This window comes from Enterococcus sp. 7F3_DIV0205 (assembly GCF_002141365.2).
Lineage (GTDB): Bacteria > Bacillota > Bacilli > Lactobacillales > Enterococcaceae > Enterococcus_L > Enterococcus_L palustris.
This window is the reverse complement of the sequence record NZ_CP147244.1, coordinates 1-57,671: the sequence shown is the minus strand read 5'-3', so window position 1 is coordinate 57,671 and position 57,671 is coordinate 1. Positions and strand designations below refer to the sequence as shown.

Sequence of the window (57,671 nt, the reverse complement as noted above, 5' to 3'; positions counted from 1 at the left end):
TATTTGGCAAGCTATATCTGTTCTTCGCATCAGCAGCTAAATAAATCGTAATACCCGCACTTGCGACCCATCCTGTTCCAATTACGATCACTTCTGGTTTTACAAATTTGATCATATCATGAATCGTATCACCAGCTTCAACGTGTCCGCCTTGGCTATTAATGAAAATCTTGATTGGTTCATCTCCCATTGCTGCAAGTAGCAATAATTGAGAAGTCACTTCTCGAGCTAAATCTTGATTGATTTCACCGTAGATCAAAATTGTTCGTTCTTCAAAAAGTTTTTTCATAAACGCATTAGGTTGTTGTTTTTCTTCTGTTTCTTCATTTTCATCTAAATAGTTCATATCTGTAACCTCCATAGTTTAAAGCTAAATATCTATATTAATAATACCGCAATCTGAGAATTTGTCCACTTTTTTGACTTGTTTTGACCTTAAAAAATTAATTTTTTGTAAGCTATTTTACTATAACAAAAAAGTAGGAATGTATCTTCATCAGATACATTCCTACTTCAGGCTTATTTAATTTAGCTCTTGCCCATTTTACGTTGAATAAATTTTACGATCTCAACGATTGGAATAATCGCAAATGATGTTCCAGCAACGATGGCCCATTGGTAAGCGTCTAGGGACGTTACACTAAACAAGTCATTGAATCCTGGAATTAAGATCGTTGCTGCTAGTAATAGGAACGATACTAAAATAGCCCAGTTAAATGATTTGTTTCTAAACAAGCCAACTTTAAAGATTGATTGGTAAATAGACTTCACGTTAAATGCGTGGAACAATTGAATCAATCCTAATGTTGCAAATGCCATTGTCAACGCATCACCATGTTGTAGATCATACAAGGCTTGTGCAGATAAGTTTGGCATATTGGCTGCTGTGTGAGCTGGGAATTCGATCGCCATTTTGTACACGATCAGAGTCAAGGCACCTTGTGTAATCCCTTGATAAATCACACTGCTCAAGACACCACCAGAGAAGAAGTTTGATTTCTTTCCACGTGGAGCATGGCTCATCACATCACGTTCAGCAGGTTCTACACCTAATGCAATTGCAGGGAAGGTATCGGTTACTAAGTTGATCCACAATAAGTGAACAGGTAGTAAGGTATCCCAAGCTAGCATTGTTGCGATAAATAGTGTTAATACTTCCCCAAGGTTGGCAGAAAGTAGGTATTGAATCGTTTTTTGGATATTTGAGAAGACTTTACGCCCTTCTTCAACCGCTACGATAATTGTTGAGAAGTTATCATCCGCTAAAACCATATCAGAGGCACCTTTTGATACTTCTGTACCAGTGATCCCCATTCCAATACCGATATCGGCTGCTTTCAGAGCTGGGGCATCATTGACACCGTCACCTGTCATGGCTACAACTTTACCTTCTTGCTGCCATGCTTTAACGATACGTACTTTATGTTCTGGAGAAACACGTGCATAAACGGAATAATGTTCAACGACTTTAGCAAATGCTTCGTCAGATAATTCGTTTAGTTCTGCACCTGTGATTACGGCATCATCATCGCCCTCTTTAATAATACCAAGACGAGCTGCGATTGCTTCTGCTGTATCTCTGTGGTCACCTGTGATCATGATTGGACGAATGCCCGCTTCTTTTGCCACTTTAACAGCTTCCGCTGCTTCTTTACGCTCTGGATCGATCATGCCGACAAGCCCTGCGAATACTAGGTCTTTTTCAACTAAATCAGAATCCATTTCAGCTGGAACTGCATCAACGATTTTGTAAGCCATCCCTAAAACACGTAATGCTTGTTTGGCTAATTTTGTGTTGGTCGTTAAAATTTCTTGACGTTGTTTGTCATCCATTGCTGGTGTTTGACCGTTTAATAAAACTTCCTTACAACGTTTTAGTAATTCATCTGGTGCACCTTTTACAGCGACTAAGAATTTACCATCTGCTAATTGGTGAACAGTTGTCATTAATTTACGGTCTGAATCAAATGGAATTTCAGCAACACGAGGTTCAGCCGCAACTTTTTCAATTACGTTGAACTCATGATCTAAACCATATTGCACAAGTGCTGTTTCTGTTGGATCACCGATCAATGAACCATCTTGCGCGATTTTTGTATCATTTGTATAGTTCATGATTTTTAATGCCATGTTGTCTAACTGAACTTCAGCTGTTGCAGGTTTTACTTCATTGTCTGTGTAAAGTGCTTCAACTGTCATTTGGTTCAATGTTAGTGTACCTGTTTTATCAGAACAGATAATATCTGTACTACCTAATGTTTCAACTGCTGGTAATTTACGAACGATAGCATTTTTCTTCGCCATCTTTTGTGTTCCTAATGCTAAAATAATTGTAACGATAGCTGGCAATCCTTCTGGAATCGCTGCAACAGCTAATGAAATCGATGTTAATAACATATCGATCCATGTACGACCGTTCATCATGCCCACAACGAACATAACAGCGGCAATCACTAAGATTGCAATCGTCAACATCTTACCTAATTGGTTTAAGTTTTGTTTTAATGGTGTTTCTGTTTCTTTTTCGTTGGCTAACATACCAGCGATTTTACCGACTTCTGTATTCATTCCTGTACCGACAACCACACCGATTCCTCGGCCATAAGTAACGTTACTGTTTGAATAAGCCATATTGATCCGATCACCGATACCGATGTCATCAGACGTTCCTTCTAAAACGATTGCTTCTTTTTCAACTGGAACAGATTCACCTGTCAAAGCTGCTTCTTCAATTTTAAGACTAGCGGCTTCTAACAAACGTAAATCTGCCGGCACAACATCTCCAGCTTCTAATAAAACGATATCTCCTGGTACTAACTCGTCACTTTTCACTGTAATTACGTGACCATCACGACGAATATTTGCATTTGGTGAAGACATTTCTTTCAAAGCTTCAATTGCTTGTTCGGCTTTGGCTTCTTGGATCACACCGAAGATGGCGTTTAAGATCACCACAAGTAAAATGATGATAGAATCAACAAAGTCTCCTGAGAAGACTGCTGAAATTACAGCGGCAAATAATAATACGATGATCATGAAATCTTTGAATTGTTCAAAGAATTTGACAACGATCGATTTCTTTTTACCCTCATCTAACGCATTGGCGCCATAACTCTCTAACCTTTTTTTGGCTTCTTGATCGGACAATCCTTCAACTGTCGTATCAAACTTTTGTAAGACCTCTTCATCTGATTGCGTGTAAAACGCTTCAGATAATTGAACCTTTTTCTCTTCTGACATGTTCTTCCTCCTTATAATTTGCAGCTACTTAAATCTATTTTACTTCATTATAGCGAAACGAACACGTTTTTGAACTTATTGGTTCGTAGCAAAACGAAAAAAAATAGACCTCTGTATGCTAAATAGAACATACATAAGTCTCACCGTTTAAGACAACACCAGAAATTTCTTTCGGAGTTGGTGATGTTGTCGCAGCTGATGCCGCCAGTTACTCCCTCATGAAATAATAAAATGGCTACGGACAAGTCTTTCACCAATAATTATTGCTGAATTAATTATACCTGTTCTTTTAGTGTTTTTCAAATGAAATCGTATTGATTTTCAGAAAAATTTCTGTTTAGTTTGAAAAGACTTAGATGATTCATAATGAAGTAGCTCATATTAATTGCGTTTAAACAGGAAAAGCCCCTGACTATTCAGTATTACTGACCAATCAGGGTAAAATGACTTGATCGTTAAATAGATGAAGTTTTCTTACTGTGGCTTGTGATAGCTTCCAATACAACCGACAATATAAATAAAAGAATAAACAGAGATGCACAAAGGACTCCTCCTCCAAACAAACTGATAGCACCAACTAGTCCAAGAAGACTGATTACCATTGTTTTCAATTTTTCCATAATCACTCACCCCTTTTCAAAAGGAAACTATTAGTTGCTTTGCACCACCATCCTACTCCCACTGCTATGTTCTGTCAATAGAAAGAGGATTGGCCGTTATCTTTTCTCTACTAAATCTCTCTTTCATTTTTTGGTCTCATCCTAGCTTCTTTTTCTTCATCAATAACTCTTTATATTTTCTTGGCGTATTTCCCCAAAAAGCTAAAAAATTTCGGTTAAACGTACGAATAGATTGATAACCGCAAGCTTCCGCTATTTCGCTAATCTTTCTAGAGGAACTGAGCAAAAGAGAACGAGCAAATAACATCCGATTATATTCTACCAAAGCATTAAAGGTCATTGAAAACTCATTTAAAACAATTTGATCAATTTTAGTTGGGCTAGAATAAAAATATTTTGCTGCCGTTTGAAGCGATATTGCTTCACTGTAGTGTTGATGAATGTAATTATAAATCTCAAAAGGTAAACTGTTTTGGAAACGAAAGGAATTTAGCTTCTTATCAGTTGAGCGGATTTTTTTGACTTCTGTAGGTGAATAACCTGTCATCGCCTTAAATTGTTTGTTAAAGCTAGGTACGGATCGATAACCAACAAAATCAGCAATGAATGCTACATCCAGCTCTTCAAATTTTAACATTGCTAAAGCATTGTTGATGCGAACCTCAACCAGATTTTCTACAAATGTTTTCCCTGTTAGTTTTTTTAACCCTCGATTGATCGTTTGAGATGTGCTTTTAAATTTATCTGCTACTTCATTGAGTGACAAGTCTTCTCTATAATGAAAATGAAGATACAATAATATTTTTGAACTCATCTCACGAATTGGTTTTTCACGATTCCAATGGTACCTTGCAGTTCTTTCAAACCAAACGATCACTTGATACAAATCAGCAAGCAATGATAGATCATAGAGTCGCTCTTGTTGTTCATACTCTTTAAGAGCATGGGTAAAAATCGTTCGTAAATAGTAAAAATCTTTTTCCTCACAGTCAAGAGCAGGTGTATCCCAGTACTCAAAAAAATTCATATGTTGATCCACCGAGCGGGTTGTTAGGGAAGATAACATTAGTACATTTAAAGAAAGGTCGAAAGTGATTACTTGGATTTCTTCATAAATTTCAACAAACTGATAAACATGATATGAAAAAAGCCAAAGCACACTGCCTTTTCTTACTAAGTATTCTTGATTATTGATTTGGATCTTTCCTGAACCGCTTTTTATAAAGAAAAATTGAACGGTCATTCTACTCATCTTAGCCGTTTCAGTTTGGTAGGATTCACTTTTTACAATAAAATCGGCTTTATTTAATTCAAAACCATAGTAACTAGTTCCGGTATATGGAAGACTTGTTTGCATTTTTTCACTCCTTCGTTCAATTAGGATAAGATTTATAATTGTGATGTCCAGTATTTTTAGTTCATTACGATTATACTATAATTGTACATGTGATTCATATCACAAATTAATTCAGGAGGTTTTACTCATGAGTAAAAAAGTTTTTGTGTTAGGTGGAACTGGTTTTTTAGGGTATTATACTACGGAAGAATTATTGAAAAAAGGCTATGAGGTAGCAACGATTTCTTTACCACCGATGCCCGCAGAAGATTTATTTTCTAGCGATGTCTCTGTAACTTTAGGAAATATCAATGATATGACAGATGAAACAGTGTTGGAGATGCTTAAGGGTTGTGAAGGTTTTATTTATGCCGCTGGTGCAGACGAACGTGTTGTTCCAAAAAGTCCTGCTTCTAAATTTTTCTATGAAGCGAACGTCTTACCTACTCAACGTTTGGCCTATTTAGCTAAAGAAGCGGGTGTAAAGAATTTTGTTGTCTTTGGTTCTTACTTTTCAGAATTTGCTGAGCGTTTACCTGAAACTAACTTAAAACTAGAAGGTTACCCAATGATGCGCTTACTTCAAGAACAAGTTGCGTTCGCTGAAGGCGACGGTAGTATGACTGTAACTTCTTTACGTCTGCCTTATATTTTTGGTACTATGCCTGGTCGTGAACCGTTATGGAAAATGTTTACAGATCAAATCAAAGGGCAAGCCATTTTCCCTGCACTTAAAGGTGGGACTGCAATGGTAACAGTAGAACAAGTAGCGCAAGCAGCTGTTGGTGCTATGGAAAACGGAACACATCGCAGCACATATGCAATTGGTGATACTAATATGAAATACCAAGAATTTTATCAATTGATGGTAGAAGCTTTAGGACAAGATACAACAGTTCCGGTCGTTTCTTATAATGATGTTAAAGATATTTACGAAGGTATTGATGCTGAAGCAGGCAAAGCTGGTTTGGAACATGGGATTCATTCAACAAAATCAGCGATGATGCAAGAATATGATTTATATTTAGATCCAAATGATACCTTTCCTATTTTAAATATCAAACATGATGATGTCGTTGCTTCCATTAAAGAGACCTTGAAAAAATGTGTTGAATAATTAATTGATTATAAAAAAATAGACTGGAGCATAACTCAAAAAGTTATAGCTCAGTCTATTTTTTTTGTAACAGCGCTTTTTATTTTTTAATCTTTTAGACTACTTGTGAATTTCGCGGTAAATCAATTTGCTTTCTGGAACCTCTAAACCAATGTGGATATTCTCCTTGATCATAGTTGCAACATCAGCAATATCTTCTTGATTGGCAAAAATTGTGACTAAGCTCTCACCTTTTTTCACTGGATCACCAACTTTTTTTCTTAAAACCAAGCCAACTGCCAAATCAATGTCATCTTCTTTTGTTTCTCGTCCAGCTCCCAGTTTCATTGCTGCTACCCCGATATTATCAGCGACAATTTCTGTAACAAATCCATCTGAATCAGAAGTAACCTCGATTTCAAAATTAGCCTGTGGTAATAATGTAGGATCGTCAACCCATTCAGGATTGCCACCTTGATTTTTGATAAATTGTTTGAATTTGACCAAAGCTGAACCATCTTTAATTACACCTTTTAGCAATTCTCTAGCTTCTGTTAAAGAATCGGTCTTGCCTGCAAGTACAACCATTTGACTCCCTAAAGTTAAAACAAGTTCTGTTAAATCTTCTGGTCCATTACCATGCAAAGTATCGATAGCTTCTTGCACTTCTAATGAATTACCGATCGCATTTCCTAACGGCTGTGACATATCAGAGATAATAGCCATCGTATTTCGGCCAACTAAATTACCGATTCTAACCATTGCAGAAGCAAGTTCTGCTGCATCTTCTTCCGTCTTCATGAAGGCACCTGCACCAGTCTTAACATCTAAGACAATCGCATCTGCCCCTGCTGCAATTTTTTTACTCATGATTGAACTTGCAATCAGTGGAATTGAACTAACTGTAGCTGTGACGTCTCTTAACGCGTATAATTTTTTATCAGCAGGTGTTAAATTACCAGATTGACCGATTACTGAAATTTTATCGCGATTGACCATCTCAGTAAATTCATCATCCGTTAATTCCACATGGAAACCATCAAAAGCTTCTAGTTTATCGATCGTACCACCAGTGTGACCTAAGCCACGGCCTGACATTTTTGCAAAAGGAATATCAAGTGCAGCCACAAGCGGGGCTAAAACTAATGTTGTTGTATCACCTACACCACCAGTAGAATGTTTATCCACTTTTATCCCGTCAATATTTGATAAATCGATCACATCACCAGAATGAACCATTGCTAAAGTCAAATTAGCTCGTTCTTCATCAGACATGTCCTGAAAATAAATAGCCATTAAGAATGCACTTGCCTGATAATCTGGAATCGTTCCGTTTGTTAAACCTTCAATAAAAAATTCAATTTCTTCTTTGCTAAGTTCATTGCCATTTCGTTTTTTTTCAATAATATCAACCATTCTCATAATTCGTACCTCACGATCTCAATTGTTTAAAATTTTTAATAGCCACCTGTTGTATCATTGATAGCTTCATCAACAATCGCAACGCTTGAACTTGCACCTACTCTTGAAGCTCCAGCATGAATCATTGATTTAGCATCTTCCGCTGTACGAACACCACCAGAAGCTTTTACTCCAATATCCGGACCAACAGTTTTACGCATCAATGCAACATCTTTGATCGTTGCTCCGCCTGTTGAAAAACCAGTTGATGTTTTAACGAAATCTGCTCCTGCCTGAACTGATAGTTTTGATGCTAACGCAATTTCTCTATCCGTTAATAAACAATTTTCAAGAATCACTTTCACTAATGCCTTGCCTTGGGCTGCCTTCACAACTGCTTCAATATCTTTTAAAACAGTATCTTCATCGCCTGATTTTAATGCACCTACATTAATGACCATGTCTACTTCTGTTGCACCATTTTTGATTGCGTCTTCTGTCTCAAAAACTTTTGTTGCTGTTGTATTTGCCCCTAAAGGAAATCCAATGACTGTACAAATCTCAACTGAAGTACCAGCTAATTCTTTACTTGCTAAAGCAACCCAATAAGGATTCACGCACACTGAAGCAAATTCATATTTTTTAGCCTCTTCGATCAAAGTTAATAATGCTTTCTCATTTGCTTCTGGTTTTAATAATGTGTGGTCGATCATTTTGTTTACGTTCATTGTACTCTCCCTTTCAGAAATTTCGTTCTATTAAATTGAAATTTCGTTCATACTAAGTTTTTATAAAAGAGTAGAAAAACATGTCTACTCCGGTTCCCAAATATAATTAATGATTTAAAAGCTTCAAAGCGGTAAATTTATCAATCAGCAGCACATTGGCATAGCCACCCACTAATGCACCATGGATTGCTTTGATTTTGCGATCTCCGCCAGCGATTAGAATCGACTTTTCCTTGGTTTTTAACTCTTCAAGCTCAATCCCAATCGTACGACTATTGATTTCTTCATCACTGATTTGACCATCTTCATTGAAGAATCTGGAACAGATATCTCCTACTGCATTCGCTTTAAGTGATTTCTCTTCTTGTTCCGTAAAATAGCCTAAGCGAAAATGCAACGATTCGCTTTGAACCGTTCCCACGGTAAATACAGCAATATTGGCCTGCCGTCCCAATTCAATAACCTTACTGATATGACGATCTTCTACAACTAAATCTTTGGCTTCTTTACTGTCTAAAATAACTGGTAAAGGAAACGTTCTTGCTTTTGTATTTAAAATTTCAGCAAATAATGTGATTGTTTCAAATGCGTAATTATTAACATCAAAATAAGCAATGCCGCCTTTTAGTTGAACAACTTCAACGCCCTTTACATCCAGACGACTCATTTTAGAAACGGTCTTATGCATAGTCGTTCCCCAACTAACCCCGATGATATCACCACTCTTGATAGTATCTTCAAGATATTCAGCTGCATAAGAAGTTAAATATTCTGAAATAGAATTGTAGTTTGCATCTGGCGAAAAAGCAACATGGACTTCTGCTAAACCATATTTTTCTTTCAACTTTTTTTCGATTTCAAACAGATCTGAGAAAGGATCAAAAATCGTGATTTGAACATATCCTTTTTCTTTAGCATAATTGAGTAATCGCGATATTGTCGGCCGTGATACATTTAACTTCTCAGCAATTTCTTGCTGACTAAGGGATGATTGATAGTAAAGTCGTGCTACTTCGATACTAAGTTGTTGTTTTTCTTTATCCATACACATTGTCCGTTCCTTATTATTTAAGCTCATTATAGCAAGAACAAACAAGGATGACAAATGGACTTTTAGTCAGTTAAGTAAATACTTTTCAGCTCAGTTAGTTTTTCTTGATCAAAATTTAAACATTCAGCTGCATATTTTTCTGCTGTACCGAAGTTTTTCTCAATTAAATTAAACGCGTGATCCAGATAATCTTCCTTTACATAAAGAGCTGTTGCCAATGACTCCAATTGCTCTTCACTAAATCCTTGCTCTCTAAATTGCTGAACTAATTCATCATTGGCTTGTTTTCTCTCAGTATTTGTAATCAGAAAGTCTTTATAAATTTCCTCTTTTTCCACATCTAGTAATAATAGCAATAACGCTGAAGCGTAGCCTGTGCGATCCTTACCAGCAAAACAATGAAAAATTGTTGAACCTTCTTTATTAGCTAAAATATACTCCATAAACTCCGTAAAACCTTCTTGAGCACCTGGATTCAGGATCAAATCTTCATAAACGCCAAGCATATGTTTATCAACTGCTTCAATCGATTTTAACTTAGCAAAATCAGCTAAACTTGAATTTTTAGCGTTCATCTTTCCTAACAGATCTAAATTGACATACTCCACATCTTCGATTGGAGTATCTGGCGATTCACTGATTTCAAAGCCTCGTCTAAAATCAATGATTCTTGTTAGGTTAAAATTGTCTACAAGCGTTGTTTTTGTTTTTTGATCTAAATCAACTAAATGGCCCGAGCGCAATAATTTCTTCGCCTTAACTATTTTTCCCTCTTTATTTTGAATGCCGCCTAAGTCTCTAAAATTTGTAATTTTTACGTTCATTTGTCTATTCCACCTTTATGCACTTACTTTTTTTCTTCTTCTTTCTTCTGCCAATGCCACGATTCCTAAAAGAACGGCAATGATCACAATAGAAATATAAAAGATAATAAATGTATCATTCCAACCGTGTAGGACGTGTCCAAAGAAATTCACTCCATCTTTTGACGGATCGGAAATCTTAGCCAAAAGAATTTTAGCCATTGAATCTCCAAATAAATAAGCAAAAGCGCCTAGCAATCCGCCCGAAACAACTGTTGCTTTTTTCGGTACAAATCCTAACATGGATAAATTGATCAACAATTGCGGTCCAAATACCATCATGCCTAACATAAATAATGATGCATTGATCACAAATTCAGTTGTACCAAGTTGATATCCAATGATGCCAATCGGTAGTAAAATTGTACTGACTGTGGCAACCAATGCTGGACGTCCTTTTAATAAATCTGAGATATAGCCCCAAGCCAAACATCCGATCAAAGCGCCCATTTCAAAATAGAAAATCGTTTGAGCTGCTGCTTCTTGCGAAAAATTCAAATGTTCCGTTACATATAACGGTGCCCAGTTATCGATACCGATTCGAACAATATAAACAAATACATTCGCAACACATAAAACCCAAATATAAGGATTGGTTAAGAGATACTTTTTGAAAATTTCCCACTTTGTTAGATTTTCAGCATCTACATTGGCTTCTTCCACAGGTTCACCAAAGATTTCTTCACTTGAATTCCAGCCTAAATCTTCTGGTCTATTTTTCCCGATGAAAAATGTTCCTATTGCCACAACAGCTGCCACTATTGCTGGAATAATGAACATCCCTGCAACTTGACCTTTAAAGAACGTTGTCGCACACCAAACAGCAAAAATCCCTGCAAAACCACCACCAATATTATGTGATGCATTCCATAACCCAATATATCTCCCACGATTGCTTCTCGTTGTCCATTGTGTAATAACGGAAGCACAACTTGGTCCACCAACACATTGGAACAATCCGTTCAATGACCATAAAACCACGATCCAGCCCATCGGGACATTATTCATGGTAAAAAGAATCCCCATACATAAAACGGTTATCGAAGACAATAATAACAAAATAGATAAAATTTTCTTCGTATTCTTGCCATCTACGATGTAACCAACAATAAATTTACCAAATCCATAAACGATGGAAAAGACAAAACCAATATAACCAAGATCTGTCGTTGTCAGTCCTAACTGACTTTTTAATAATGGCTGTGCTGCTTTAAAATTATTACGAATCATGTACATGGTGATGTATATAACCACAACAACCAAAAACGGTTTCATAAATTCTTTAAACCATTGTTTTCTTTGTTCGGCCAAAGTCGGCCGGATCCCTTTACCAACAACTGCATTCGTTTCTTCCAAATTCTCTCACCCCAAAATTTTAATTATAATGGTTAGCGCTTTCCAATATAAGTGTATAATACACGACGAAAGAACAAATGTAAACACGTTATTGAAATTATGTTCAAAATTATTTTTACATTAGTTATGAACAATATTGTATACAAAAAAAAGAAAGAGAGAAGCAAAACGAGCTATTCGTTTTGCTTCTCTCTTTACATTTAAATAAATGCTTTTAATCCAGCCTCTATTTTATTATGTTATTCATCGTGATTGCTATTCAATTCTGTGATTTTTCCAGTAGCTAGATAAACGATCCATTCACAGATATTTGTCACATAATCCCCGATCCGCTCTAAATAGGTTGCTACATGCAGATAGTCGGTTCCGCTAATGACTGTTTCAGGATTTGATTGCATTGCTTTGATTGAGTGTCTGTAGATACTATCAAAATACTCGTTCACTCGAGCATCCATTTTAGCGATCATACGAGCGTCTTTTTGATCCGTTTTGACATAAGCGATCAACACGTTATCAACCATTTTTTTAACATAATCAGACATATCTGAAATTTCTTTTTCAATTTCAGGAATTCTAGTTTCTCCTTTTAATCGAATCGTTGACTTAGCGATCGATACAGCGTGATCCGCCATTCTTTCTAAGTCAGAACTAGCTTTCATAACAGTGATGATCATTCTTAGATCGGTTGTTACTGGTTGTTGTAAAGCAATCATTTCAAAACTTTTCTTCTCTAATTTAACTTCCATATCATTAATTTCTACATCATAATCAATGACTTCTTGAGCTATTTTTTTATCGTGGTTGATATACGCTCGTACAGATTTATGCACAACATTACTTACCATCATGCCCATTTCATAAAATTGATTATGAAGATTTAATAGTTCTTCTTCGAATTGGCTGCGCAACATATAGGTTCCTCCTTTTTTTTAACCAAATTTTCCAGAAATGTAGTCTTCTGTTTGTTTTTCTTTTGGATTCAAGAATATCTTCTTCGTATCATTAAATTCTATCAATTCGCCTTGTAAAAAGAAAGCCGTTTTATCAGAAATCCGTGAAGCTTGAGACATATTATGTGTCACCATGATCATTGTATACTTCTCTTTCAATGTTAAAAGCATATTCTCGATCTTACCACTTGAAACTGGATCAAGGGCACTTGTCGGTTCATCCAATAAAATAATTTCAGGATCAACGGCTAACACACGAGCGATACAAACACGTTGTTGTTGACCGCCTGATAAAGATAAGGCACTTTTATGCAGTTTATCTTTCACATCTTCCCAAACAGATGCTGCTTTTAAACTATTTTCCACTGCTTCATCTAACACTTGTTTATCTTTTTCGCCTTTTAAACGTAAACCATAAATCACATTTTCATAGATGGAAAACGGAAAAGGATTCGGTTGTTGAAAAACCATGCCGATTTCTTTACGTAAATCTACGATATCCGTTTTTGGACCATAGATGTCTTTCCCTTTATAGACCACACTTCCAGTGATCGTCACACCTGGGATCAAATCATTCATCCGGTTCAGCGAACGTAGATAAGTCGATTTACCACAACCTGATGGTCCGATCATCGCTGTGATTTCCCCTTGATTGATACTCAAGTCGATCCCTTTCAAGGCTTCTTTTTTACCATAATATAAATGCAAATCTTTTGATGAAATAATTTCTTTTGTCATCTTTCTCCTCCTAACCAAAATGCCCAGAAACGTAATCTTCTGTTGCTTGAATTTTTGGTCGTGTAAAGATTTTTCTTGTTTCATCGTATTCGATCACTTTACCTAGGTAGAAAAAGGCAGTGTAATCACTGATACGGGCAGCTTGCTGCATGTTATGGGTTACGATAATGATCGTATAATCATCTTTTAAATTCACTAATGTCTCTTCAACCTTCCCAGTTGAAATCGGATCTAGGGCACTAGCTGGCTCATCTAAAAGTAGAATATCTGGTTTCATAGCAATCGCTCTAGCAATACATAAACGTTGTTGTTGACCACCAGACAAGGCTAAGGCACTTTTATCTAAATTGTCTTTTACTTGTTCCCAAAGCGCTGCTTGTTTTAAACTTGTTTCAACAATTTCATCTAGTTTTTTCTTATCTTTTTCGCCATGTTGTTTTAATGCGAATGTGATGTTTTCATAGATTGATTTACTAAATGGATTAGGACGTTGAAAAACCATGCCGATGCGTTTACGCATTTCATAGACATCGACTTCTTTTGTATTGACATTAACGCCTTTATACATGATATTACCTGTTACTTTAGTGTTTGCAATCCCATCGTTCATGCGATTTAATGAACGTAGATAGGTTGATTTACCACAACCAGAGGGCCCAATCAACGCTGTGATTTTATTTTTTTCAAATTCTAGATCTACACCTTTGATGGCTTCGTTTTCTCCATACCAGACATGAAGATCATCGGTATGCAAGGCAATTGGTTCTGGTAATTTAATTATATTTGTGTCATTTAAATTATATTCTTTCATTCTGATTCCCCTAACATTAGGCTGATGTCATTCTTTTATATAATCTATTTCCAATAAAGCGTGCGCCGAAATTAAAGAGTAAAACGACTAAAATCAGAACAGCGGAAGCCCCCGCGGAAACAGCTGCACCATCCGGCATCGTGCCTTCTGTATTGATTTTCCAAATATGAACAGCTAATGTTTCAGCTTGACGGAAAATACTGATTGGACTTGATACACTTAGTGGATTCCAATTACTGAAATCTAGTGCTGGAGCACTCTGCCCTGCAGTATAAATTAACGCAGCAGCTTCACCAAAAATTCTTCCTGAACTCAAGATCACACCAGTTAAAATTCCCGGTAACGCTTCTGGAACAACAACTTTCATCACGGTCTCCCAACGAGATAACCCTAACGATAACCCTGCTTCTCGCTGCGTATAGTGAACTGCTTTTAATGATTCTTCAACATTTCTAGTCAATAAAGGTAAGTTGAAAAATGTTAGTGCCAAAGCACCTGAAATGATTGAAAAGCCATAGCCCATTTGTACCACAAAGATCAAGAATCCAAACAAACCAACAACTACAGATGGAAGTGAGCTTAGAATTTCAATCGAAGTACGAATCACATCTGTTAACCAATTTTTCTTTGCATATTCAGATAAATAAATACCTGCACCTAATGAAATTGGAAAACTGATCAGCATCGTGATCAATAATAAATAAAGTGAGTTGAATAATTGAATACCGATACCGCCGCCGGCTTGGTAGGCTTTAGATGGTTTCGTTAAAAAGTCCCAAGAAATATGAGGAATACCACGAATCAGAATATACAGCAGCAATGCTGCCAAAATTAAAACAATCACACCTGATATCGCATATAAAACACCCGTTGCAAATTTATCTGCTTTTTTTGCGTTCATTATTTCAAGGCTCCTTTCCTACCAATGATCCGAATAATAATATTAAACAATAATGACATCAAGAGTAAGATCAAAGCAAGGGACCAAAGTACGTTGTTTTCCACTGTTCCCATGATCGTATTTCCAATCCCCATCGTCAAAATACTTGTTAAAGTTGAAGCTGGAGTCGTTAAACTAGATGGCATGATCGCCGCATTACCAATGACCATTTGAATTGCCAATGCTTCACCAAAAGCTCGGGCCATTCCAAAAACAACAGCAGTTAAAATCCCAGGAACAGCTGCTCTTAAAACAACTTTATAAATCGTTTGCCAACGAGTTGCCCCTAAAGCTAATGATGCTTCACGATAATGACGAGGTACTGACTTTAACGCATCAACAGTCATTGTCGTAACGGTCGGTAAAATCATAACGAACAAGACAAATGTTCCAGCTAAAATCCCAAAACCTGTGCCGCCAAAAATTGAACGAATAAATGGCACGATCACAGATAAACCGATAAAACCATATACAACTGAAGGAATCCCAACTAATAGTTCAATAACCGGCTGTAAAATTTTTGAGCCTTTTTTAGGTGAAATTTCTGTCATGAAAACAGCTGCACCAATTGCAAATGGTGTCGCAATGATCGCAGATAGAAACGTGACAATAAAAGAACCTGCAATCATTGGCAAGGCTCCTACCATTGGTTTACCATCTGTTCCTGTTTCACTCGGATTCCAGTTTGTACCAAATAAAAAATCGGAAACTTTGATTTTATTTGTAAAAAAGGTCGCTAAACCTTTACTTGCTACAAAATAAAAGATCGATAAAACAACCAAAACAATCAAAGCGATACAAAGAAAACTAATAAATTTCCCTCGCTGTTCCATTCTTGCGCGCTTTGATTTTGTTAACAATTTCTTCTGCACATCTTCCAAGAAAATTCCTCCTTATTTTAAAAGCGTAGCAGGCTCGTTCAGCTCTGACAGGAAAATAGGAAAAAGTGATTGAGGTGCTTTTTACCTCACTCAGTTTTTATCTTTTTCCCAAAGAGCTAGCCTGCGAAGCTAGATAACATTAAAAGCATAACAGGCTCGTTCAGCTCTGACAGGAAAATAAGAAAAATCGACTGTGACGCTTTTTGTCACTTTCTATTTTTATCTTTTTTTCCGAAAAGCTAGCCCGTGAAGCCCAACTATATAAAAGTTGAACTAGCTCGTTCGACTCAGATAGGAAAATATGAGGTTAGGACTTTTTGACCACAATCAGGTTTTATTTTTCAAAATAAATCCCCACATACTCGACACTTTCCATAATAAAGTCAGTGTAACTTTTGAACATAAATTTGTGTTTAATAACATGTAAATCTTATGTTAAGTTTGTAAATTTTGTGTAAAGGTCCTTTATTTGATTAGATTTCCTTGCCAATCGCGTTCTACTTTCATTTGAGAAACAGGTATATAGCCTAGTTGAGCGATGATTTTTTCCTGTACATCATCTGACAACATAAATGCTAGGAACTCATCTGTTAACTTTTTTGGTTGTCCTAAAGTATACATATGTTCATAAGACCAAATCGTCCATTTATTCGTGACAACATTCTCATCTGTTGGTTTTACACCATCAATACTTAACGTATTCACTTCATCGTTAACATAAGAAAACGCAGTATAGCTAATAGCTCCTGGCGTATCTGAAACAATCGAACGAACCATTCCACTAGAATCTTGTTCTTGAGCTTGGATTGCTGTTTTACCGTCAAGCACCCATCGTTCAAACGTTACACGCGTTCCGCTACCTGCTGCACGATTCAGCATAACAATTGGTAGATCTTTGCCACCAATCTCTTTCCAATTCGTTATTTCTCCCAAGAATATTTTTCTAAGATTTTCTAATGAGATATCTGATACTCCAACTTTTTTATTGACGATAGGCGTAATCCCTACTACAGCCACTTTATGATCCGTCAATTTCGATGCATCTATTCCTTTTTTTTCTTCTGCAAATAAATCCGAGTTTCCTATATCAACTGCTCCAGACTGAACTTGGCTCAATCCTGTACCGCTTCCGCCGCCTTGAACATTGATAAAGCGTCCTGGATTTTGATTTTGAAACTCTTCCGCAGCGGTTTCAACTAAAGGTTGCAGTGCTGACGAACCGACTGCTGTGATTGATTCACCTCTATCGATCCACTTAGCACAGCCTGACAACGTTACTAGCCCAATTAGACTAAAAAATAATAGCATCTTCTTTTTCATTTATCTGATAATCCTCCAAACTCAATTCAATCAATTCATTTTAACATTAACTGTTTACATTGAAAATTATAAGTTGCTCAAGTTAGCATTTTTTTGGTATAAAATAACAAAAAAAGACAAAGTAAAAAGTACAACAGATCCCTCAAATTGTACTTTTTGACCTTACTTATAACAATGGTGAAATTAGACGTGCTAATCCTTCTTTCAATTTAATCAGTACACCACGATTACGGTATTTTTCCTCAGTCAATAGTTCTGAAACTTTAGAGTCTTCGTAAAAAGCATCTCGTACTTCTGCTGAAAATTCTTGATCGTAAATAATTGTATTGACTTCAAAATCCAGTCGAAACGAGCGTACATCGATATTAGCTGATCCAACAGAAACAATTCCGCCGTCAATGATCATTGTTTTTGCATGTATAAATCCGTGTTCATAAGTTTCAATGATTGCTCCATATTCTAGCAGTTCTGCTGAAAATGAGTACGTTGCCCAATAAACGAGCATATGATCTGGCTTATTTGGGATTTGCATACGAACTTTGACACCTGAAAGTAACGCTAACTTTAAGGCTTCATGAATTGAAGCATCAGGTATATAATAGGGTGTTTGAATCAATATTTCCTTTTTCGCGATTGAAATCATTTTTAAATAGGTCATCTTGATTTGTTCGTGTTCTGAATCTGGACCGCTAGTCACTATTTGAACTGCTTTTTTTCCATCAGAATGAATGGGCGGAAAATAAGCATCGTCGTAACTTAATTCTTTTCGATGTTGCGAATTCCAATCCATCAAAAAACGATTTTGCAAACTATAAACAGCTTCACCGTGAATCCGTAAATGATTATCGCGCCAGTAACCAAATTTTTCAACCTCACCTAAATACTCATTTCCAACATTAAATCCGCCAGTATAACCAATTTTCCCATCGATCACCACTATTTTTCGATGATTTCGATAATTGATCCTTGGATTTAAATATGGAACAAACAGTGGGAAGAAGAATGCAATTTCTCCACCGATTTTTTTTAATTCTTCAAAGAACTTCATATTTACTTGAGTCGAACCCCAAGCGTCTAGAAGCAAACGAACTTTTACACCTCGTTTTACAGCATTAATCAATTCTTGTCGAATCTCTTTTCCTAAAGTATCACCACGATAAATATAATACTCCATGTGGACATGATCTGTGGCTTGTCGAATATCTTCAATCAATCCATCAAATTTTTCTCGTCCATCTGTATATAAACGAACCTCATTATTTGTTGTATATAACGAACTTTCAAACACAGTCAGCATATAAATCAGCTGTTTTGAATCGACTTCTCCAGTTGGCGGATGTGGAAACAATCCTCTTAATAATGATTGTTTCTCTGATTCGATTTCAGCATTCATCCCGATTTTAGCCTGCATCTTCATGTCAAATATCTTATCCTTTGAAATCCCTCGACCTAAGAAAATATAAAGAATAAAACCTAAAACAGGAATAAACATCAATACAAGCAACCATGACCATGTTTGAGCCGTTTGTTTACGCTCTCGAAAAACAATAATCAACGATAATAGCATATTAGCAATAAAAATAATAACAAATAAATTATCATATAAAAACTTCATTCATTCACCCCAATCACTTTACTCATACATCCCCCAGTAAAGCATAACGAACTTATGAAAATAAGTAAAGAAAAAGCAGACAAAAATGTCTGCTTTAGTCCTACTAAATTTTTAAGAAACGACGCATTGAGATGATTGAACCGAGTGATCCTATTGTCATTCCAATAACTATCATTAATAAATCAATCTGCCAAACAAATGATTCAGGTTTCAATAATGAATAATTTGAACTTAACAGTTGCGGGTTAAACAACGTATAAAACTTTTGGTAACCAAATGTCAGTACTAAAATTGGGATAATCGCACCAATCAGTCCGATCCAAGCCCCTTCAATAAAGAACGGCCAACGGATGTACCCATTTTTCGCACCAACTAAACGCATGATTTGAATTTCTCTTTGACGAGAAAGAATTGTAATACGAATCGTATTGGAAATCAAGAATACTGCGACGAACAATAGCAAAATAGCAGCTCCTAATCCCCACGTTCTTACTTTTCCTGCAATACTGAAAATCTTATCTGAAGAAACACCACCGTAATCTGCTTTAAATACATTTGGCAGTTTAGCTGCCTTTTGCGAGATTTTTTTCGTATCAGATGGTTCTTTTGCACTCACATAATAGACATCATACAAAGGATTACTGTCACCTTCAAAAAGGTTCCATGCTTCACCCATTTGTTTTTGGATTTTCTTTAATTGCTTATCTTTATTTGAATATGAGATCGTTTCAACATTGTCGATTTTATTCAATTCTTTTTCTAACTTCTGCATTTCATCAGGTGTTGTACCGATGTCAACGAAAACAGAAACTGTTACGTTTTCTTCGATATCTTTTGCTAATTTTGTTGCATTAAAAATTACTGCCATAAAAATCCCAACAAGGACTAAAGTAATCGTAACAGCACTGGCTGAAGCAATTGTCATCCACCCATTACGTTTTAAACTTTTGATACTTTCTAGGACGTGAGAAAAGAACGTTCTAATCATCGTAGCCATAGTCTCCTTCCGCTTGGTCTCGAATAATTCGGCCATTTTCGATGGCGATTACACGATGACGGATCGTGTTTACAATAGTGCTGTTATGTGTTGCCATTACAACGGTTGTTCCTTGCGCGTTAATCCGATCTAAAAGTTTCATGATTTCCCATGAATTTTCCGGATCAAGATTTCCTGTTGGTTCATCGGCAATTAGAACTTTCGGTGTATTAACGATTGCGCGAGCAATTGAAACACGTTGTTGCTCTCCACCAGATAATTCACTTGGAAATACACGTACTTTGTGTTTTAGACCTACAAGATCAAGAACTTCCATCACTCTTTTCTTGATATCTCTTGGCTTACGACCTACAACTTGCATAGCGTATGCAACATTTTCATATACAGTTTTTTTCGTCAATAGTTTGTAATCTTGAAAGACGATACCGATTTCTCGTCTAAGATATGGAACTTCTGAATTTTTAATCTTCATCAAGTCATGACTTGCAACTTTCAAACGACCTTTCGTTGCTTTTTCTTCGCGGTACATAAGTTTAATAAATGTTGATTTTCCAGCTCCGGAAGGTCCAACAACATAAACGAATTCACCTTGTTTTATTTCTATTGAAATATTTCGGATCGCAGTTGTACCATTCGAATATTTCTTCATTACATCTTTCATTTCAATCATGGCGTATTCTCTCCATCTCTGTTTTCTAGACTATCAATCATTATAACATGACTTTGTTTCAAGGCTCTTTCAACAGTTTACAATTTTGTTTCATTTCTGTGAATTGATCAATTTAATTTTTGTTTTAAGTACGCATCGATAAAACCATCTAGTTCTCCATCCATCACAGCCTGCACATTTCCCGTTTCGTAATCAGTACGGTGATCTTTAACCATTGAATAAGGATGGAAAACATAGGAACGAATTTGCGAACCCCAACCAATCTCTAGTTGCTCACCACGTAATGATGCTGCTTCTTGGGCTTTTTTATCCATCTCTAGTTGATAAAGTTTTGCTTTTAACATCCCCATCGCTTGTTCACGGTTTTTTAGTTGCGAACGTTGTGCTTGGCTGGCAACAACCGTACCCGTTGGAATATGCGTGATTCGAACAGCTGATTCAGTTTTATTGATATGCTGTCCTCCTGCTCCACTAGCACGATACGTATCGACTTTTAAATCATCTGTATTGATATCGATTTCGACATTTTCATCCAATTCAGGCATGATATCAACTGAACAAAAAGAAGTATGACGACGTTTAGCTGAATCAAAAGGTGAAATTCGGACTAAACGATGGACCCCTTTTTCAGATTTTAAATAACCATAGGCATTATATCCTTTAATTAGAAGTGTAACACTTTTAATGCCTGCTTCGTCTCCTGACTGGTAATCTAATGTCTCTACTTGGAACCCATGACTTTCAGCCCAGCGAGTATACATCCGAAGCAGCATACTGCCCCAATCTTGTGACTCTGTACCACCAGCTCCTGGATGAAGTTCCATGATAACATTATTTTTATCATAAGGCTCGTTTAACAATAGAGAAAGTTCATAAATACTTAGTTTTTCTTTTAAAGCTAGTAAACGTTCTTCCAATTCTATTTGAGTATCTGCATCATATTCTTCTTGCTGCATCTCACTCATGATTTCCAATTCTTCCAGTTCGTCCGCAAACTGATGGAATTGTTGATATTTTTCCTTGTAAGAATTCGTTTCATTGATCAATTGCTGCGCTGCTTCTGTATTATCCCAAAAACCTGGCTCTGCCATTCTGTTTTCAGCTTCAGCAATATCTTCTTCTAACTGATCTAAGTCAAAGAGACCCCCTGAAGCTTGTGATTGATTGATTCATTTCATCTAAAATAGTTCGGATTTCAGCATTTTCCATGATATTTTCTTCCCTTCATTTTCAATACTTTGTTACACAACAAATGAAGGCGAAGCATACGCCTCACCTTCATCATTTGTTACTGACCTTTACCGTGGCAATTTTTGTACTTCTTACCACTGCCGCATGGACAAGGATCATTACGGCCTATTTTTTCATCAACATGGATTGGTTTCTTCTTGGCACTAGTATTACTTTCAGGTTCTTCTTCATCGGTTGGATGAACTGCTTCTCCCTGTGCCACTTGTTCACGTTGAACATTTTGACGAATTTCTGATTTCATGAATAGACGAGTTACTTCGTATTCGATTGCTCCGATCATTTCTTCAAACATATTATAACCTTCTGTTTGATACTCAACTAATGGATTATTTTGTCCGTAAGCACGTAAGCCCACTGATTGACGTAATTGATCCATTGCATCGATATGATCTGTCCATTTAGTATCTACAACACGTAGAATAACAACTTTTTGGAATTCTAGAATTTGTTCTGGACCATTTAATTGTTCTACTTTGACATCGTAGACTTCTTGAGCGCGTTTTACCAAATACTCTTTGATTTCTTCTGGTGACTTGCCTTCTAAATCTGCTTTAGAAATAGAATCTTCATGAACTAATGTTGAAGAAGCGAAGTCAACGATACCATCAAGGTTCCAGTTTTCTTTTTCTAATAAAGTATGGCTGTCCACAACTCGAGTGATCGTGCGTTTCACCATATTCAGTAATGTTTCAGTTAATTCAGTGTCTTCCATGATGACTTCTTGTCGTTGAGCATAAATAACTTCACGTTGTTCACGCATTACATCATCATATTGCAAGACATTCTTACGTGTATCGTAGTTGTTACCTTCAACACGTTTTTGAGCTGATTCTACTTGTTTACTTAACATTTTACTTTGAATTACAGCATCTGACTCTTCAATATTCATACGATCCAAGAATGCTTTGATTCTTTCAGAACCAAAACGTTTCATCAAATCATCTTCAAGAGATAGATAGAATTGAGAAACCCCAGGATCTCCCTGACGACCTGCACGTCCTCGTAATTGATTATCGATACGGCGAGATTCGTGACGTTCAGTACCAATTACGGCTAAACCGCCAAGTTCGATAACGCCTAAGCCAAGCTTGATATCTGTACCACGACCAGCCATATTGGTTGCAATCGTTACTGCACCTTTTTGACCAGCGTTCATGATGATTTCGGCTTCTTTAAAGTGATTTTTTGCATTCAATACTTCATGTGGTACTTTTTCCTTATTTAGTAATTCAGATAGTAACTCAGAAGTTTCTACAGCTACCGTACCAACTAAGACTGGTTGACCATTATGGTAACGTTCTTTAATATCTTGAACAACTGCTTTAAATTTACTTTGTAGTGTTGGGTAAAGTAAATCTGCACGGTCATCACGAATGATTGGACGGTTTGTCGGAATTTGGAAAACTTGAATATTATAGATTTCACGGAATTCTTCTTCTTCTGTTTTGGCAGTACCCGTCATCCCAGCTAATTTTTTATACATACGGAAATAGTTTTGGAATGTAATTGTCGCCATTGTTTTTGTTTCGTCTTCGATTTCTACAGCTTCTTTGGCTTCAATGGCTTGGTGTAAACCATCTGAATAACGACGACCATCCATGATACGTCCAGTAAATTGGTCAACAATCAGAACTTTGCCTTCTTGAACAACATAATCAATATCACGAAGCATAATAAAGTTCGCACGTAACGCTTGATCCATATGGTGTGTCAAAGCTGTATTTTCAATATCATAAAGATTATCTAAGCCAAAGTTTTCTTCTGCTTTCTCGATACCTGCTTCTGTTAAACTAATTGTTTTAGATTGAACATCGATTTTATAGTCTTCTTCTTCTTTTAGACGTTTAACAAAATTATCGGTACGTGTATATAGAGCTGTTGATTTTTCTGCTTGTCCAGAAATAATCAACGGTGTACGGGCTTCATCGATCAAGATTGAATCGACCTCATCCACGATAGCATAGTTCAACGGACGTTGTACCATTTGGTTGCGGTAAACGACCATGTTATCACGTAAATAGTCAAATCCTAATTCATTATTTGTACTATAAGTGATATCGCAATTATACGCATCACGTTTTTCTTCAGATGTTTTTGAGTTGATGTTCAGACCAACCGTTAGACCTAAGAAATTATACAATTCCCCCATCTCATCCGAGTCACGTGTTGCTAAATATTCATTTACAGTTACAACGTGAACCCCTTCGCCTGTCAATGCATTTAAATAAACTGGCATTGTAGCTGTCAAAGTTTTACCTTCACCTGTTCTCATTTCAGGGATATTCCCGTCATGTAAGACAATACCACCCATTAGCTGAACGTGATATGGATATAATCCTAACACACGTTTTGCCGCTTCACGAACGACCGCAAAAGCTTCTGGTAATAATTGATCTAATGTTTCACCTTTTTGATAACGAGCTTTAAACTCGTCAGTTTTTCCTCTTAATTCTTCATCGTTTAACGCTGCAATAGCTGAAGCATGAGATTCCACTTGGTTCGCAATACCATCCAAGCGTTTTAATTCCTTTTTATCATTTTCGATCATCTTTTTTAAAAAATTCGCCATGTTTTTAAGTGTTCCTTTCAATAAACTCTATTTATTTTTTGCACTAAATGCACAATCATCCTTTCCATTTTATCACTAGTTGGTAAGAAAGGAAATAACTTCTCTTAATATTAATAATATATTATGTCAATTTTTATGTATATAGGCTTAAAAAGGGAAAAGAGACTGCGACAAAACGTGTGCCGTCCTGCTTCAGTCTCTTAAAAATCGATTATCCGAAAGGAAATAGCTCCGATAACAATTTTACTAAAAATATCTATGATTTCACTAAATTAGAAATTTTTAGTTCTTATGAATTGAATCCGAAACGATTTATCCGATTTGCTCGATTTAGTCTGTTTCAATCAAGCCATACTTACCATCTTTACGACGATAAACAATGCTTGTTCCATTTGTTTCTGAATCTTCAAAGATAAAGAAGTTATGTCCTAACATGTTCATTTGTAAAACAGCTTCTTCACTATCCATTGGTTTTAGTGAAAGACGTTTTGTACGAACAATGTCTAATTCTGGCGTTTCATCTGGTGTTTCTTCACCGTTTAAGAAAATAGCTGCTTTTGCAGTGTTCATCCCAGTTTCACGAGATTTGCGGTTAATTTTTGTTTTAAATTTACGAATTTGTCGTTCTAATTTATCTACAACTAAATCAACACTTGCATATAAATCAGGTGATGTTTCTTCAGCACGTAAAACTAAATAAGGTAGAGGAATGGTAACCTCAACTTTTGCTGTTTTTTCAGTATATACTTTTAAATTCACATGGACTGTTGCTTCAGGTGAATCACTGAAATAACGCTCTAACTTACCAACTTTTTTCTCTACATAGTCTCTAATAGCTTCAGTAACTTCGATGTTTTCTCCACGCACATTATATCTAAACATAACGATTACCCCTTTCATCTGCCACTAAAGAAGGAATAAAAGGACCACTCTGTTATCCTTCTTCTTAATTCTATTATAACGAATTATATTACTTTTGCCAACAAAATTGCGACCTATTTTTTATTTTACTTATTCTGCTATCTTGCAATAGAAAACGTATACAGTTTAGAAGGGTTATTTTCCAAAATAACTTGTGCTGCATGAAAAATTGTGCGACCTGTTGTATAAATATCATCTACTAAAAGAACGTCTTTATTTAAGACAGCTTTTTGTCCCGCTTTTGTGAGCATGAAAGGTTGCTTTAACTCCATTCGATCTTTTCTGGTCTTTTGTACTTGCGATAGTCCATCAACAAAACGAACAAGATATGGTTGATATGAAATATTGGCTGCCTCTAACAAGCCTTCAACTTGATTAAAGCCTCTAATTTTCATTCGTTCAGTTGAAATTGGAATCGGAATAACTAAAAAATTCTTTTTTCGTTTAAAATAAGTCTGTAAATATCCTGCAAAACTGTATCTAAGTTTGTAATTTCCTTTAAATTTGTATTCTTCAAACCATTCTTGCATTGCTGCATTATAGGAAAAAATGGCTTCATGGTGGAAATCATAATTTGGATAACACTGTTGCCATTTCAAACAATCCCCACAATACCTGTTATTCGTCGGCCGTTGACAGCCACGACAACTGTCTTTTCCCCCTAACAACTGGAACTCTTTGGCACATCTAGAACATAATTGTTCTAACGCTACTCTTTTTAACAAAAAAATTTCCTCAATAGTTAAGTTTCTACTGATTATTTCATCGCAATAGTTACACCTCATCGATCAACCCTCGCTTTATGCCTAAAGTATTCATTTTTTCGATTTGTTTGATGGCTTCTTTCATTGCTTTCGTACAACCGTCATGTAAAAACCAAACTTCTCCTGCCGTATAGTCCATTCTTCGATCGACTCGACCAGCAATCTGAACAAGAGCAGATGTTGCAAAAACAGGATGATTAGCTCCCAGAATAATTACAGAAACACCGTCAAATGTTACTCCTCTCTCTAATATAGTAGAAGTTATAAGAATTCGATATTCTTTATTACGCATCCTTAACACTTTTTCTAAGCGCTCAGGGTCTTGTGAATGAACACAGGCTAAAGGCGTTTCAGAAAATTCTCCTTCTATTACACTTTTTAATTGCTCCATCAATGAAATACTAGGACAAAAAATCAGGACGTCGTTTCTAGTCACTAATGAGCGAAGTTTTGTAACTAATGCTTTAGGCCCTTTTCCCTTATTAATTGTCTCGCGCCAACGATAACACCATTTTAGTTTAGGAACGGGTAAAACTCTCCGATGATAACGTGCTGGCAAAATACTAGTCTTTAGTTCTTTTTGAGCAGACTTTTTAGTTAACTCTTTCGTCGGTGTTGCCGTCAGATAAACAAGCGAACCTTTTTTCTTGATTGCGTGATTTACACCATACTGCAGTATTAGATTATCAACAAAGGGAAAAGCATCTACTTCGTCGATGATCAAAACATCAAAAGCCTTGAAAAAACGTAATAGTTGATGTGTTGTACAGACTAGCAGTTTAGTATAGGAATACCGTTCTTTCATTTTCCCATGTAGCAGAATCGCAGCTTCCTCAGGAAAAACTGCTTGTATTCTAGGAAAAAGTTCTAAGCAAACATCTACCCTAGGCGAAGCAATTCCTACTCGATAACCGCATTCTAAAGAATGATGAATCGTTTCAAACAACATCTCTGTCTTTCCTGCACCAGTGACTGCCCAAATCATTCTAGATTCACCATTTTTGACCGAAGCCAATAACTCATTTGACACTGCTTGCTGCCCTTCAGTAAGTGTCCCCTTCCAAGCAAAATAAACTGTTCTTTTAACAGGTTCTGGTTCAGGTAGGTGATAAAATTCCTGACTAGTATCCACTCTGCCTAATTGAATACACTCAGGACAAAAATAGGCTCCACTAACTAATTGAACTGAACGTTTGTCATGGATCTGACCACAACGTAAACATTGAATTGTTTTTTCAGTCACCTCTTGCATCGTTGCTAATTTCTGCGCTTGCTCTTCAAGCAAAACGATGTCTTCAACTTCTTTTTTTAAGACTTTTCTTCCCCATAATTCTTGCATTTTTTCTCCCTCCATTATTAAACTACGCAGTTTTTCTTTGTATTTTTCTTTTTTCAAAAAATTATATATTTTAGTTACAAAAACAGGCGAGATGAGGTTGTGTCAAAAAGTATTTAGTCCCAATTTATTGAACAAAAAAAGCCCCACAATGCAGACATACATCGTGTGGCTTTTTGTCCAATTACAGAGGTTTGTTTCACATTACTTTCATTTCATCAGAAATTCGTCCATTCTTCTTCATCCATTTGCTGAATCATTCGCTTAGCATAGGCTGAATAATACGTTTGTCCGCCATATTCTAGAACGTAATTAAAGTGGGTTAAGGCTTGATCAAATGTTGCAGTTTTTAGATAAAGTTTCCCTAATTCAAAATGAAGACCAACTTTTCCTAAAGTCGTCTGTTCGGTGGCTAGAAAATCAAATAATTTTGTTAAAGCATTTTTATCATTAGTCAAAATCAAATAATGTCGGTAAAAAATAGTATCGACAGAATTGTAAAATGTCTGAATATGACGCGGAAATTTCTTTTGTTTTTTTAACGTACGGATAGTATCGATTGTTTCTTTTAAGCCTTCAAGATCGTTGCTTTCTTTATAATAATTACCTAACAAATTATAATATTGGAGTTTTAAATCCAGTGTTCCAACGGTTAAATCGATTGTATCTAACTTTTCTTTCATCCCAACTAAGTTTCCAGTATAATAATCCCCCAACGCTTGAAAATAATTTTGATAATTAGCTATCCCACTTTTACTATAGAACGGTTTATCTAGTAATTGCTTATTTATAGCAACATATTTTTGAGGATCACAATCCATCGTTAAAATAGTCCGAATATGGATTACTTTTTTCCTTATCTGGATCGCGATGGTGAAACACAATAAAAATAAGATACACAGCCCAACCAGTCCAAAATTGTAATTTAGTAAATATAACGTCATCAACGGAATAAATAAAATAAGACCCATTATGCAGACTGAGAGAAAATACTTTCTTAGACGTTTCACTTCTTTGACATACTCTTCCACAGTTTTCTGATTTTCGTACATCTTAATTCTTACATCCTGACCTTAATTTCTTTATGATCTAGTTTCAGCTCTTCATAATAATAGACATAATTGACTATGCCTTTATAGTTATAAGTAAATATATTAGTCGGTTTTTGACCATCGATCCTCAAATTTTTAATCTTTTTATTTTGTGATGTCCCGATAAAAAATAGCCGCTTTCCAAATGATTTATGGATTTCTTCTTCAAAAGAAAAAGGTGTATCTTCAATTGAGGCCAACATTTCCAATTGATTTTTTATCGTCTCACTATTGCTCCTTGATGAGTCTTCTTCAGAAAATAGTTTTTCCATTTTATTTGTTTGAGTGATTTCGTAATTCTTACGACCCTTTTTCTCTTTTACTTGCACAATCACTAGTGTTAAATCTGCCCCATCCGTTAAAAACAAATCGATATGATCCTGTTCTTCTTGTTGATGGATTATTCGTTCAGGACGAACACCTGAAAATTTAAGTGCTAGTTGAAGCGTTCTAGCGTAATTTTTTTTGATATATGAAGCAGTAAATCCTGAAACAATGAACATCATAAGAAATAGTCCCACAACAAACATTCTTTTTTTCATTTTATTCTTCTCCCAACGATTCTTTCTTAAATTTTACCAAATCAACAGTATTTTTCAATATTTTCTGAAAAAACTTTCTTTTCAGCAAATAAAAAAAGTGAACCAAAACATATGCCCCGTTTTGGTTCACTTCTACTATTCTTTATTTCCAATCAAATTCAATGCTTGTTGCAGCACTTTCTCTCCGTTCATCATACCATAATCCGCCATGTTGATTACTTCTAGCGGAATTCCTTTTGGTTCTAAACGTTTTTCAAAATCGCTTTTCATAAAGCGAACTTGCGGTCCTAATAATAACACATCGACTGGTTTACTCTCTAAATTATTGTCAGCATCTGAAGCTGAAACTGCAAAGATATCTGCATCTAAGCCTTGTGCATCAGCTGCCTTTTGCATTTTTGTTACTAATAAGCTTGTGCTCATGCCTGCAGAACACACGAGCATAATCGTTTTTTTAGCCATTGTAGCCATCTCCTTTTTTCTAATAATAACATAACGTATCTGTATATGTTGCTTTAATCATAGTATAGTAAAAAACAGATTTTTGTCAACGCTTTCCCCTCCTAAAGTGCGCTGTTTTATTGTTTAAAACAACCAATTAGACTTTAGTAGTTTATTAAAGACCACGTACTCTTTTTCGATATTTACTTGCGCAACTTGGTAACTGGCATTCAGCCATCCATAGGCACCTTTTTCAGGATGCTTATGATCATTAGCCCACCAATCAATGTCAGTACGTGCTGTTTTAGGAAGGCCTGAATGTGGAAAAAGTAACTCGTCAAACTGCGTAAACGTTAGAGTTACTTGAGATCCACCATTAGTGGTTAAATAATGGGTAACGCTATCATATTTCTTTTGACGCTCTTTTGCCAAATCCTTCACTCCCTTATCTTCGTTAGCAATAACGTGAATCATCCTTTTAATCATTATCTCATAAAAGTGTCAAGAAGCAAATGAAGGTCCCTTTTATCTTTTTATAGAGAACAGTTGCTTCTCAGCGCTATTTTTTTTATACTTAAAGCATTATGTAGTAAAGGACTGAGCAGATGCTTGATAGTTATTTTACCATTCGCTCTGATGGAGAAAGTGAAATCGAGATAAAGAAATCACGATTTATTTGTTCTCTCAAACGAGTCTATTCAGAAGATGAGGCAAAAGAATTTATTGCCCAAAAGAAAAAAGAGCATTGGAAAGCTAATCATAATTGCAGTGCCTTTGTCATTGGCGAAAAAAGCGATATACAGCGTAGTAGTGATGACGGCGAACCTAGCGGGACAGCTGGTGTGCCTATGCTAGAAGTTCTAAAGAAACAGGAATTAATCAATGTCGTAGCTGTTGTTACCCGATATTTTGGTGGTACAAAATTAGGGGCTGGCGGATTGATTCGCGCATACAGTCACGCTGTTTCTCATGCGTTAATGGATATCGGCTTAGTTGAAGGGAAGTTACAACAAGAGATTCACTTAACGATCAGTTATCCAAATTTAGGAACCATTCAAAATTTTATGGAAAACAATCCTTACATCTTACACGATACAATCTACGGAGAACAAGTAAATGTTGTTTGCCTTGTTGACGAAGCAAAATCTGAGCAATTTATGGCGGAAATCGTTGAACTATTAAATGGGCAAGTGACATTTGAAGAAGGTGAATGTTCTTATCATGAACTACCAATCACAAAAAAGGAGCAAGTAAATGACATTTGAAGAAGTATTACCACAGATAAAAAAAGGCGCTAAGGCTGTCAGAGAAGGTTGGGGCGGCTTTGAATTGTATATTGAACTTAGAGATGAGATTGGAACTGCAGACGGTACATTTCTCCAAGTGACACCTTATTTTTTGATCAAAACCTCTGATGAAGGATACAGCATGTTCTCACCAACACCTTGCGATGTTCTAGCGGAAGACTGGAAAATCGTCAATATAGCTTAAAATATTCATAAAAAGCTAGAACACTTTTAACAAGTTGGTCTAGCTTTTTATGATGGACTCAAGAAAAGAGGTACGATATGGAATTTGAAGAATACCGAGGAAAAACAATTTTTGTCACTGGTGCTGCATCTGGTATAGGACAAGCCCAAGCAGTCGCATTTACCGATTAAGGCGCCAACGTCTTTGGCATGGACACTGATGAAGTTGGTTTAGCTGCAACAGCTAAAAAAACGAATAGTAGCATTGGACGTTTTATTGCTTTTATAGGTGATATTACAAAAGAAAAAGAAATTACAGCCGCAGTGGAAAAAGCAAATAAATCATTTGGTACGATACATATTTTGTTAAATACTGCAGGTATTTTAGATAATTACACACCAACCCTGGAGACAACAGAAGCTTTGTGGGATCGCGTTTTAGCGGTTAATTTAAAAGGAACTTTCTTAGTTACCAATCAGATTTTACCGCAAATGTTAACTCAAGAGCATGGCGTAATCATCAATATGGCTTCAATTGCCGGTATGGTAGCAGGTGGTGGCGGCGCGGCTTACACTGCTTCAAAACACGCCATTATTGGCTATACAAAGCAATTAGATCATGACTACATTCGACAAGGACTAAGAGCAAATGCCATTGCTCCTGGTGCAATTCAGACCCCTATGAACGCTGCTGATTTTGCTGGCGATGGAAAAATGGCTGAATGGGTTGCTAACGAAACACCTGCTGGACGTTGGGCAAAACCCGAAGAAGTTGCTTCATTGACTCTTTTTTTGGCAAGTGAACAAGCAGATTATATTCATGGAACCGTCATGACGATCGATGGCGGCTGGCTAGCGAAATAATCACGATAGGCTTTCATAAGATACTTTACAAATAACTTCATCTTCGATAACATAAAACCTAGCGAAGTAATTCGCACTATGACACTTCAGTTGGCAGTATCGACCTGTCACTTCCTTTGGTCATAGTTCATTACTAAAACAGAGAACCTGTTTTACAAAGGAGAATAAAAATGAATAACCCGCACTCTCAGACTAAAGCCTGGTCTGTCCTTATGTTGACGAAAATGGCTTTGATTACAGCTCTTTACATCGTTGTCACTATTTTTTTGGCACCTTTTAGTTTCGGTGCTGTTCAGCTCAGATTTTCAGAGCTATTTAATTATTTACCACTTTTCAATAAACGGTATATCGTAGCTGTAACCTTCGGTGTGGCCATCTCAAATTTTGCTTCACCATTAGGGTTAGTTGATGTTATTATCGGAAGTGTCTCAACTTTTACCGTTTTACTTCTCTCTTATTATGTAACAAGAAAAATAAAGAATACGATCAGTAAAATGATTCTAACTGCGATTATTTGCTCACTATCAATGTTTACAGTAGCCGGCCAATTGACTTATTTCTACCACTTACCTTTTTTCTATACGTGGCTAACAGTTGCAATTGGTGAACTTTTGTCTATGTCTGTTGGTGGTATTTTGATTTACTGGATCAATAAAAAAATCGATTTAACAAAATAAAAAAATGAACGCTTTAGAGGTTGGGGCATAACTCTACGAGTCACATCCCAACCTCTAAAGCGTTCATTTTCTTTTTATTTTTCTAGATAAAATTCAAAACGGTTCCCCACATATTGAGTCCTTACATATTCAAACGGTACTCCGTTTTCAAAATAAGAAATTTGACGTAAACGAAGAATCGCATCGCCCCGTTTGATTTTTAAATAATCAGCAATTTGTTCCGAAGCTAACATTGCAGAAATCGTTTGGTTAGCATGACCGATTTTATTGCCACCTTTTTCTTCTAAGGTTTTGTAAAAAGAATTGGTGATTTCAGCCTTGCTGTATTGATCAACTAAAGCATACGGAACGCTAGCAACTTCAAAACAAATCGGTAAGTCATCAGCAAAACGAACACGCTCCATCCGTACGATTTGTTCATTTTCTTTTAAGTTTAATTTTTCCATTTCACTAGAACTTGGCTTAGCGACATAGTAAGAAACAGTACGACTGGAAGGAACGCGATTTTGAGAAAGCATAATGTCCGTAAAACTAGTTGTTCCCGTCATCTTCTCTTGCACTTTTTTACGAGCAACATAGGTTCCAGAACCTATCTTACGTTCTAAGATTCCTTCATCGGCAAGTGTTTGAATCGCTTGTCTCAACGTCATTCGGCTAACACCAAATTGAATCGCCAACTCACGCTCGGAAGGAAGCCTGTCTCCAATCTTCCAAACACCATGTTCAATGTCGTCTTTAATTTTATCGTGAATTTGAATATAAACTGGTAAACTTGACACCATCTTACTTCCCCCTTTTTTATTCTCTTTCATTATAACTGGTATATACCTCATAAACAACTAAAAGTTCCAAAGCGCAGTAATGCAAACGTTTCTAATGAATTTTTGGTATGCTCCTTTTAAAATCAAAGATATTTTTTATTCTTGTATTTATACGAAAACAAATGGCGTAAAAAAATAACCTAAACCGTACATAACATACAGTTTAGGTCATCTTTTTACGAACGAATTTTTTCTTCATCCATCATTTTATTTGCTGTTGCCATCATTAAACGAATCCGATTTAGCTGATTGACTAATGATACACCAGGATCGTAATCAATCGGTGCAATATTTGCTTTAGGATACTGACGTCGCAACTCTTTGGTTACACCTTTTCCTACAACATGGTTTGGTAAACATCCAAATGGTTGCATACAAACAATATTGTTTACATCTGATTTCAATAACTCAATCATTTCGCCAGTTAAGAACCAACCTTCACCAGTATGATTCCCGATCGATAGAATTTTTCCAGCTTCTTCTGCTAATTCATGAATCGAGCTTAGACCGTCAAAGCGTTTAGAGTTTCTTAGTGCTTTGTCCATTGGTTTTTCAACATACTCAATGATTCGGATAGCAAATTGCGCTAAATTTTTACTTTGTTTGGACATGCCCATATTATCATACTTCCATATTTGATTGTATAAAGAGTAATTCATAAAGCCGATAATATCTGGTACCACTGCTTCTGCACCTTCTGCTTCTAATAAACGAACAATATCATTATTGGCAGTTGGTGAATATTTCACCAAGATTTCACCCACGATTCCGACTTTTGGTTTCTTCACTTCATTCAACGGCACTTCATCAAATTCTTTAATGATTTTTTTCATATTTCGGTTAAATAACGTCAATGAGCCATTACGAACATTTTTTTCGATTTGTTTCAGCCATTTCGCGTGGAGCCCATCGATCATGCCAACTTCTGTTTCGTAAGGGCGTGTTCGATACACCACCCGCTCAAATAGATCACCATATAGAAAGGCTATAGCCACACGTTTCAACATTGGCAAGGTAAATTTAAACCCAGGATTTGACTCTACACCTTTATTTCCCATTGAAACTGAAACTACGGGAACTTGTGGGAATCCGGCATCATTCAATGCCTTTCTAAGTAACGGAATATAATTTGTCGCACGACAGCCGCCGCCTGTTTGTGTCATCATTACACTTACGTGATCTAAATCATATTCCCCGCTTTCAAGGGCTTCAACTAGTTGTCCAATCGAAATGATAGCAGGGTAACACGCATCATTATTCACATATTTTAACCCAACATTAACAGCTTCTCGATCATCTGCTGGTAAGCAAACAACATTATAGCCAGAAGCTTGTAATGCCACATCCACTAAGCCAGATTGATGGATTGGGCTTAGCATAGGTAATAATAATGTATGAGTCTTTTTCATTTCTTTAGTAAAAATAATTTTTTCCGGTTCCTCATGTTGTAGTTTAGGTTCAAAGTTCATTTTTTCTCTTTCACCGACTGCAGCTTTTAATGAACGCAGACGAATTCTAATTGCACCGAGATTCGAGCCTTCATCAATTTTTAAAACTGTATAGATTTTTCCGTACTGATCCATGATTTCTTCTACTTGATCGGTCGTAACAGCATCTAACCCACAGCCAAATGAGTTCAACTGAACCAGTTCAAGATTTTTTGATTTGGCGACAACACGAGCAGCAGCGTATAGTCGTGAGTGATACACCCATTGATTCACAACCCTTAAATTCCCCACATCACTTAAATGAGAAACAGAATCTTCCGTCAAGACATGGAACCCTTCTTGTGTAATTACATCAGCAATACCGTGATTTATTTCAGGGTCTAAGTGATACGGACGGCCAGATAAAACAATTCCCTTCTCACCTTTTTGATTCAGCATCACTAATGTCTCTTCCCCTTTGTTGCGGATATCTTCTTTGAAAGCGTCCAGTTCTTCATAACCATGACGCAATGCTTGAGCAACTTGTTCAGCTGAAATTCCTAAATCTGCAAATGTTTCACTTAAAACTTTTGCTACAGATGCTTCGTTTGCCAAATTGATATACGGATTACGATAATCAACTTTACCATCACGGATATCATCAACATTATTGCGGATAACATCTGGGTAACTTTGCACGATTGGGCAATTAAAATGATTATCCGCTTCCGCCGATTCCTGACGTTCAAAAACAACACCAGGATAAAAAATCATCGGTACTTTTGAATCGATCAAAGCCTGGATATGTCCATGAGAAATTTTGGCAGGATAACAGGCTGTATCGCTTGGAATAGTTTCCATACCTTGTTCATACAATTCCTTATTTGAGCGTGGCGATAACTCGACTCTAAACCCTAGATCTGTGAAAAATGTATGCCATAACGGATAATTTTCATACATGTTTAGAACACGAGGAATCCCGATTCTGCCATGTACAGCATCTTTTTCTTTTAATGGACGGTATTTAAATAATTTACGGTACTTATAATCAATCAGATTCACTCTGCGGTCTTCTTTTTTCACTTTGATTCTGGCACCACGTTCACATCGATTCCCAGTAACAAATTGACGTCCGTCAGAAAAAATCGTAACAGTCATCATACAGTTATTTTCACACAAGCCACAATGAGTAAACTCTTTATCCGCCGTAAAGGTGTCCAGTTCTTCCAGCCCTAAAATCGTTGTTTCTTCCCCTAGTTCATAGTTTTCAAGCGCAATCAATGCTGCACCATATGCCCCCATCAATCCAGCAATCGAAGGACGGACAACTTCTCGTTCGCTGATCATCTCAAAAGCACGCAACACAGCTTCATTATAGAAAGTTCCCCCTTGGCAAACAATTTTCTTCCCTAATTCTTCCGGGCGACGAACTTTGATTACTTTGTAAATCGCATTTTTGATAACAGAATACGACAGCCCCGCTGAAATATCCCCTACGGAAGCTCCCTCTTTTTGAACTTGTTTGACTTTTGAATTCATGAAGACTGTACACCGAGAACCAAGATCAACAGGCGCTTTAGAGCTTAGCGCTTCGATCGCAAAATCTTTAACATCAAAATTCAATGATTTGGCAAATGTTTCAATAAACGAACCGCAACCTGACGAGCAAGCTTCATTTAGCTGGATCGAAGATAATACACCCTCTTTGATGGTCATCGCCTTCATATCTTGACCACCGATGTCTAAAATGAAATCAACACCTGGCTGAAAGTGATCTGCCGCTTTGTAATGGGCCATGGTTTCAACTTCACCAATATCAACTTTCAAGGCATTTTTGATTAAGTGTTCACCATACCCAGTAACAGCAGATTTTCCAATAAAAACATCCTCTGGCAATTGCTTGTATAGATCTTTTAGAACGCTCATCGTTGTTTCTAAGGGTTGCCCTTGATTATTCCCGTAAAAAGAAAATAATAGATTCCCCTCTTCATCGATCAAGGTAACTTTGGTCGTCGTTGATCCTGCATCAATTCCTAAGAAAGCTACACCATGATGATCAGCTAACGCTTTTTCTTGTGCTTTGGCTTGATCATGGCGTGTTCTAAATGATGCTAGTTCTGCTTCATCTTTAAATAGCGGTTCTAAGGTATCAGTTGGCTTTAATTGTTCTTGGTCGCCCTTTGTTAGACGATGGATCAAGTCAGCTAATTTAGTTGGTTTTGCGCCCTCAGAATAGATAGCTGCTCCCATAGCTACAAATAGTTGCGGATTTTCTGGAAAAATTACATCTTCTGGTTTTACATCTAGCGTTTCAATGAATCGTTTTCTAAGTTCTGACATAAAGAAAAGTGGTCCACCTAAAAATGCAATTTTCCCTTTGATTTTTCGTCCTGCTGCAAGACCTGCAATTGTTTGGTTGACTACTGCTTGAAAAATACTCGCTGAAATATCTTCCTTTGCCGCACCTTCGTTGATCAAAGGCTGAACATCCGTCTTAGCAAAAACACCACATCTTGAGGCGATTGGATATATCGTTTGATAGTTTTTGGCCAGTTCGTTCACGCCATTTGCATCTGTTTTAAGCAATACAGCCATCTGATCGATAAAAGCACCAGTCCCGCCAGCACAACTACCATTCATTCGCTGTTCTAAGGCTCCTTCAAAGAAAGTGATCTTTGCATCTTCACCGCCTAGTTCAATTGCTACATCTGTCTCTGGTATGATCTCTTCCACTGTTTTTGTACAAGCAATCACTTCTTGAACAAAAGAAATATTCAAAACATCTGCTAATCCCATTCCTCCTGATCCAGTGATCGTCATGGTGATTGGCGTATTTCCGCCTAGTTCAACCATAGCTTCATTCAAAACTTTTTCAGTTGCAGCTTTTACATCTGAGTAATGTCGTTCGTATTTAGCAAATTTTGTATGATTTTCTTCGTCAATAATTACTAATTTCACAGTTGTCGAACCGACATCTATTCCTGCTCTTATTGTCATACTTTTGATCTCCTTATATTCCATACCCTTTTATTTCACAACACTTTGTTGATTATCCTACAAGGTGTCTGATATAATACTTATGTATATTTTAGAAAGATTCTAATTTAATTGCAACTAGCAAAACACCCAAATTTGTGAGATAAGCAACAAACTTTTGAAAACTGTTGATTATTTCGAAAGGAAATTTTTATGTCGAAGAAAACGGACCTGCGGGTAAAACGAACACACAAAATGATTATCGAAGCTTTCTTTCACTTAGTAGACGAAAAAGGATACGACTGTATCACGATCCAAGACATTGCCGATGAGGCAATGATCAATCGTGCAACGTTCTACGCTCATTTCAAAGACAAACAAGACCTTTATGAACAAATTTTTGATTTTGCCATCAATGCATTTACTTCTGTCATCGATACCGAGCAAATTATTGTCAGTAACCGAATCAAAGTAAAACAAATTGAATTTCTCCTGACACATATCTATGTCAATATTCAAAACAATAAAAATTTTTTTCTGACCATCATGGACGGCAGCTCAAATGAGCTATTAAGAAAAAAATTAGCAGACATCATTTATGAAAAATACGCAGATATTTTCTCTAAGTTAAAAATCACGGAAAATGATATTGAAGTCCCCATTGATTTTATTATCGAGTATATGACTTCTATATTTATTGGAACCCTTCATTGGTGGATCACAAGTGACACAGAGATGTCTCCTAACCATTTAGCTAGACTTGTTATAAAACTAGTAGGAAATGGTCATCTGACCGTTTTAGGGCTAGAAATCGATAAATAATACGTAAAAAAATAAAATAGCTTGAAACAACACAGGGATCTGTGTTGTTTCAAGCTATTTTCCTTCATCGACTAACGATTTTTAGCACGCCACTTTTTCGTATGAGCTGTATCTCTAGCGGAGACTATTTGAATGCTTTTAGTCCCTTCTGTATTTTTCTTTTTAGAAAAAATATTTACTTTCACATCATACTTACCTTCACGCGCTAAGTCATAGACTTTTTCGGCTGTTTCAGTTATTTTGTCTTTAATACTCATCTAGTTCACTCCTAATGCTTTTTCATACACTTTAGCACATATTTTTGAAAAAGAGAACCAAAGCTACTGTCAATTTTTTTAATAAAAAAAAGAACAACTCTATCTGAGTTGTTCTAATAAAAACTGGGGTAGCTGGATTCGAACCAACGCATGACAGGATCAAAACCTGTTGCCTTACCGCTTGGCTATACCCCAATAAGTTAAAATGGAGGAAAGTGGATTCGAACCACTGAACCCTAAGGAACGGATTTACAGTCCGTCGCGTTTAGCCACTTCGCTATTCCTCCAAAAGGTTTTAGTAAAAAACCTGACTTAGTTATAATACAAAACTTTTGAATAAATTGCAAGCCTTTTTCGAAAAAAAGTTGTTATTTATTTTAGTCGTTTAAATTCCATTGGCGAATAACGTATTCAATCGCTTCATCAAGCGTTTTCACAGTTGCTTCGTTGCGACCGTCAATCACTACTGCAAATTTTTTTGTATCTTGCGTTAAGATTTGACCGATCTCTTTTTTGCCAATCGTTAATGTATTAACAGTGATTACTTCACCATTTACTTTTTTTTCTGATTCTTCTATCTTCACTTCTATATCTTTATTTTTCTTTGACATCGTCATCCCTCCAAGAACCTATGTTATCATGTTCCGTAAAAAAAAGAAAGTGGATCAAAACTCGATAAGTTCTGCTCCACTTCAGTTTATTCCAATATCAACTTAAAAGTCATCTATCTCAAGCGTAAATGTTTCTTTTATTACTCCGCACTAAATAGCTGCTTTCTTTTGATCTCACTAAGGATCGCTGAAATAATTCCGACAACAATCGAAACAATTCCAATAATGATAAACAACCATAGAAAACTGGATAAATAAGTTTGGATAAACATATACATTGCTTTCGATTGAATAGCCAATCTTTTTAGCGAGCCTTGCAGTAAAATGATTGTAGGTACAATAATCATCATCAAACCACTACCTACCCATATATACGCCCAATATCTCAATAAGCGATGGAAATAGCCTCTTAACGAAGAATATAAGGAGAAACTTAATAAGGCCCACAAAACGCCGCATATAACCATAAAAATGACTAATTTCGATTTGTAGTTCATAACTTTACGCCCATAAGAAACTAAAAAAGGCAACTCGATATATCCTTTGTAGATTGTGACAGCATTATCTGACAATCCAGTCACAGCAAGTTCTGATTCTGAAGTAGTCTGAATATTTTTTTCTTTCATGTACGCTGTGATTGCTTTGGAAACAGCAGCATGAACTTCTTTTTCATTAGAAATCGAATATTTGGTTCCTGTATTGTACATTGCTTTAAAATAAGCCTCTACATCTTGCTTCACGAGTTCTTTTTTAATTGTTTGCCCCAAGACTCCTTCTGGGATATTGCTTCCCAAAGCGCTATTTTCCACTTGTCGATTTATTTCTTTCGTTAGTTGTGAATAATAATCTGCTTTTGCCGCTTGTTTTGCGATATAGTTTTCACTAAAAAGGGTTAGTCTCAAGGTTAATAAAATCAAGAATGCAAATAAAAATACACTAGATAAAAAAGCAAGAAAAAAACGAGAGATTACTTTCATTAAATGACCGCGATTTTTCATCTGACTGATTCTCCTCCTTTATGACTTCTCATCGATGATAGGACCGGATACATAGTCAGCAGAAACAAAAACACGTTCTGGTGTTAGTCCGATTGCATCTAATGGATAACAAGTATAAAGAATCAGCGATCTCTTTGTACGATCCCCTAATTTTGTATTGATTGTTGGATCTTTGTAATCAGCAACTTTTACTTCCGTCACTTGATAAGTATAGTCGCCGTAGTGAGTATGAATGTTGATTTCATCCCCAACTTCTAAGTAATAAATTTTCCCAAAAGAAGGCAGATTATGTCCACCGATCAAGGTCGTCCCAAGATCTCCTGGAATCATACTGCCGATGTATTGTCCTGCGCCTAAACGCAAAATTTCTTCGCTATCTCCGTAATACAATGGTTCATTAATTCCGACTTTGTCAATTACTACCTCACCAAACTGGTCTCCACCTACTGGATAAACCATGTTTGAAGAAGATAATTCTCCTTTTTCAGACACTTGCATTCCTGCGGCAATGGCTTCTGTTGAATTTTTGTCAGAAGTATTAGTTGTTTGTTTACCGTTTTTATCGGTTGCTTGGTCTGAAGATGCTTGCTCTTTTTTTTCATTCCTTTTTTCAAAAAGGTTGGTTCCCTTTTGATCGAAAGTTGGAGCATCATTCAATGAGATCAATTCAACTGCTGAAGATGCGAAGTTAATGACAGGTGCACCAATTATGTAAATAATGAGATAACCAAAACACATAAAGAGAAGAGGCACGAAAATAAATGCCCCTACTCTTTTTAACTGTTTCATATTATGCTAATTTGTTCTTTCTGCTCACAAATACTGCACCTGCTGCAGCCACGATCAATGAGACAAAAGTAATGCCACTTAATGCATAGTTTGATCCTGTATTTTTTACTGGATTTCCAGTTTTGTAAACAGGAGCGCCTGCAGTATCAGTGATTGTCACTGCGGAATATGTTCCACCTGCTCCAAAAGTGATTTTAAGACCTACTGCATTTCCAGCAGCCACCACGTAATTTTGCAATTGAGTAATTACGTTAGCTGGTAAAAGTCTAAGTGCATCTCCAAGTGAATTCACACCTGATGTATTAACAGATACCCCTTCAACTAACGCACGAGCCGCTTGAATGTTTTTCACTGCTTCATCCGCTTGAGCTTGTGTCAAATCAACACGTTTCAAGTGATTAGAAGCTGCATTTGTTTCAGCTGCACCAAAACTGAATTTTTTACCGCCGATTGTTACACCAGCATTCAATTCGTTAAGGACAGGCTGTTCTGTAGCTGAAATAGCTCCATCTGCTGAAGCAGTTGTTGCAAAGCTTACAGTTGCTACGATAGCAATAATAAAACCGATAACTTTTTTCATTCTTAATCCTCCTATTCTTAAATATTTATAATCAATTACAGAATATCTGTAAAAATTATACCACCAACAACCCCTATCGTTTTATAGGACATAACGAAAGAATATTAAAGGAATGAAACACTTTAATATTCTGACATTGGTAAACTTACTACACTATATAAAATTATCATATGCCTCTGTAATAGTCAAACTGTTTTCAACAAATAAAATTCATATATATTCTTGCTATTATGCACTTTTTATACTTTTTTTGATAGAAAAGTTGCTTCAAAAACATCATAGTGAGCTTCTTTCAAGAGGTTCTCGATTTGTTTGGTCTCACGACTTTCGATTTGTAGTTCAATAATTGTTTCTAGTTCTTTTCTATTTACTACAACTGTTAAAATACTAAAATCGTTATCCGCCAATAACTTAGTAATATCAGCTAAAATTCCTTTGTGGTCTTCCGGTATACGTAGTTGAACCCTAGTTCCACCATCATTGTAACCAGTAATTTTCAAGAAGGCATCAAAGATGTCATTATTTGTTATGATTCCAACAAGGGTTTCGTCTCCATTAACAACAGGTAGGACACCGATATTATTTTGGCGCATTTTAAAAATACCATCTTCTAAAGAAGCTTCTGGCTTAATGGTTTGAACATTTTTTACCATTATATCTGCTACCGTTGTCTTATTTAACAAATAATTCACTTCGTACACACTTAAACTTGTGGCTTTTGACGGCATTGCTGATTGAATCGTTCCCTCTGTAATCAAGCCTATAACTTGTTCTCCATTGACTACTGGCAAACGATGAATATTATTTTTTTTCATTAAATCCACGGCGTCAAATATTTTCATTTCTGGTTGAGCAACAATTAAATTTTTGGTCATAAAATCACTTACACTCATGCTGTTAACCTCCTAGATACGCTTTTTTAACTTCTTCACTTTCCAACAAGTCTTTTCCTGGCCCACTTAAAACAACTTCACCTGTTTCCAAAACATAGCCTCGATCTGCAATCGATAAAGCCATTTTGGCATTTTGCTCAATCAAAAGTACGGTTGTTCCTTGTTTGTTGATTTCTTGGATGATATTAAATATTTCCTGAATAAAGATTGGAGCTAATCCCATTGATGGTTCATCTAATAACAATAAGCGTGGTTTAGACATCAAGGCTCTTCCCATTGCCAACATTTGTTGCTCTCCGCCAGATAAAGTTGAAGCATCTTGATTTCTTCGTTCTTTCAAAATCGGAAATCGTTCAAAAATCATTTCATAATCTTGCTTTAATTCTCCGTCTTTTCTCAAAAAAGCGCCCATTTCTAGATTCTCCTGCACAGTCAATCCAGAAAAAACGTGCCTTCCCTCTGGAACTTGGCAGAGTCCTGCAGCTACGATTTTTTGTGGAACCATTTTTTGTATTTGTTGACCTTCAAATGTGATTGTACCGTTGGATGGGCGATTTAATCCAGAAATCGTTCTTAAAATTGTTGTTTTGCCCGCTCCATTAGCTCCGATCAAAGAGACGATTTCACCTTGTTCTACGTTAAAACTTACATCTCGCACCGCTTGGATTACACCATAATGCACAGATAAATTGTCGATCGTTAACATTATAGTTCACCTCCAAGATAGGCTTCAATCACACGGGGATCATTTTTGATTGCTTCTGGTTCCCCTTCTGCGATGATTCTGCCATATTCTAAAACATAAATTCTTTGACAAACATCCATGACTAAACTCATATCGTGTTCAATCAAAACAATTGTGATTTGAAACTCTTTTTGAATTTTTCTGATCAATTCAGTTAAATCAGCTGTTTCCTGCGGGTTCATCCCAGCTGCAGGTTCGTCTAAAAACAGTACTTTGGGCTGTGTAGCTAAAGCGCGTACGATTTCTAAACGTCTTTGTTCCCCATATGGAAGATTTTTTGCTAAAGTCTGAACTTTTCCTTCTAACCCAAATATTGCCAAAAGCTCTAATACTTTCTTTTCCATTTCTTCTTCTTTTTTATAAAATGCTGGTAAACGTAAAATACTTGAAAGGATCCCTTCTTTGTTCTTACTGTTCATAGCAATCAAGACATTATCCATCACAGTTAAATCTTTGAACAAACGGATATTTTGGAATGTTCTACTTAATCCCATATCAGCAATTTTATATGGTTTCATACCATTTAACACATGTTCTTTTCCTAAAACATCTAACGTCACTGTTCCTTCGCTTGGCTCATAAACGCCTGTTAAAAGGTTAAATAGCGTTGTTTTTCCAGCTCCATTAGGACCGATCAGCCCAATCAATTCATTTGTTTCCAAAGTAAGATTCACATTGGAAACAGCCGCAAGACCACCGAAGTTTTTAGTTAAATTATTAACGTTCAATAGAGGCATTGGATTTGTCCTCCTTTTTCTTGAATATTTTTTTCACGGAAAATTCCCACGTACCTAATAATCCGCCTGGTTTGAAAATCATGATAATAATCAAAGCCAACGCATAAATGATCATTCTAAGTGCACCTGCATCCTGCAAGAACATATTTAAAATCCCCAATACGATTGCTGAGATAAAGGTTCCAGTAACACTTCCGATTCCCCCGAAAACGACGATAATCAAAATATCGATCGATTTCATAAAACCGAAATCTTTCGGTGCAATCGTTTGGACATAACTTGAATAAATCGATCCTGCAACACTTGCTGTAATCGCGCCAATAATAAAAGCGGCTACTTTATATTTGGTTGTATTCACACCCATTGACTCTGCTGCAATCTCGTCTTCCCGAATCGCCATTGTCGCACGTCCTGGACCACTGTGAATAAAATTAACGATAATCAACGTCACAATAACAACAAATCCAAAGACCATTGACCAATTGACCATTGGCGGAATACCAAAAATCCCAGCTGGACCATTGGTTATATCTTTCATATTGATAATGATGATTCGTATGATTTCCGAAATACCCAATGTAGCAATCGCTAAATAATCCCCTTTTAATCTCAAGGTCGGAATACCAACGACTAACGCTACGATTCCTGACAACACAATCCCTAGCAAAATCCCACTGAAAAAACCGCCCATAGTCGGGTACTTCACTGACATGATCGCCGCACTATATGCACCGATCGCCATAAACCCTGCGTGACCTAAAGAAAATTGACCAGAAAAACCGATAATCAAATTCAATCCCAAAGCCAACATAATATTGATTCCGATCGTAATCAACGTATATTCAGTAAACGGTGTAATCACACCTGTTACGTATAATACGTAAATAAAAGCATACGCGATAGCAGCAATTAAAAGCCAAACAACATTATATTTTAAATTCTTTTTCATGCAAGCCACCTACACTTTCTCTTTGATGTTCTTGCCGAGAATTCCGGCAGGACGAATCAATAAAATAATGATCAACAATGCGTATACAACCGCGTCTTTATAATCTGAAAACCCAAGAGCAATCGTGATCGTCTCTAATAACCCAATCACAAAACCGCCTAGTGCTGCACCAGGTATGATTCCAATCCCACCTAAAACAGCGGCAACAAATGATTTAAGACCTGGAACAACCCCCATCATTGGATCAATTGAATTATAATATAATCCAATCAACATCCCAGCTGCTGCAGCTAGAGCTGAACCTAATGCGAATGTAAATGAAATCGTGCGATTGACATTGATTCCCATCAACTGTGCAGCATCCGCATCAACAGAAACAGCACGCATCGCTTTTCCCATTTTTGTTTTTTTAACGATCAACTGTAAGGCTATCATCAACACTAAAGAGATAACTAAAATAAGGACTTGAATATTTGAAATTTGAATAAACCCTAGTTGATAATTTTTAAATTCAATAGCTTGAGGAAATGATTTTTTTTCTGGTCCTAACCAATAAATCATCCCATTTTGTAGTAAAAATGAAACCCCGATCGCTGTGATCAAAGCTGCAATTCTTGTTGATTTTCTTAATGGTCTATATGCTAAAAATTCAATCACCACACCGATTACGGCAGCTCCGACCATCGATAAAAGCAAGGCTGGGAAAAAACCTAAGCTTAATTTGTTGATAAAGAAATACCCCATAAATCCGCCCAACATATAGATTTCTCCATGGGCAAAGTTGATTAATTTGATGATGCCGTAAACCATTGTATACCCTAAAGCTAATAGAGCATAAATACTACCTAGAAAAAGCCCATTGACTAGTTGTTGGATTACTACTTCCATGTTTATCACTTCCAATATTTAGAATAGTTGTTGTTTGATTAAAGAAAAAAGAGGATGGACAAAACGTAAAACCTTGTCTCACCCTCTTTAAGTTTCATATCTTTAAATGTCGTTCTATGGATTTACAGCATCTGCGGATGTTTCTTTTCCTTCTGTTAATCCTAGTACTACTGCTGATTTTTCAGGATTGTGATCTTTATCCATCGTCATTTTTCCTGTTACTCCGACAAAGTCTTTAAGCGATGCTAGACCTGCTGTAATGTCTTTTGAATCAGCTGAATCTTTATCTTCCATTGCTTGTTTTAACATGTAAACAGAATCATAACCTAATGCATTAAAAGCAGATGGTTGTTTATCATATTTCTTCTTGAATGCTTCTACAAATGGTTTTACCTTGTCTGTTGCAGGGGCTTTTTCTGAGAAGTGTCCTGTGTAATAAACATCAGAAACATTTTTTGCTCCAGCGATTTCAACCAGTTTTTCATCACCAAATCCGTCAGCACCAAGAATTGGTTTATCGATGCCCATTTCTCTTGCTTGTTTGATGATCAAGCCTGCTTCTGCATAATAACCTGGAATGTAGATTGCATCGTAATCAAGATCTTTGATTTTTGTCAAGATTGCTTGGAAATCTTTATCGCCAGCTGTAAACGTTTCTTCTTTGGCGATTTTGCCTTTAAATGTATCTTTAAATGATTTCGTCAATCCGATTGCATAATCACTTGAATTATCACCAATGATCACAACATTTTTGGCTTTCAAATTATCTTGAGCAAAGTTTGCTAAGATAACGCCTTGGAATGTATCTTGGAAACACGCTCTGAAAATATATTCTTGAACTTTGTCATTCACAACAGTGATACTATCGTCAGTACCAGAAGGCGTGATAACAGGAACTGCTGCCTTTGTCATATTAGGAATTGTTGCTTTCGTCGCACCAGATGTAGCTGGACCAACGACTGCAACAACTTTATCTTTTGCAGTTAGATTGGCAGCAACAGATGTTGCTTCACCATTTTCTGATTTGTTGTCTTTTTCGATTAATTCTAGTTTTTTACCAAGAACACCACCCGCTTCGTTGATTTCTTCAACAGCTAAGGTAATCCCTTCTTTTTCAGCATTCCCATAAGCTGAAACATCTCCTGAAAGCTCCATGTTCATGCCGATTTTGATCGTATCACCTTCAGCCTTATTTCCACCACCGCTTGCGCCTCCGCCAGCTGCTGGACCACATGCTGCTAATAAAAATAGACTAGCAAATAAAAAGCTAAATTTTTTCATATTATTTCCCCCTTAGTTTAAAAGCTGAACGAATTCGTAAAGCCAGATAATTTTCTTTGCATATATAATTATTAAAGAAGTATGTATACAAATATAATCAAAAAAGAATGAATTGTCAATGAATTTTCAGAAAATTTCTATAATTCAAATTATTAAAAATAGTCCGTTACTTATAACACTTGATTCTACCGCTTGTTCTCACTAAAAAAAGCCCGAGACAAAATTAAAAATCAATTTTGTTTCGGGCTTTAAATCTGAATAAACGCTTTTTTCTCGGCCTCTTTTTTTGAATCTTGATTATTTATTATTTTGGTACGAGATAAAATTAGCCGCAGCTCCAATCAAATTCGCATCATTTTCATATTTGCATGTCACGATTTGAGGAATAAAATCATTCAATTCAAAATGATCCAATTTCTCTTTCATTCGACGATTGATTTCATCTAATAAGCCTTTTTTAGCTGAAACACCACCGCCTAAAACGATAATTTCTGGATCAAGTGAAAACTGAATACTAAACAGACCTTGGGTTAAATACTCATAAAAATTATTCACTTCTTCTATTGCCAATTCATCACCAGATTCCGCAAAATGAAACACATCTTCTCCTGAAAAAGCATCTTTCTCTACACCTTTTCGTTTGCAATAACGCCAAGCCATTTGCACTGCTGTTCCTAACTGGCTAAAAGTTTTGCCTTCATTCAGATACATCAACCCAAATTCACCACCATAGAGATGAGCACCTTTAGAAATTTGTCCATTATGGAAAATCGCACCGCCAATCCCAGTACCTACAACGACAAATGCCACTTCTTTTTTGCCCTTGGCAGCACCTGCATAGATTTCAGCCAATCCTGCGCAATTCGCATCATTTTCGATAGCTACTGGAAGTTGGAATAAATCTTCCAATTCTTTAAATATATTAAACCCATGAATATAAGGAATTGCGGAAATCCCATTAATCATTTGTTTTTCAACATCAACCACACCAGGAGCGCTTAATGCCACTCCTTCCACTTTTTGGTCAACTCCGTCAAATACAGTCAATAATGACGCTTTCATTTCGTCCCACGTTTTTGGCGTTGTAAATTTCCCTTTGTCACTCATTTCTTGTCCATTCCAAATTCCATATTTCACTGCTGAACCACCAAAATCAAAAGCTAAAATTGCCATCTTAAAAGCCCACCTTCATCTATTTTTCCTGTTTATTTCTTCTATAGTTATAGGGACCATGGTATTCCTGATCCGGATTTCTTTTTAAACTAAACTTCAATGGTACGTAATCGATTCCGCCTTTTGTCAATGGGTGGCACCGTAAAAACCTCGCCGTTCCCATCGTTATCCCTTTTACACTTCCATGCGTCTGGATAGCATCGATCATATATTGCGAGCATGTTGGGTGATAGCGACAACTAGCCGGAAGTCCAGGTGAAATAAATCGTTGGTAAAAACGAACCATTCCTACAAAAAAATTTTTAGCCATTTCTTCCCTCTTTTCTCTATCCGAAAAAACTATACCTTGTTTTGTAATCGAATGCAAGTTTGTAAAGTGAAGGTAGAAATATTTTTATAAAAATTAGTAACGGCTGAAAAAGAAAACTATTCAAATTTCTAAAAGGATGCTAAACTAGAGAAAAGTGGTTACACAATGTAACTTCTATTCATTCTAAAACGAAATGGAGTAAAATAAACAATGGGCTTAAAATTTGAACGTACCGATGACTTAGATAAATTATTTGATTCTTTTGCAGTAGATCCTAAAAAAGTGGAGATGCCAAAAGAAGAATTAGAAAAACAAGCAGCAAAAGCTGAACAAAAAGAAGAAAAGAAAAAAGAACAATAAAAAATAGCGTTGAGAGCTTTTTAGAGCTGTCAACGCTATTTTTCATTATAAATACTTCTCAATGGCTTGCCACGCTTCTTCTTTTCCTTCTTTTGTTTGAGAAGAAAAAAGAATAAAATCATCTGATTTATCAAAGTTCAGTGCTTTTTTGATGACACTTTCATGCTTATTCCATTTACCACGAGGAATTTTGTCTTTCTTTGTTGCAACGACAATAACAGGGATATCGTAGTATTTTAAGAACTCATACATTTGAATATCTTCCTGCGTTGGTGCATGACGCAAATCAACTAAAGAAACAACAGCCTTTAATTGTTCTCTTGTCGTCATATACGTTTCGATCATCTCGCCCCATTTGGCACGCTCTGTCTTAGAAACTTTTGCATAACCGTAGCCTGGAACATCGACAAAATGCAATGCGTCTTCGATTAGGTAAAAATTTAGCGTTTGCGTTTTCCCTGGTTTTCCAGAAGTTCTTGCTAAATTTTTACGGTTGATCAACGTGTTGATGAACGATGATTTCCCTACATTTGAACGACCTGCCAAGGCAATTTCCGGTAATTCAGTTTCCGGATATTGTTTTGGTGAAACCGCACTAATGATAATTTCTGCGTTATGAACATTCATAGCACTAACCTCCTAAGTTTAAATACTAAACGAGCTTTTACTGCCTTGACAGGCGAATAGGTAACGAAAACGTTCTTTAACTCAAACATGTTTTTTCCTCTTCCTAAAAGACTAGCTCGTCAAGCTAGAGAACTTTATTTCATAAAAATCAGTAAAAAAGTAGAGACAGGTCTCTACTTTTTCGTGTGTTAAAATTACCCAGCTTTTTTATCTTTTTTGTCATAAACAATCGCTGGTTTACCTGTTCCTTCAGCAGCCATTTCAGTTATAATGACTTTTTGGATCGTATCATCTGATGGGACATCAAACATCACGTCCATCATAATCTCTTCGATAATCGAACGTAACCCACGAGCACCAGTATTGCGCTCGATTGCTTTATTGGCAATTGCACGAAGTGCCTCTGGTTCAAACTCTAATTCTGTATCATCTAAAGACAACAATTTTTGATACTGTTTGACTAATGCATTTTTAGGTTCAGTCAGAATACGAACCAAATCATCCGTCGTCAACTTCTCTAAAGCAGCAGTGACTGGTAAGCGTCCAATAAATTCAGGAATTAAACCAAATTTCAATAGATCTTCAGGAATAATTTGCTGCATAACACTTTCGTCTTCTTTCAGCTTGCTGTTTTTGGTACCGAAACCGATTGTTTTTTCACCTAGGCGATTTTTAACAATATTTTCGATTCCATCAAACGCACCGCCAACAATAAACAACACATTGGTTGTATCGATTTGGATAAATTCTTGATGAGGATGTTTGCGTCCGCCTTGCGGTGGTACGCTAGCAACTGTTCCTTCTAAAATTTTAAGTAGAGCTTGTTGCACCCCTTCACCAGAAACATCTCTTGTGATCGAAACATTTTCACTCTTGCGCGCAATTTTATCGATCTCATCGATATAGATGATCCCTTTTTCAGCTCGCTCAACATTAAAGTCAGCAGATTGTAATAGCTTCAATAGAATATTTTCTACGTCTTCCCCTACATACCCTGCTTCTGTCAAACTTGTTGCATCAGCAATCGCAAATGGTACATTTAATGTTCTAGCCAATGTTTGGGCTAAAAATGTTTTCCCAGAACCTGTTGGGCCAATTAAACAAATATTGCTCTTTTGTAATTCTACTTCTTCAGAGCTTGAATTTTCTGATTGATTTACACGTTTATAGTGATTATAGACAGCCACTGCTAATGAGCGTTTTGCCTGATCTTGTCCAATTACATATTCGTTTAAGACATCCAAGATTTCTTGAGGTTTTGGGACATCCGTTAGTTCACGTACGGCTTCGTCGTAAAATTCTTCATCAATAATCTCTTTACATAAGTCGATACATTCATTACAAATATAGACGCCTGGTCCTGCAACGATTTTTTTCACTTCTTCTTGTGTTTTACCACAAAATGAACAGCGAACTGCACCATTGTTGCTATTTGTATTATCGTACATGCGTGTCACCCCTCTAAAATTAAAAATGACTGTCGTTACAGTCTTAAAATATAATAGCATAAATCAAGTGAAAATGCGAACATTGGATTTGTAAAGATTTCATAAATAAAGGAATTCTTATGGTATACTAAAAGAGTTAAATCAATTGCTGATTTCTTTAAAACAGCAGTAAAAATGGAGGGAATTTCATGCTGGAACAAATTTTATTAGGGACGTATACACGTAGAGAAAGTAAGGGTATTTATCAAATTGCATTGGACACAGAAAAGGAAACATTATCCGGAGCAACTTTATTAGTAGAAGAAACAAGCCCGACTTACTTAGCCTTAAATCAAAAAGGTGACCTGTTCAATGTCACTTCTGTTGATGGTGAAGGCGGCATGGCAGCTTATAAAAATACTGACGGGCATTTTGACCTGATCAATAAAGTAACAGAAGCTGGCGCTCCTCCATGTTATGTAGCGATCGATGAAGAGAAACAATTGGTTTTTGGTGCAAACTATCACCAAGGAATCGTTCATGTTTACCGTATTTTAGCTGATGGTCGTTTAGAAGATACGGACAAAATTATTCATGATGAAGCGACTGGTCCTCATGAAAATCAAGACAATGCTCATGTCCACTATACGGATTTGACTCCTGATCGTCGTTTAGTCGTTTGTGATCTTGGTACTGATCGCGTTTATACGTATGATGTTAGCACTGAAGGCACATTATCTGAGGTTGCTCAATATGTTGCTGAACCTGGGACAGGACCTCGTCATTTAGTTTTCCATCCAAATAATCAATTTGCTTATCTTTTCGGCGAATTAGACAGTACGGTTACTGTTTTAGCTTACAATGCCGCAGATGGTTCATTTGAGCAAGTACAAAAAGTATCGACTTTACCTGATGGTTTTAATGAATTTAACGGTGGTGCAGCAATTCGAATTTCAACTGATGGTCGTTTTGTGTATGCATCGAACCGTGGTCATGATTCGATTGCCGTTTTTGCAACAGCTGAAGATGGTAGCAAAGTAGAACGTGTACAATTGATTTCTACTGAAGGTGAGATACCACGGGACTTTGACTTAGATCCTTCTGGTAAATTTGTTGTTGCAGCAAATCAAAATACAGATAATTTAACACTTTATCGTCGTGATGAAACGACTGGTCTTTTGGAATTACTTCAAAAAGATGTTTATGCACCAGAATGTGTATGCGTTTATTTTAAATAGGAAGTTCAAAAAAGAGGTTGAGACAAAAGAGCTTAGCTCCGAGAAATAAGAAGGAGCTGCTTTTTTACCAACGTTTATGCGTATTTGAAGGGGCTGGGATATAACTCGAAGAGTTATGTCCCAGCCCCTTTAAATCTTATTGAGTAAAGATAAATTTAAGTTCCTTTGATTTACTTTTGTTCTGTCTACTCCTTACTCTGTGATTTGATAAATGGTTTCTTCTACAATTCTTAATTATATCTATACAATCTCTTTAATATCCGATCCCATCACATCGATTTTTATTTCTCATATTTTCTGACTTCCGCTTTTGATTCTTGGATCATTTCTATTGTTCTATTAAAATTTCGTGACGCATAGGCATAAAACAACACATCAACGACTATAAATTGATCATGTAATGAAGTTGTTGCAGCACTTCTTAGGACAGCTTCGTTAGAACGGACTGTTTGTAATGAATATTCAGCTTGATTTGTTAAAGTATTATTCCCAAATTGGGACAAACCAATCGTTTTTAATTGATGCTTTTTAGCCACGTTTAATAACCGTAAGATTTCTTTTGTCTCTCCCGAATGTGAGACACAGAAAAAAATTGCATCTTTAGGGGCAGAGACTAACATTGTCACTAACACATGAGAATCTTGCACACAAACAACTGTCTTACCAATTCGATTCCATTTTTGTGCAATATTTTCTGCTACTAAATAAGACGCACCTATACCAAAAACATAGATGATCGGAGCTGCTACTAGTAAATCCACCACTGTTTCGATACGTTGCTCATTCAATAGAGCTACCGTTTCCTGCATCGATTGATAAGCATTTCCTAATAACTTTGTCTTGATTTCATTCACTGATTCGTTCGCTGTAATATCTGAATAGCCTTCATAAACGGGGACTTCGATCTCCGCAGATAGACGGATTTTTAATTGAGTAAAACTAGGAACATCGATTTTTTTACAAAATCGAATCACTGTAGCTGGACTGGTTCCAGCATATTTTGACAGTTCAGCAGCTGTCATTTCAATTACCTTTTCGGGATCATTCAGAATCACTTCACCGATTTTTTGTTCAGAATTCGATAGTACATCAAGCATACTAACAATTCTGCCTTGTATATTTTCACCACTCATTCTACCCTCTCCTTTTTTTCTTCAGTTGTATGTATGTTTATAGGGCGAATACTATATGCTCGCCCTATAAATGAATAAGCTTAATAATACGTAACGCTTCCTAACGGTACTGAGCGTTTTGCACCTGTCGCACTCGGTACGTTTCCTGGACAATTCTCTAGTGTTTGATTTGCTAAAACTGCCATTGCGATTGCCTCTTTAGCATCTGATGAAAATCCGATGTCTTCTTGGATCAATACATTGACCCCCGCCAACTCGGATTTGATCATAGAGACTAACGTTTTGTTATAACTACCACCGCCGCCAATAATCAATTCTGTCTCCCCATGGACAAATGGTTTCACCGCTTCTGCAATTGATTTTGCTGTAAACATTGTTGCAGTCGCAATCAAATCTTTGGGCGAACCAGACCATTTTTCTAACAGAGTAGCAGTAAATTGTTTCCCAAAATCTTCCCGACCAGTCGTTTTCGGATATGCTTTTTTAATGTAAGGATGTGCCATCAATTCTTCTAATAATAATTGATCAACATTCCCTTGACTAGCGTACATGCCGTCTTTGTCATATTCTTGATCAAAAAAATGAAGGCATAATTCATTTATGATAACATTGCCTGGTCCAGTGTCGAAAGCGATCATATCGGTTAATGTTCCTGATTTTGGAATAACCGTTACATTCCCAATTCCCCCGATATTTTGCAACAATCTTGTTGTCTCAGGCTTTTGATATAATACATATTCTGAATAAGGAACGATTGGGGCACCTTGACCACCGACTGCCATATCTCGCTCCCTAAAATTTGAGACAACCGTTGTCTTTGTACGCTCACAAATTACGGCTGGAGCACCGATTTGCAAAGTCGATGCGTAAACATGATCCCGAGCGTAAGGAATATGAAAAACAGTTTGTCCATGACTACCGATAAAAGCTAAATCATCTAAAGAGACTTCAGCTTTATTGCAAACTTCCAGAACTGCTTGGGCAAACTTTTCTCCTAGTTCAATATTCAAAGAACAAATTTTTTCTACGTCTGACTTTTCTAATGATAAAGCATCACGAATTCGTTGAAGTGTCGCTTCATTAAAAGGTATTGTTAAAAATTGGACTAATTTAACAGCTGTTGTTTCATTTTTACCAGAGATTTCCACTAGCGCTGCATCAATGCCGTCTAAGGAAGTACCTGACATTAAACCAACTGCATAAACCATATTTTTTCTCCTCTGTTTGCTTTTTTTATTTTTAAACGAGCCAATGCTTCTACCTTATTGATTACGGCTTAACTTCATGAAAAGCAAATTTTTGCCAGGGTCTTAGATAAGGCAATAAGATTCGATCAGCTTCCGTGATTTTACCGACAACATTTGATTTTCCAGAGTTCTCCATTGGCAATAATGCCACTTGTAACTCGCCAGCATAATGCGCATATAAAGATGTTTCTACAATAATATCTCCTACCTCCATATCAACGGTATTAAATGGACTAAATTCATGTCCTTTATATTTAACACGACTTTGCGTCGAACGCACAACATAATCAGAAACATCCCCACGATTAAAATGAAACTCGTCTAAAATAATTTTTCTTTCTATAGTAGGTGTTTTTGTGTCGATGACACAATCAAACGTCAGACGGTATGGATCAATCTCACTTAATGCTTTCAACTCTTCTTCGGATGCAAAAGCATTTGCAATGATCACATCATCAATCACGTTTGTTGCCCACAAGTGTTTTGCCTGTGTTGTTATCGGCCACGTCCGATGCATTTCTAGTGTGCAAAGTCCTTCTTCCACCGGCCACGGACCAATCGTTGCTTGTGGTGAGTTTATAAAGGCAGCCGTACGAATACCATGCTCTTTATACACTTCTGTCGTTTCATAAAAATGTTGATAATTCAACCCCGTATAGCGATGAGGATAAAAATTATGACAGCCTAAGAGTTTGTCTGGATTCGCTTGATAGCTTAAAATATTCTCTAAATAACGAGTCCCTGAACTGATATTCAACTCGATTTCAAGACCTTGTTCATTAAAGGTCATAATAGACTCTTCATTTCCTGTAAAGCCCATATCTAAACGAATACCATCTGCACCAAGTTCTTTAAAGAAAGATAAATCTTCATAGCTAATCCCTAGCTCACCAAAGACTTTTGGACTCACATCAGCAATAACTTCCATTCCTAGTGATTTCCCATAAACTATCGTTTCTGTAAACTCTTCTACGATCTGCTCTTTTCCTTCATCTACAGATAACAAACAAGTAAACACACGTTTAAAATTATATTTTGCTGCTAAATCCATATAAGCTTTGATTTCTACTACACTGCTATGATTTGGATAAACTGAAATACCTAATTTTCTCATTGATTTTGCTCCATTCTGGTTTGCTCTGCTAGTAAACGGCTACTTTCAAAAAAAACAACGGCTAACAAACCACTGATACCGTATATTGTCTGTTTGATTAGTTCTGGCATAGTAGGGAATAAGAGACTTGGAACCAACGCAATCAAAAAAACAGAACAACCAATCAACCAACGATTTGGCAATAGATTCTTCTTTTTTAATAAATGAGTTATGGTTAAGCCCGCAACTATGAATAAAATACTTGAAATCATAAAGACAATTTTGATCATTTCTTTCGCCTCCCGTTATTTGATTTTATATAAAAAAATGATAAAAAGAGATTGAACAGAAGTTTTCAGCTTATTTCAGAGCTTTCAAATTTTAGTGCTTTAGCATGTAGAATTTTATGTGATTGTAGCTACTTCTGTTTGCCTTGTTTATACGTTTTCAAAGAGACTGAGCAATCTCCGAAGAGCTATGTCCCAGTCTCAATTCTCATTCTTTTAATTTGTTTAAACTTCTTTATTCAGCGATTGCATGTTCTTTTTCTAATTCATTATTGTCATAAATCATTACAAACGGATAATAAATTATAACGGAAACAATGATCAAGACAATGCTTAAAGCTGCAGCACGCCAATCTCCTCCTGTTGCCAAATAGGCACCGATCGGTCCAGGCAATGTCCAAGGGGCGGTAAAAATCACACGATTGACCAAGCCAAGTTGAGTAGCAAACCAAGCAATTGTAGCTGTTACCATTGGTGTTAAGATAAATGGAATGATCAAAATGGGATTCAACACAATCGGCGTACCAAAAATCAAAGGTTCATTGATATTAAAAATCGCTGGAGCTAATGTCGCTTTACCTAGTTTTGACGCAAACTGAGATTTTGTTTTAAAAGCTAATAAAAGAGCTAATCCTATTGTACAACCTGAACCACCGATCCAAATGAACCATTGATAAAACGGTTCTGCTGCAATATTTGGTAATTCTTTGCCAGCAGCCATTGCTGCAGTATTTCCATCTAACAGTTGCAGCCATAATGGTCTTGCTAATGATCCAACAATAGACACACCATGAATCCCAAATGACCAAAAGAATGTAATCAAAAAGATCAGCAATAAAACACTTGGTAAAGTATCAGCTGCACTTACTAAAGGGCTTACAATCTTAGAAATAGTAGAATGCCAATCAAAACCGATGAAATACGTTAGCGTAGAGATACCTAAAATAACAATTAATGTTGGTGTTAAGGTCTCAAATGATCTTGCTACTGCCGGAGGAACTTGTTCTGGCATCGTAATTTTGAATTTCGATTTATCCGTGATTCGATAAATTTCAACAGCTAAAATAGAGGTAATAATTCCAACGAACATGCCTCCACCACCTAAATTAGCCATTGGTAAAACAAATCCAGCAGTTCCTGCCGCATCCAATGCTTCAGCTGGAATATTAACTGGAACAAACGTCAAAAGAAACGCAATCGTGGATAAAATCCCACCAGAGATAACGTCCAAATTATATGTTTTTGACAAACTTGCACCGATACCAAACGTTGCGTATAGGGTCATGATATACATCGTCATGCGATACGGTAATAAAATCGTCGCTGCGTTTGATGTTAAAAACTGGGTGATCCCCCAATCAGCCGGAAGTGGCGGAAAAGCAATGATCAAGAAAAACGAACCAATAATAATCAATGGTAATGTTGCAATAATCCCATCTCTAATCGCACGTAAATGACGTTGAT

The 57,671-nt window shown here is 36.5% G+C and carries 56 protein-coding genes, 2 tRNA genes and 1 pseudogene (1 of these 59 running past the window's edge); 8 read left to right on the top strand and 51 right to left on the bottom strand.

Annotated features, from left to right (window positions below; translation table 11 throughout):
* The 4 genes from A5821_RS00295 to A5821_RS00280 form a co-directional block, all read right to left on the bottom strand.
* Positions 1 to 346: the 5' portion of an ATP-dependent Clp protease proteolytic subunit gene (locus A5821_RS00295; protein WP_086312283.1), read on the bottom strand. 242 nt of this gene lie to the left of the window's left edge; only the first 346 of its 588 coding nucleotides appear in the window; it begins with the start codon at positions 344 to 346; the stop codon falls past the left edge of the window.
* 182 nt (positions 347 to 528) lie between these two features.
* Positions 529 to 3,240, bottom strand: coding sequence for a cation-translocating P-type ATPase (locus tag A5821_RS00290; RefSeq protein WP_086312282.1), 2,712 nt, complete (start codon positions 3,238 to 3,240; stop codon positions 529 to 531).
* A 455-nt stretch (positions 3,241 to 3,695) separates the two neighbouring features.
* A complete protein-coding gene (locus A5821_RS00285; RefSeq protein WP_170922917.1) occupies positions 3,696 to 3,860 on the bottom strand; it encodes a hypothetical protein in 165 nt (54 codons plus the stop codon).
* A gap of 136 nt (positions 3,861 to 3,996) precedes the next feature.
* A complete protein-coding gene (locus A5821_RS00280; RefSeq protein WP_086312281.1) occupies positions 3,997 to 5,217 on the bottom strand; it encodes an AraC family transcriptional regulator in 1,221 nt (406 codons plus the stop codon).
* Between the two features lie 127 nt (positions 5,218 to 5,344).
* Between A5821_RS00280 and A5821_RS00275 the strand changes: the two genes are divergently transcribed.
* Complete coding sequence (locus tag A5821_RS00275) at positions 5,345 to 6,313, top strand: NAD-dependent epimerase/dehydratase family protein (RefSeq protein ID WP_086312280.1); 969 nt, start codon at positions 5,345 to 5,347, stop codon at positions 6,311 to 6,313.
* Positions 6,314 to 6,412: 99 nt separating this feature from the next.
* Here A5821_RS00275 and A5821_RS00270 read toward each other — a convergent pair whose 3' ends face one another.
* The 23 genes from A5821_RS00270 to A5821_RS00160 form a co-directional block, all read right to left on the bottom strand.
* On the bottom strand, positions 6,413 to 7,714 hold the full coding sequence (locus A5821_RS00270) for a pyrimidine-nucleoside phosphorylase (protein WP_086312279.1): 1,302 nt from the start codon (positions 7,712 to 7,714) through the stop codon (positions 6,413 to 6,415).
* A gap of 35 nt (positions 7,715 to 7,749) precedes the next feature.
* Positions 7,750 to 8,421: a deoxyribose-phosphate aldolase gene (deoC, locus tag A5821_RS00265; RefSeq protein WP_086312278.1), complete on the bottom strand. Its 672-nt coding sequence runs from the start codon at positions 8,419 to 8,421 to the stop codon at positions 7,750 to 7,752.
* Between the two features lie 106 nt (positions 8,422 to 8,527).
* Positions 8,528 to 9,466 (bottom strand): sugar-binding transcriptional regulator, encoded by a 939-nt coding sequence (locus tag A5821_RS00260; RefSeq protein ID WP_086312277.1) that lies wholly within the window; start codon positions 9,464 to 9,466, stop codon positions 8,528 to 8,530.
* A gap of 68 nt (positions 9,467 to 9,534) precedes the next feature.
* On the bottom strand, positions 9,535 to 10,296 hold the full coding sequence (locus A5821_RS00255; RefSeq protein WP_086312276.1) for a tyrosine-protein phosphatase: 762 nt from the start codon (positions 10,294 to 10,296) through the stop codon (positions 9,535 to 9,537).
* Between the two features lie 15 nt (positions 10,297 to 10,311).
* Positions 10,312 to 11,691, bottom strand: a complete 1,380-nt coding sequence (gene uhpT / locus A5821_RS00250) for a hexose-6-phosphate:phosphate antiporter (protein WP_086312275.1) — start codon at positions 11,689 to 11,691, stop codon at positions 10,312 to 10,314.
* 239 nt (positions 11,692 to 11,930) lie between these two features.
* Positions 11,931 to 12,602 (bottom strand): phosphate signaling complex protein PhoU, encoded by a 672-nt coding sequence (gene phoU, locus A5821_RS00245; RefSeq protein ID WP_086312274.1) that lies wholly within the window; start codon positions 12,600 to 12,602, stop codon positions 11,931 to 11,933.
* Between the two features lie 18 nt (positions 12,603 to 12,620).
* Positions 12,621 to 13,379 (bottom strand): phosphate ABC transporter ATP-binding protein PstB, encoded by a 759-nt coding sequence (pstB, locus tag A5821_RS00240; RefSeq protein WP_010760782.1) that lies wholly within the window; start codon positions 13,377 to 13,379, stop codon positions 12,621 to 12,623.
* Positions 13,380 to 13,389: 10 nt separating this feature from the next.
* Complete coding sequence (gene pstB / locus A5821_RS00235) at positions 13,390 to 14,190, bottom strand: phosphate ABC transporter ATP-binding protein PstB (protein WP_010771606.1); 801 nt, start codon at positions 14,188 to 14,190, stop codon at positions 13,390 to 13,392.
* 16 nt (positions 14,191 to 14,206) lie between these two features.
* Positions 14,207 to 15,091, bottom strand: a complete 885-nt coding sequence (gene pstA, locus A5821_RS00230; RefSeq protein WP_086312273.1) for a phosphate ABC transporter permease PstA — start codon at positions 15,089 to 15,091, stop codon at positions 14,207 to 14,209.
* Positions 15,091 to 16,011: a phosphate ABC transporter permease subunit PstC gene (gene pstC, locus A5821_RS00225; protein ID WP_010760779.1), complete on the bottom strand. Its 921-nt coding sequence runs from the start codon at positions 16,009 to 16,011 to the stop codon at positions 15,091 to 15,093. Before pstC ends, pstA begins: the two co-directional genes overlap by 1 nt.
* Before the next feature lie 465 nt (positions 16,012 to 16,476).
* On the bottom strand, positions 16,477 to 17,331 hold the full coding sequence (locus A5821_RS00220) for a phosphate ABC transporter substrate-binding protein PstS (RefSeq protein WP_086312272.1): 855 nt from the start codon (positions 17,329 to 17,331) through the stop codon (positions 16,477 to 16,479).
* Between the two features lie 166 nt (positions 17,332 to 17,497).
* On the bottom strand, positions 17,498 to 18,946 hold the full coding sequence (cls, locus tag A5821_RS00215; RefSeq protein WP_086312271.1) for a cardiolipin synthase: 1,449 nt from the start codon (positions 18,944 to 18,946) through the stop codon (positions 17,498 to 17,500).
* A 103-nt stretch (positions 18,947 to 19,049) separates the two neighbouring features.
* Positions 19,050 to 19,934, bottom strand: coding sequence for a permease-like cell division protein FtsX (gene ftsX, locus A5821_RS00210; RefSeq protein ID WP_086312270.1), 885 nt, complete (start codon positions 19,932 to 19,934; stop codon positions 19,050 to 19,052).
* Entirely contained in the window at positions 19,927 to 20,613 is a 687-nt protein-coding gene (gene ftsE, locus A5821_RS00205; protein WP_010771600.1) for a cell division ATP-binding protein FtsE, read from the bottom strand. The genes ftsX and ftsE overlap by 8 nt, the downstream gene beginning before the upstream one ends.
* 107 nt (positions 20,614 to 20,720) lie before the next feature.
* Positions 20,721 to 21,822, bottom strand: a protein-coding gene (prfB, locus tag A5821_RS00200) for a peptide chain release factor 2 (RefSeq protein WP_139844031.1) whose coding sequence is annotated in 2 segments (ribosomal slippage) — positions 20,721 to 21,749 and positions 21,751 to 21,822 — 1,101 coding nt in all. Because the reading frame shifts where the segments join, the coding sequence is not laid out codon by codon here.
* Positions 21,823 to 21,901: 79 nt separating this feature from the next.
* Entirely contained in the window at positions 21,902 to 24,433 is a 2,532-nt protein-coding gene (gene secA / locus A5821_RS00195; protein WP_086312268.1) for a preprotein translocase subunit SecA, read from the bottom strand.
* A 330-nt stretch (positions 24,434 to 24,763) separates the two neighbouring features.
* Complete coding sequence (gene hpf, locus A5821_RS00190) at positions 24,764 to 25,315, bottom strand: ribosome hibernation-promoting factor, HPF/YfiA family (RefSeq protein ID WP_010760772.1); 552 nt, start codon at positions 25,313 to 25,315, stop codon at positions 24,764 to 24,766.
* 137 nt (positions 25,316 to 25,452) lie between these two features.
* A complete protein-coding gene (locus A5821_RS00185; RefSeq protein ID WP_249921808.1) occupies positions 25,453 to 26,079 on the bottom strand; it encodes a ComF family protein in 627 nt (208 codons plus the stop codon).
* 49 nt (positions 26,080 to 26,128) lie between these two features.
* Entirely contained in the window at positions 26,129 to 27,457 is a 1,329-nt protein-coding gene (locus A5821_RS00180; protein WP_086312266.1) for a DEAD/DEAH box helicase, read from the bottom strand.
* Between the two features lie 215 nt (positions 27,458 to 27,672).
* On the bottom strand, positions 27,673 to 28,506 hold the full coding sequence (locus A5821_RS00175; RefSeq protein WP_086312265.1) for a hypothetical protein: 834 nt from the start codon (positions 28,504 to 28,506) through the stop codon (positions 27,673 to 27,675).
* A gap of 8 nt (positions 28,507 to 28,514) precedes the next feature.
* Complete coding sequence (locus A5821_RS00170; RefSeq protein WP_086312264.1) at positions 28,515 to 29,087, bottom strand: hypothetical protein; 573 nt, start codon at positions 29,085 to 29,087, stop codon at positions 28,515 to 28,517.
* 135 nt (positions 29,088 to 29,222) lie between these two features.
* Entirely contained in the window at positions 29,223 to 29,549 is a 327-nt protein-coding gene (locus A5821_RS00165; RefSeq protein WP_086312263.1) for a PTS sugar transporter subunit IIB, read from the bottom strand.
* 123 nt (positions 29,550 to 29,672) lie between these two features.
* Positions 29,673 to 30,002: a DUF7662 domain-containing protein gene (locus A5821_RS00160; protein ID WP_170922990.1), complete on the bottom strand. Its 330-nt coding sequence runs from the start codon at positions 30,000 to 30,002 to the stop codon at positions 29,673 to 29,675.
* Between the two features lie 131 nt (positions 30,003 to 30,133).
* Here A5821_RS00160 and A5821_RS00155 point away from each other — a divergent pair, with 131 nt between their 5' ends.
* From A5821_RS00155 to A5821_RS00140, 4 genes and pseudogenes are all read left to right on the top strand, one after another.
* Complete coding sequence (locus A5821_RS00155) at positions 30,134 to 30,793, top strand: YigZ family protein (protein WP_086312262.1); 660 nt, start codon at positions 30,134 to 30,136, stop codon at positions 30,791 to 30,793.
* Positions 30,783 to 31,019 (top strand): DUF2829 domain-containing protein, encoded by a 237-nt coding sequence (locus A5821_RS00150; RefSeq protein ID WP_086312261.1) that lies wholly within the window; start codon positions 30,783 to 30,785, stop codon positions 31,017 to 31,019. Before A5821_RS00155 ends, A5821_RS00150 begins: the two co-directional genes overlap by 11 nt.
* 77 nt (positions 31,020 to 31,096) lie before the next feature.
* Positions 31,097 to 31,861: pseudogene (locus A5821_RS00145) on the top strand (3-oxoacyl-ACP reductase).
* A gap of 170 nt (positions 31,862 to 32,031) precedes the next feature.
* Complete coding sequence (locus tag A5821_RS00140) at positions 32,032 to 32,538, top strand: QueT transporter family protein (protein ID WP_086312260.1); 507 nt, start codon at positions 32,032 to 32,034, stop codon at positions 32,536 to 32,538.
* 74 nt (positions 32,539 to 32,612) lie between these two features.
* Here the strand turns inward: A5821_RS00140 and A5821_RS00135 are convergent, their stop codons facing one another.
* Both A5821_RS00135 and A5821_RS00130 read right to left on the bottom strand, forming a co-directional pair.
* Positions 32,613 to 33,320: a GntR family transcriptional regulator gene (locus A5821_RS00135; protein WP_086312259.1), complete on the bottom strand. Its 708-nt coding sequence runs from the start codon at positions 33,318 to 33,320 to the stop codon at positions 32,613 to 32,615.
* Positions 33,321 to 33,535: 215 nt separating this feature from the next.
* Positions 33,536 to 37,783 (bottom strand): 2-hydroxyacyl-CoA dehydratase, encoded by a 4,248-nt coding sequence (locus A5821_RS00130; RefSeq protein WP_086312258.1) that lies wholly within the window; start codon positions 37,781 to 37,783, stop codon positions 33,536 to 33,538.
* Positions 37,784 to 37,975: 192 nt separating this feature from the next.
* Here A5821_RS00130 and A5821_RS00125 point away from each other — a divergent pair, with 192 nt between their 5' ends.
* Positions 37,976 to 38,584, top strand: a complete 609-nt coding sequence (locus A5821_RS00125) for a TetR/AcrR family transcriptional regulator (protein ID WP_086312257.1) — start codon at positions 37,976 to 37,978, stop codon at positions 38,582 to 38,584.
* A gap of 71 nt (positions 38,585 to 38,655) precedes the next feature.
* Here the strand turns inward: A5821_RS00125 and A5821_RS00120 are convergent, their stop codons facing one another.
* From A5821_RS00120 to yidD, 15 genes are all read right to left on the bottom strand, one after another.
* Positions 38,656 to 38,841, bottom strand: coding sequence for a hypothetical protein (locus A5821_RS00120; RefSeq protein ID WP_086312256.1), 186 nt, complete (start codon positions 38,839 to 38,841; stop codon positions 38,656 to 38,658).
* 123 nt (positions 38,842 to 38,964) lie between these two features.
* Positions 38,965 to 39,036, bottom strand: a tRNA-Gln gene (locus A5821_RS00115).
* Positions 39,037 to 39,047: 11 nt separating this feature from the next.
* A tRNA-Tyr gene (locus tag A5821_RS00110) sits at positions 39,048 to 39,128 on the bottom strand.
* A gap of 90 nt (positions 39,129 to 39,218) precedes the next feature.
* Positions 39,219 to 39,452: a DUF2969 domain-containing protein gene (locus tag A5821_RS00105; RefSeq protein ID WP_086312255.1), complete on the bottom strand. Its 234-nt coding sequence runs from the start codon at positions 39,450 to 39,452 to the stop codon at positions 39,219 to 39,221.
* Between the two features lie 140 nt (positions 39,453 to 39,592).
* Positions 39,593 to 40,450, bottom strand: a complete 858-nt coding sequence (locus A5821_RS00100) for a hypothetical protein (protein ID WP_086312254.1) — start codon at positions 40,448 to 40,450, stop codon at positions 39,593 to 39,595.
* A gap of 18 nt (positions 40,451 to 40,468) precedes the next feature.
* Positions 40,469 to 41,239, bottom strand: coding sequence for a class D sortase (locus A5821_RS00095; RefSeq protein ID WP_086312253.1), 771 nt, complete (start codon positions 41,237 to 41,239; stop codon positions 40,469 to 40,471).
* Between the two features lies 1 nt (position 41,240).
* Positions 41,241 to 41,819 (bottom strand): hypothetical protein, encoded by a 579-nt coding sequence (locus tag A5821_RS00090; protein ID WP_086312252.1) that lies wholly within the window; start codon positions 41,817 to 41,819, stop codon positions 41,241 to 41,243.
* Between the two features lie 239 nt (positions 41,820 to 42,058).
* Positions 42,059 to 42,712, bottom strand: coding sequence for a CBS domain-containing protein (locus tag A5821_RS00085; RefSeq protein WP_086312251.1), 654 nt, complete (start codon positions 42,710 to 42,712; stop codon positions 42,059 to 42,061).
* Positions 42,713 to 42,716: 4 nt separating this feature from the next.
* On the bottom strand, positions 42,717 to 43,418 hold the full coding sequence (locus A5821_RS00080) for an ABC transporter ATP-binding protein (RefSeq protein ID WP_086312250.1): 702 nt from the start codon (positions 43,416 to 43,418) through the stop codon (positions 42,717 to 42,719).
* Entirely contained in the window at positions 43,418 to 44,194 is a 777-nt protein-coding gene (locus A5821_RS00075; RefSeq protein WP_086312249.1) for an ABC transporter ATP-binding protein, read from the bottom strand. The genes A5821_RS00080 and A5821_RS00075 overlap by 1 nt, the downstream gene beginning before the upstream one ends.
* Positions 44,175 to 45,143: a branched-chain amino acid ABC transporter permease gene (locus tag A5821_RS00070; protein WP_086312248.1), complete on the bottom strand. Its 969-nt coding sequence runs from the start codon at positions 45,141 to 45,143 to the stop codon at positions 44,175 to 44,177. The genes A5821_RS00075 and A5821_RS00070 overlap by 20 nt, the downstream gene beginning before the upstream one ends.
* 9 nt (positions 45,144 to 45,152) lie before the next feature.
* Positions 45,153 to 46,031 (bottom strand): branched-chain amino acid ABC transporter permease, encoded by an 879-nt coding sequence (locus A5821_RS00065; RefSeq protein WP_086312247.1) that lies wholly within the window; start codon positions 46,029 to 46,031, stop codon positions 45,153 to 45,155.
* Positions 46,032 to 46,145: 114 nt separating this feature from the next.
* A complete protein-coding gene (locus tag A5821_RS00060) occupies positions 46,146 to 47,312 on the bottom strand; it encodes an ABC transporter substrate-binding protein (RefSeq protein ID WP_086312246.1) in 1,167 nt (388 codons plus the stop codon).
* A 297-nt stretch (positions 47,313 to 47,609) separates the two neighbouring features.
* Complete coding sequence (locus A5821_RS00055; protein WP_086312245.1) at positions 47,610 to 48,485, bottom strand: ROK family protein; 876 nt, start codon at positions 48,483 to 48,485, stop codon at positions 47,610 to 47,612.
* 19 nt (positions 48,486 to 48,504) lie between these two features.
* Positions 48,505 to 48,795, bottom strand: a complete 291-nt coding sequence (gene yidD, locus A5821_RS00050; RefSeq protein ID WP_086312244.1) for a membrane protein insertion efficiency factor YidD — start codon at positions 48,793 to 48,795, stop codon at positions 48,505 to 48,507.
* A 210-nt stretch (positions 48,796 to 49,005) separates the two neighbouring features.
* Between yidD and A5821_RS00045 the strand changes: the two genes are divergently transcribed.
* The gene (locus tag A5821_RS00045; RefSeq protein WP_010771573.1) at positions 49,006 to 49,155 is read left to right on the top strand and encodes an SPJ_0845 family protein; all 150 of its coding nucleotides are present in this window, start codon (positions 49,006 to 49,008) and stop codon (positions 49,153 to 49,155) included.
* Positions 49,156 to 49,200: 45 nt separating this feature from the next.
* Here the strand turns inward: A5821_RS00045 and yihA are convergent, their stop codons facing one another.
* Both yihA and clpX read right to left on the bottom strand, forming a co-directional pair.
* Positions 49,201 to 49,782 carry a ribosome biogenesis GTP-binding protein YihA/YsxC gene (gene yihA, locus A5821_RS00040; protein WP_010760746.1) on the bottom strand — a complete coding sequence of 194 codons (582 nt, stop codon included), beginning with the start codon at positions 49,780 to 49,782 and terminating at the stop codon, positions 49,201 to 49,203.
* A gap of 194 nt (positions 49,783 to 49,976) precedes the next feature.
* Entirely contained in the window at positions 49,977 to 51,230 is a 1,254-nt protein-coding gene (gene clpX, locus A5821_RS00035) for an ATP-dependent Clp protease ATP-binding subunit ClpX (protein ID WP_086312243.1), read from the bottom strand.
* 188 nt (positions 51,231 to 51,418) lie between these two features.
* Between clpX and A5821_RS00030 the strand changes: the two genes are divergently transcribed.
* A complete protein-coding gene (locus A5821_RS00030) occupies positions 51,419 to 52,447 on the top strand; it encodes a lactonase family protein (protein WP_086312242.1) in 1,029 nt (342 codons plus the stop codon).
* A gap of 281 nt (positions 52,448 to 52,728) precedes the next feature.
* On the opposite strand, the gene A5821_RS00025 is transcribed toward A5821_RS00030, so the two are convergent.
* From A5821_RS00025 to A5821_RS00005, 5 genes are all read right to left on the bottom strand, one after another.
* Positions 52,729 to 53,580 carry a MurR/RpiR family transcriptional regulator gene (locus tag A5821_RS00025; RefSeq protein ID WP_086312241.1) on the bottom strand — a complete coding sequence of 284 codons (852 nt, stop codon included), beginning with the start codon at positions 53,578 to 53,580 and terminating at the stop codon, positions 52,729 to 52,731.
* An 80-nt stretch (positions 53,581 to 53,660) separates the two neighbouring features.
* Positions 53,661 to 54,788 (bottom strand): anhydro-N-acetylmuramic acid kinase AnmK, encoded by a 1,128-nt coding sequence (gene anmK / locus A5821_RS00020; protein WP_086312240.1) that lies wholly within the window; start codon positions 54,786 to 54,788, stop codon positions 53,661 to 53,663.
* Positions 54,789 to 54,849: 61 nt separating this feature from the next.
* A complete protein-coding gene (locus A5821_RS00015) occupies positions 54,850 to 55,941 on the bottom strand; it encodes a DUF871 domain-containing protein (RefSeq protein WP_086312239.1) in 1,092 nt (363 codons plus the stop codon).
* The gene (locus A5821_RS00010) at positions 55,938 to 56,210 is read right to left on the bottom strand and encodes a hypothetical protein (RefSeq protein ID WP_086312238.1); all 273 of its coding nucleotides are present in this window, start codon (positions 56,208 to 56,210) and stop codon (positions 55,938 to 55,940) included. Before A5821_RS00010 ends, A5821_RS00015 begins: the two co-directional genes overlap by 4 nt.
* Positions 56,211 to 56,442: 232 nt before the next feature.
* A partial coding sequence (locus A5821_RS00005; protein WP_339098940.1) for a PTS sugar transporter subunit IIC occupies positions 56,443 to 57,671 on the bottom strand: 1,229 nt, incomplete at its 5' end.

Excerpts from the sequence above, each read along its gene's own strand:
- pstB (WP_010760782.1), bottom strand. The coding sequence starts at position 13,379 with ATGACAAAAGAAATTATTTCATCAAAAGATTTGCATTTATATTATGGT.
- A5821_RS00065 (WP_086312247.1), bottom strand. The coding sequence starts at position 46,031 with ATGGAAGTAGTAATCCAACAACTAGTCAATGGGCTTTTTCTAGGTAGT.
- A5821_RS00220 (WP_086312272.1), bottom strand. The coding sequence starts at position 17,331 with ATGAAAAAGAAGATGCTATTATTTTTTAGTCTAATTGGGCTAGTAACG.
- A5821_RS00080 (WP_086312250.1), bottom strand. The coding sequence starts at position 43,418 with ATGTTAACGATCGACAATTTATCTGTGCATTATGGTGTAATCCAAGCG.
- A5821_RS00055 (WP_086312245.1), bottom strand. The coding sequence starts at position 48,485 with ATGGCAATTTTAGCTTTTGATTTTGGTGGTTCAGCAGTGAAATATGGA.
- A5821_RS00270 (WP_086312279.1), bottom strand. The coding sequence starts at position 7,714 with ATGAGAATGGTTGATATTATTGAAAAAAAACGAAATGGCAATGAACTT.
- A5821_RS00070 (WP_086312248.1), bottom strand. The coding sequence starts at position 45,143 with ATGAAAAAGAATTTAAAATATAATGTTGTTTGGCTTTTAATTGCTGCT.
- A5821_RS00165 (WP_086312263.1), bottom strand. The coding sequence starts at position 29,549 with ATGGCTAAAAAAACGATTATGCTCGTGTGTTCTGCAGGCATGAGCACA.
- A5821_RS00275 (WP_086312280.1), top strand. The coding sequence starts at position 5,345 with ATGAGTAAAAAAGTTTTTGTGTTAGGTGGAACTGGTTTTTTAGGGTAT.
- A5821_RS00180 (WP_086312266.1), bottom strand. The coding sequence starts at position 27,457 with ATGCAAGAATTATGGGGAAGAAAAGTCTTAAAAAAAGAAGTTGAAGAC.
- A5821_RS00135 (WP_086312259.1), bottom strand. The coding sequence starts at position 33,320 with ATGGTGTCAAGTTTACCAGTTTATATTCAAATTCACGATAAAATTAAA.
- pstA (WP_086312273.1), bottom strand. The coding sequence starts at position 15,091 with ATGAACGCAAAAAAAGCAGATAAATTTGCAACGGGTGTTTTATATGCG.
- A5821_RS00085 (WP_086312251.1), bottom strand. The coding sequence starts at position 42,712 with ATGAGTGTAAGTGATTTTATGACCAAAAATTTAATTGTTGCTCAACCA.
- A5821_RS00105 (WP_086312255.1), bottom strand. The coding sequence starts at position 39,452 with ATGTCAAAGAAAAATAAAGATATAGAAGTGAAGATAGAAGAATCAGAA.
- yidD (WP_086312244.1), bottom strand. The coding sequence starts at position 48,795 with ATGGCTAAAAATTTTTTTGTAGGAATGGTTCGTTTTTACCAACGATTT.
- A5821_RS00140 (WP_086312260.1), top strand. The coding sequence starts at position 32,032 with ATGAATAACCCGCACTCTCAGACTAAAGCCTGGTCTGTCCTTATGTTG.
- A5821_RS00090 (WP_086312252.1), bottom strand. The coding sequence starts at position 41,819 with ATGAAAAAAGTTATCGGTTTTATTATTGCTATCGTAGCAACTGTAAGC.
- A5821_RS00160 (WP_170922990.1), bottom strand. The coding sequence starts at position 30,002 with ATGATTCACGTTATTGCTAACGAAGATAAGGGAGTGAAGGATTTGGCA.
- A5821_RS00175 (WP_086312265.1), bottom strand. The coding sequence starts at position 28,506 with ATGTACGAAAATCAGAAAACTGTGGAAGAGTATGTCAAAGAAGTGAAA.
- A5821_RS00060 (WP_086312246.1), bottom strand. The coding sequence starts at position 47,312 with ATGAAAAAATTTAGCTTTTTATTTGCTAGTCTATTTTTATTAGCAGCA.
- A5821_RS00025 (WP_086312241.1), bottom strand. The coding sequence starts at position 53,580 with ATGAGTGGTGAAAATATACAAGGCAGAATTGTTAGTATGCTTGATGTA.
- secA (WP_086312268.1), bottom strand. The coding sequence starts at position 24,433 with ATGGCGAATTTTTTAAAAAAGATGATCGAAAATGATAAAAAGGAATTA.
- A5821_RS00155 (WP_086312262.1), top strand. The coding sequence starts at position 30,134 with ATGCTTGATAGTTATTTTACCATTCGCTCTGATGGAGAAAGTGAAATC.
- A5821_RS00120 (WP_086312256.1), bottom strand. The coding sequence starts at position 38,841 with ATGAGTATTAAAGACAAAATAACTGAAACAGCCGAAAAAGTCTATGAC.
- A5821_RS00075 (WP_086312249.1), bottom strand. The coding sequence starts at position 44,194 with ATGCCTCTATTGAACGTTAATAATTTAACTAAAAACTTCGGTGGTCTT.
- A5821_RS00255 (WP_086312276.1), bottom strand. The coding sequence starts at position 10,296 with ATGAACGTAAAAATTACAAATTTTAGAGACTTAGGCGGCATTCAAAAT.
- A5821_RS00095 (WP_086312253.1), bottom strand. The coding sequence starts at position 41,239 with ATGAAACAGTTAAAAAGAGTAGGGGCATTTATTTTCGTGCCTCTTCTC.
- A5821_RS00015 (WP_086312239.1), bottom strand. The coding sequence starts at position 55,941 with ATGAGAAAATTAGGTATTTCAGTTTATCCAAATCATAGCAGTGTAGTA.
- deoC (WP_086312278.1), bottom strand. The coding sequence starts at position 8,421 with ATGAACGTAAACAAAATGATCGACCACACATTATTAAAACCAGAAGCA.
- cls (WP_086312271.1), bottom strand. The coding sequence starts at position 18,946 with ATGAAGTTTTTATATGATAATTTATTTGTTATTATTTTTATTGCTAAT.
- A5821_RS00130 (WP_086312258.1), bottom strand. The coding sequence starts at position 37,783 with ATGACAATAAGAGCAGGAATAGATGTCGGTTCGACAACTGTGAAATTA.
- phoU (WP_086312274.1), bottom strand. The coding sequence starts at position 12,602 with ATGTTGCGCAGCCAATTCGAAGAAGAACTATTAAATCTTCATAATCAA.
- A5821_RS00010 (WP_086312238.1), bottom strand. The coding sequence starts at position 56,210 with ATGATCAAAATTGTCTTTATGATTTCAAGTATTTTATTCATAGTTGCG.
- anmK (WP_086312240.1), bottom strand. The coding sequence starts at position 54,788 with ATGGTTTATGCAGTTGGTTTAATGTCAGGTACTTCCTTAGACGGCATT.
- A5821_RS00170 (WP_086312264.1), bottom strand. The coding sequence starts at position 29,087 with ATGAAAAAAAGAATGTTTGTTGTGGGACTATTTCTTATGATGTTCATT.
- hpf (WP_010760772.1), bottom strand. The coding sequence starts at position 25,315 with ATGTTTAGATATAATGTGCGTGGAGAAAACATCGAAGTTACTGAAGCT.
- pstB (WP_010771606.1), bottom strand. The coding sequence starts at position 14,190 with ATGAAAGAATATAATTTAAATGACACAAATATAATTAAATTACCAGAA.
- A5821_RS00150 (WP_086312261.1), top strand. The coding sequence starts at position 30,783 with ATGACATTTGAAGAAGTATTACCACAGATAAAAAAAGGCGCTAAGGCT.
- A5821_RS00290 (WP_086312282.1), bottom strand. The coding sequence starts at position 3,240 with ATGTCAGAAGAGAAAAAGGTTCAATTATCTGAAGCGTTTTACACGCAA.
- A5821_RS00045 (WP_010771573.1), top strand. The coding sequence starts at position 49,006 with ATGGGCTTAAAATTTGAACGTACCGATGACTTAGATAAATTATTTGAT.
- ftsE (WP_010771600.1), bottom strand. The coding sequence starts at position 20,613 with ATGATTGAAATGAAAGATGTAATGAAGAAATATTCGAATGGTACAACT.
- A5821_RS00280 (WP_086312281.1), bottom strand. The coding sequence starts at position 5,217 with ATGCAAACAAGTCTTCCATATACCGGAACTAGTTACTATGGTTTTGAA.
- A5821_RS00260 (WP_086312277.1), bottom strand. The coding sequence starts at position 9,466 with ATGGATAAAGAAAAACAACAACTTAGTATCGAAGTAGCACGACTTTAC.
- yihA (WP_010760746.1), bottom strand. The coding sequence starts at position 49,782 with ATGAATGTTCATAACGCAGAAATTATCATTAGTGCGGTTTCACCAAAA.
- A5821_RS00125 (WP_086312257.1), top strand. The coding sequence starts at position 37,976 with ATGTCGAAGAAAACGGACCTGCGGGTAAAACGAACACACAAAATGATT.
- ftsX (WP_086312270.1), bottom strand. The coding sequence starts at position 19,934 with ATGATTAGAACGTTCTTTTCTCACGTCCTAGAAAGTATCAAAAGTTTA.
- A5821_RS00100 (WP_086312254.1), bottom strand. The coding sequence starts at position 40,450 with ATGAAAAATCGCGGTCATTTAATGAAAGTAATCTCTCGTTTTTTTCTT.
- clpX (WP_086312243.1), bottom strand. The coding sequence starts at position 51,230 with ATGTACGATAATACAAATAGCAACAATGGTGCAGTTCGCTGTTCATTT.
- A5821_RS00030 (WP_086312242.1), top strand. The coding sequence starts at position 51,419 with ATGCTGGAACAAATTTTATTAGGGACGTATACACGTAGAGAAAGTAAG.
- A5821_RS00285 (WP_170922917.1), bottom strand. The coding sequence starts at position 3,860 with ATGGAAAAATTGAAAACAATGGTAATCAGTCTTCTTGGACTAGTTGGT.